Origin of the sequence: Stygiolobus sp. CP859M (assembly GCF_037389975.1) — an archaeon.
Lineage (GTDB): Archaea > Thermoproteota > Thermoprotei_A > Sulfolobales > Sulfolobaceae > Stygiolobus.
Window position 1 is genome coordinate 1 of record NZ_JBBHKS010000007.1, and the last position, 57671, is coordinate 57671.

Below are 57671 nucleotides of genomic sequence, written 5' to 3' on the forward strand. Positions count from 1 at the left end.
GTTGCGATAACAGTGTTGGTTGCACCATTAATCACCGAAACAGTGTCCATAGCATTATTGGTGACGTAAATGTAACCGTTAGATGGATCATACGCAACCCCCTCTGGTCCTAGTCCAACGGTGATAGTTGCGATAACAGTGTTGGTTGCACCATTAATCACCGAAACAGTGCCCGAACCAGCAGTGCCCGAACCACAATCGGCAACGTAAATGTACCCATTAGATGGATCATACGCAACCCCCTTTGGCCCATATCCAACGGTGATAGTTGCGATAACAGTTGTCCCATTGATCACCGAAACAGTGCCCGAAAAACAATTGGTGACGTAAATGTACCCATTAGATGGATCATACGCAACCCCCTTTGGTGCTGATCCAACGGTGATATTTGCGATAACAGTGTTGGTTGCACCATTGATCACCGAAACAGTGCCCGAACCATAATCGGTAACGTAAATGTAACCGTTAGATGGATCATACGCAACCCCCGTTGGCCATTTTCCAACGGGAATGGTTGCAATAACAGTGTTGGTTGCACCATTAATCACCGAAACAGTGCCCGAACCACAATTGGTAACGTAAATGTACCCGTTAGATGGATCATACGCTATGCCCCATGGGTCTATAGCATTACTTGTATTCACAACAAAATTTCCATTTATGAGGGTATTGTTTACAAGGTCTAGAGTATATTTTACGTACCCACCCGGATTGTTCTGACCACTATTCTGAGACCCGTTAGCCGTAACCGGAAGTCCAAAGGCTAAAAAAAGGATTGCTATTGAAACGAATATCATCGCAATTAATCTACCTCTCATAGCCATCCTCCACGTCATCACAAACCTATTCATGATCCCCTTTTATAAATATTACGCAAGGTTGGAGGCATAGCGTGAAAATAATCATAAGGCAAGGTGTGTATTGCTTGGTTTGGTTGAAAATGTGTGTTTTTGAGTAAAGCACATCAGCAACCTCTTCTGTGTAGGCTTTGGTGAAATACTCAACTTCGTGATAATCACCTCCTCGCCTCCCAAACTGTTCGGTGAGTCTTCCGAAGTCAACGTTGGCACAATTATCAAATGCATTAGCTAGGCACTTAACGGCATTTGTGCAATCTTTAACCTTGTGAAAGATTCTCACCATGAAGCTTTAAATAGCCTCAGCTCAGGATGTAGTTAAGTAGGCCCCCTCCCTAGTCATGCCGTAGCCACGTTCCCAAGCGTTGCATCCTTATTCCTCACAATCTCATCGGCAAGTTCAATAATACCCTATAGAGGAATTGTGGCCTTTCTCGGAATCACCACTCACGATAACGTACCTAAGGTGGTAATTATTAGCCATGAGGACTCCGGCAAGGAACCACGAAACATCCATCCTTGGTAGGCGAGTAATTTCCTCAGTAGGGACGTGATTGAGAAGGCTAAGCTCATACCCTTCGACCAATCAAGGCTCAGGATGGAGATTAAGGAGACAGATGCTAAACAGGAAATTCGAGCTTTATGAATTGCGAAAATTCTTAGCAACCTGGATGATAAGTCAGCGAGTTAGACTTCATAGTCAATACCCTGCAGGGCACCGCCAAGCGAGTTCAGGGTCTTGGTTGAGCGTTATTAGTCTCCTCGTCATGAGGAGCTTAGGAATTGGTACATCAAGTTCGCACCGAGGGATTGTTGCTGAATTTGGTTGGGTTTTGGTAAGCACCCCATGAAGGATCAAATCACTCCCATCCCCCACACCACCAAATCAACAAAGGGAATAAGAACGATTATTATCAATTTGGCTACATGTACTTAGATTGGATTATAGTGACCTATGGAGTTCCTTTCAGTCTAAAGCTTTCTGTAGTAGGTGTTTATAGTTCTCTAGTAATATCTTGCCTTCCTCCTTCTTATCGGTCTTCAGAGAGTACGTTAGGTAGACGTATTCCTCTTGTGGTTGAAAGTCATTAAGCCTTAAGCTCTTCGACACATTTCTTCACCTTCTCATATTTATGACTCCTCATACCTTGCAATTTCTCGCTACAGCAGTTATTAGATTTTGCCTTGACTTCAAGGCTACACCCAACGAGAAATCCCATAACTGCTGTCGCTAAATGATACCAGTATAGAGGTCAAATCTTCGATTAGTTCTTGTTCTGGTGTTTTGTCCTCCTTATTTAGCACTACGAGCTCGCAGTTGTGTGCTTTGCACACCTCCTCAAGTATCTCGAAGCCAAACCTTACTAGTCTGTCCGGGTAGGCTACAACGACTTTTGATACTTCGTTGTTTAGTATCATTCTTTACAACTTGGTGAATCCTTTCCTCTACATGTTCAATCCAGATCCGACGTCTGTTATCACTTGGTCGTAGTCCTTAACGTTCTCCTCTAGGTACTTAACTTGGTTTATCAAATCGTCTTTCTGTGTGTTTGATGATACTCTAGCGTATAATACTACTTTTCTCTTTCTAACAATTCCCATGAGTCTTTCGACATCCTCTACTTTGAACCTCCATTTCCCGCTTTGTAATATTACTGGTTTTATGTAACCCTTCTTAACATAGCTCTGTAGTGTGCGGTATGATATTCCTAAGCGTTGGCACACTTCCTTAGGTTTAAGCATTGTAGTTAAACTTACATACAAAGTATATAAACTTCACGGTTTATCGAACACTGTTGTCAACAGCTCAGGAAAAACGGTTATCGTATTTTAGCTTATAAAAAACAACTTATATCCCACTCAGTAGGGAATGGTGCTTTACCTTTTAAAAAGAGGTTAAGTAAAATAATGATACTCGTTCTAAAGACTTTAGCAATTACACATGGCGTAACAGAATACAAAAAAGTGCTGAAAAGTGAAAGTAAATACATTTTATATCCTACTTGGAGATATTACCTAATTATTCGAAACACCCTTTACTCAGCTATAAGAGGTAGAATTAACTTTTTCTTCATAAAGAGTTTACCAACCTTCGTTCTTGCATTATACGAACAGAGTGACTTACTGACGACGCTGAAGCTACTACTTAGGGCTATTTACTATTCTCCACCAGGAAATTTTGATAGAGATAATAGAATTTTTATATTAAAAAAAATTACGCGAGGATCCCCCTAGAAATTATCAGCTTCATTATGTTCATTGCACCCTCTGCGCCAACTAGGTAACTTACAATACCCCTAAAGCCAGCTTCTATTAAAGCATCTTTACTATACCCATATCCGCCCATCCACATCATCACGGATTTAGCTATATCTAGGGCCACTTGTGGAGCCGATAACTTAGCCATGGCAACTATTACATGCGCATCTTTAACGCCATTGTCTAACGCCCATGCAGCCTTGTAAGTCAAAAGTCTTGCCATTTCAAGACGCGTATATAGCTCCGCAGCCTCAAATGCAATAGCCTGAAAATCCTTAAGTTTCTGCCCGAATACCTCTCTATTCTTAATGTATTCAATACCCTGATCGAGAATGGCTTTAGCTGCTCCTAAACAAATTCCGGCGACTAAAACTCTAGCATGGTTAAATCCCTCCATTGCGTGATAAAACCCTTTGTTCTCCTCTCCTACCAAGTTTTTCTGAGGAACACTTACGTCCTCATAGTTCACGATTGCCGTTGAGATTCCCATTCTGCCCATATTATTTATCTTTGTTACCCTGACTCTTTCGTCCGTAGTTGGAACATAAATTATCGAAATTCCTTTATGCTTTTCTTGAGGATTAGTCTTTGCCAGAACTAGATGACCTCCTCCCCATTCCTTTGCCTCTAATGCCCCACTTATGTATATCTTCTGACCCCTGATAACGTAATTCCCGTCCTTCTTTATAGCTTGAGTCCTAATAGAAGCTACATCACTTCCTCCAGTAGGCTCCGTAGATGCCACTCCTAAGAAATAATCTCCCTCAACAACTTTAGGGAGTGCTTCTTGCCTTAACTCACTATTACCCAATCTGTCAAGAACATAACCCCATCCCTCCTCTAAAACATACATTACCCCTGTGGCAAGAGAAAAATCTGCCCACCCAAGTTCTTCAGCAATTATTACTGCTGAAGTCATGGAAAGTTGCAAACCCCCTACGTCTTTCGAAAAAACTGCTCCCCATATACCCATCTTTCCAGCCTCTCTCACGAATTCCCTTGGAATTCTCTCCTCTTGATCTATAGTCCTCATTATAGGCCTTAATTTCTTCTGCAAAAATTCATGTATACTATCCTTTAGTAGCTTTTCTTCCTCGGATAAATTAAAGTCCATGTATACTATTATCTTACTCTTCCTTTTTATTTCAGAATATAATCAATTAAGTAAGTTACTATCTAGTTATTACTATTATCTCGTCTTCAGCCAATGAGTCTGATTGAATTAAAAAGATAGGAATCTCTTTGAAGGACTTGTTCAAACTCGTCATAATTTCCTCTTCATTAATTTTAGGTGATATTAACAAAGTTATCTCTTCTACGTTTTCAGGAATAATATTTCTGAGAAACTTTTCGTAATCTCCTATAAGACGTACCGATATCCTCCTAACTATAAAATCGTCACAGTTAATACCCAAAACCTTAAGCATTCATTTATTTTCTCTACATGAAGGTTCCATAGACATCTTATTACATCACTACTTGTTACATCACTATCGGTATGCTATTATTAAATTTTATTTAAACTACTAAATCATTTTTACCTTAAGAAAAACGTGATTTACGTAAAGCACCGAAAAAGACTATATAAATCGAGTTGACGATAGATTACGTTAGAAATGCTTAAATAGATTTCTTGGCAAAAAAAGCTTGAAACACCAAACTCAATAACTATCCAAAATTTTACGTAGAGATAGAAGTTTCTCTTGTTATTTGGATTTTAATTATAAACTTTCCTCTCAGAAATTGGAGCATATACTCAATTAAGCAATTTTATAATAAAAGTACGGTTATAGCCAGTTTCGGGAGCCCAACTTTCAATATTCTAAAGAGGAAAGATTTATTAATGCTGAATTTTCATATTAATTCTTTTTTAAAATAATATGTTTTAATTTTACTTTTAGTAGATTCTAAACTAGTTTAGTTCAAAAAATATTCTATCACTTTAAGCTACTCACAGTATTAACAATCTAAAAAAGGTGTTTGATAGGTTATTTACGTGTACTGAATCTGGAAAAATTTTTTAAATATATGTTTGTTTTTATTCATTGTATGTTAGAGTTTAACAGGAGAAAGAGAGATAAATATGACATAATTGCAGATATTCTTTCAGCCTGCAAAGAAGACGGAATCAACAAGACTAGATTGATGTATGCTGCAGGAATAACATATGAAGTAGCCAAAAAATACTTACCTGAGTTAGAGAATAAAGGCTATTTAATAAGGAAGGATAATTCATATTATCTAACTCAAAAAGGGAAACAAGCACTTGAAGTTTTACAACAGATAAAGGCTAAAAAGAACGAATTGAAAACATTGCTAGATCAATTCAAGGAAATAGAATATAAAGACGGTAGGTGATAACATATCTCATTGTTAACTTATTGAATATTATAAATATTTAGCTACTTCCTTATAATATTAATAATAATAAAGTTTTTTAACTTTTTAAGATTTAAAGAAATACTGAATCTCTTATAAAATTTTATATCTTGCTTATGCTTTGTGGATTAGTTGAATTTTCTTAGGTCTTAAACTAGAGAGGTAAAAATAAATTCTAAATCTTGCGTTGAGTTAAAAGTTAGCTACACGTTCCTATTGAGAAAAACTGAAGAATTCCACAAAGCATCTTGCTTACGGATCTTATTTAATGCTTTTTATAATCGGATTATAAAAACATGAATAAATATAATTAGACTGTTGTTTATTTTTCCTTAATTTAATAAAGTTATTGAATAAATATAAAACACTTTTTTCTGATTTAAAATTCGTAAACAAGGTCAGGATGCTGGCCTTATCTCACCTTTTCGAGCTCGGTCAAGCTCATCATCCGTTCATAATATAAAGTGGGGATAGTAAAATTTCTTCCCATCTGTTCACATAGTCTCGATAATACTCTAAATTAACACCGCTATAACCCAGCTCTGCATTATAAAATCCATTGGATCCTCTTAGATACGCTCTGTCTTTAATTTTTATTACGAAATCCTGAGGCTCTAATTTACTTAACAATTCCTCTTTCATTAAGTCTACCTCAACGATTTTCTCCCTAGCTTGTTCACAAGTTTCAGCCTCAGCTAATATGTTAACAGATTCTTGTAGAAATCTCTTTACGACAAATGGTAAATTCTCCCTTATCAAACCCTTTACCTTTACCTTCCCGTCAGGATATCTAGCAACGTATCTTGTAGGGACACCATATCCCCCACTCTGGGTAAAGATCACCCAGTTATACTTCTCACTCTTTACCCTAAAACCTAAAGTTTTTTCTACTTCATATGAGATATCGTTATCCCCTTGGTAAAATATTGAGTCTACTATAGCATGAAGTATTTTGCCACCATTGTTTTCAATTATCTTCATCGCCTCCCTCATGTTCTTCCTAGAGAAGTAAGTGACAAGTTCATAAGCCTCTATCCTGCCAAAACGGGAGTGCCTATATCCTAAATAGCCAAAGGAAGCTACTAATACCCACTTAGTAGCCTCAGCCCTCTCCTCGTCAATTCTTTTAAGTGCTTCTTTCCTATTTACTATTTCCTCAAGTGCTTCAGGTACTATTCCCCTTCTCTTGAAGCAAATGGAATGCCCTATATCTGTCTTTACGTCTTCACATTCGTCTATTGTTTCGGGTGATATATTATACTTAATAATTATAGACGGGTAAAAAGAGGAGAAGTCCATCTGGTATACGTTATTATAACAGCCAGGCTTAGGTATGAGTATCAAACCACCCTTGTCGGCTCTAGCTAATTGGTCTAAAGTCTTCGCTTTTTCTACGTTAACCTTAATGTCTGGGATTAAGTATTTCCTCCTCAAAGCCTTTATTGCGACATTGGTAGTAACTACTTTACCTATCTTACCGTATCTTATCTCCCTAAGTAAAGTCTTAGAAAGTTTACTCCACTCCATCAATCCCTTAGCCCTAAGGAATGCTTTAGTCAGATCTATTCTAACCGTTACTTTTCTAAAACCCTTACAAGTAACTCCCATACACTCAGCTAAGTCTACAAACTCATTGAATTCAAAGTCCTTAGTATAGCCACTATCAATCTCCTCCCCATTTAAGTACAACTTGTATTTTTCGCCCTTCTCGCTTAACCCATACCAGCTATATGTCTCTACCGTAGCTATTTTCAAATCCGGCATTGAAAGAGATCCCTCTTCTTCCAAGAGAGTTACTCTACCGTTCTCTACCGAGATTAGATGCATGGGATATGCCTTTAGCCTGAGGAGGGTTTGAGTTAGCACTGAAGGATAAGTATTTACATGGATAGCTCTAAGTCTCTCTTTAGCTCTCTTCACTATGTCGTCGTAATAAGATAAGTCATTGATCTCTATCCTATAAACCGTTCCTTTCTTTTTATAATCAGGCGGGAAGTACCAGCCCTCTTCTTCGAACCTTTCAACTGCAGGGTGTTCCAGTAATGGCTCAGGGTTGTCGAGAATTAAGTATAAAGGGAAAGTAGTACTTATCTCAGCCTCAACTCCCTTCTCGAATATCAGTTTCAGTTTCCTCTTTAATGGCTTAACGTCAATGATGTATCCTCTTGTCATCTTCACCACACATATAAAGGATTAGAGTAAGGAGGACTATCTCTTGAGGATCTGCTATCTCGTCGTAAAACGCGTCTTGTAACTCCCTAGTGTGATCAAGGGCTTTGAGGAGTTTCTCCCTTAACCTCTCGTCCCTGACCCGTTCCGCTACTCTTCTTAACCTCTCGGTTTCCTCCTTTATTGCTTGCGTGAGTGAGGGAAGTGTCCTGCCCATAGTCCTACTCTCTCAAGGATTACTAAAAGTATGTATGTTCATTTATTATGAATACGGAGAGTTAGCTGAAAGTATTACAATAATTTCAGTTTACACCCTCACTATTTAATAAACATGTTTAAAAATATGAGGTTAGGAATTGAAAATATTGATAAGATCCTTGAAGGCAATGAAAGAGTTGAGTTTTACGGAAATTGGGAGGATGTTCTATTCCTAGCCCATAGGGCTGTAGCATCTTCAGCACCAATAAATGTAGTGATCGTACAAGAGTTCGGAAAGTTCGATCCTTTTCTTGTAAAGAAGTTCCAAAGGATAACCGGAAATTACGGTGAAATTGTTATAAGGAGGGCCTTCAAGGCAGAAGACGTAAAACCTACAATAGATAGTTTTCAAGGTGAGGTAATAGTTATTGACCCATATTTTCATAGAAAAGATTACACTGTAATTACTTCAGCTCTTAGGAGAAACGTATGGGTGTTCACAAGAGAAGTTAATGGTCTGCCTCAGGGAGGGGCTTTTAACCACCACTCAATGCACGTTATAGTAAGGGTATCTAGTAGCAAGTGGGGCTATAGGTTTTATATCAAGAAGCACCCTTTAATGCCGGAGCTCGAGATCCCGATCTCAATTGAAGGAATATATAGAGGAGAAGAAGACAAAGGACTTTTAGCCTGGGTTTGAATTCTTTTTAAATGTTTGCTGGACTGAATATATAGCTAAGAGTGCGTAGCCTGAAATAGTTACCATATAAAAGTTTAAAATGAACATACCGAATAGATAACCTAACAAAAGAAGTAATGAAGAGAATTGAACGACGTTGTCTTTAACGCTTAAATACAATTCCCTCAAAGCCGTAGAGACTATGACTCCACCAAAGGAGAATAAAAGTACTCCTACTAAGGAATTAGGAGACAAAAAGAATATTCCGACACTTCCTACCACTGCAGACCAATATAATTTATTTACCTTAATAAATGGAACTATAAGAAACACAGTCCCTATCACATTAAAGACCGTATAAAGAATCTTCATATCTGGATAGAACAAGAAGAAAAGAGCTATAGCGAAAGACGTGATCACACTCCCTATCGAGAGCATAATATAGTCTGAACTTTTGAGGACTATTTTAGGTTTCTCCTCCTCTTTTGACGGTTGTTGAACATCAGACACTGGAATCTGAAAGAGAGGATAATGACATTTTTCACAGAACATCACTCCTTCAGAGTTCTCATAACCGCATCTAGGGCATTTAGTAAGTTTTAGCGGAGTAAGTGGCAAGGGATAATAGCATTTTTCACAGAAGGCTGCATTGTCTGAATTCTCATATCCACATCGAGGACACTTTTTCATAATCACTCATTTCCACTCTGCGTTTTTAGAATTACCTCTTTGAACCTATCAACACATTTTCTGATTTCGTCTTTTAACTCCTCGTCCACTTCTCCTTCAGAACTAAAGGTTATCATATCTTCCGAAACAAATGCTACCACTTCTTTACCGTTGAATAGAAACTTCACGTAAAACATGTCGGACATTATTATACTTATCACGTGAGGACAGCTCTCCATCATTGTCCTAACTTCGGAAACCACTTTTCTGACAAACTCAGCCTTATCCTCGCTCACTCGTTTTTTCTTGAACTCAACACCATCATATTCCCCTAAACTGACCTCTCCGTTTACTAAGATCGCTTCAATACCTCTTTTGTCGAGCTCTATCAGGAGACCGTTTTCATGTCTTATTACGCTCTTTGTCATTCGCTATCCACTTGATCTTTTCTAAAACACCCGGTATATTAATTCCCATAGGACAGACATCTTTACAGTTCCCAGAGTGGGTACAAAGTGTCGCCGGTTTGGTATCACCGTAAACAATGTAAGACCACATTGCCCCCATAGGCCCAGTAAAGGGAGGAACTCCCCAATTAACTCCCAGAACTCTGTAGACCGGGCAGTGGAGATGACATCTACCGCACCTTATACAAAGTAATGCTTCTTTTAACACTTTGTCTTGGCTTATCTTAACTCTGCCGTTATCTAAGAGGACTAAGTGAAATTCTTTAGGTCCGTGAGCTGGGCTAACCCTTTTCATCTCGATATCTCCCGTAGAACTTGGACCCGAGGTTAGGTTAATATATGTAGGTGGATAGAGACCAGCATAGGCAGCTTGAACCGTAGCTTCTAACAATGCATGGTAAAATGTAGGTACTATCTTTTCAACCCCAGCCACAGCGATATGCACTGAGGGTAGGACAGTGGACATCCTTATATTTCCCTCATTTTCGACAAGAATGATAGAGCCGGTGTCAGCGGCTATCGCATTAGCCCCGGTTATACCTACATCAGCATTGACAAATTTCTCCCTGAGGAACTTTCTTACAATTGCTACTAACTCCTCATGAGTCGCGTTTTCACTTACCTCTACTCCTAACTTCTCCCTGAGGAGTTTTGCAACCCTCTCTCTAGTCATATGGATGGCAGGAGCTATTATATGAGAGGGAGGCTCATTAGCTAATTGTATTAAAAACTCACCTAAGTCTGTCTCCCACACTTCATTACCTAGTTCCTTTAAATACTCCCTCAACCTCATCTCGTAAGCAACCATGGATTTCCCAAAAACCACTATCTTGTTCTTTCCTACGATCTTCGCTATAATCTCTCTAGCTTCATACACGTTAGTTGCATAATATGCATTACCCCCCATTCTCTTAACCGACTCCATGGTCTGTTCTACGTATTTTTGTAGGTTGTTCAAAACCTCTAACTTAGCCTTTCTGAGCTCCTTTGCAAGGTCTTGAATATAAGAGTATTGGGATAGTATCTTATGAACTCTAGGTACGTTATTGTTTATGGTTCTTTCAACTGCAATATCCCATTCGCTCATTCTACCACCTCAGCAAAGTCGAGGATTTTGTGATATTTAGATAAATTTGCATAACACATGGGACAGACTACTACTATGTTCTCGCTCAACCTTTTAAGTTGCTCCACTCTTAGCCTAGCAATTTTCTCGCTTAACTCTCTGTTTACCGGCTTTATTGGTCCTCCACAACAATAAGAAGTATCTTTCTCGGTCACTAACTCATCTTCAACAAGTTTCACTCCTGAGGAATTTAACAGAGATCTGTAGACTTCTCTCTTTCCTAAAAATCTGGAATACAAACAAGAATCGTGAACTACAATCTCGCCTTGCATCCTAGCTTTAACGTTACCTAAAAGCTCGAAATAACTGACGACATCTACGTCAAAATTCGTGAATTCTTTATACCTTAGCAACGCGTTATGTGTGTGAGGATCTACCGTGATTATCCTCTTAATACCTTTTTGCTTAAAGAAGTCCGTCACAATCTTAGCGTATTCAGCAAACTCATCTAAATAGCCAAGCTCTAATAATATTGCACCGCTATACGGCTCGCTTTCGTATAAGTATCCGAACTGAACTCCTCTTCTCTTCAGCATTAAGGATATATTTTGTAATATCCTATATGCCCTATCAATTTCTTCCTTTGAAGGTTTTACTAGTTTAGCTAATGCTGATAACGATGAAAGCTTTTCTGCATATGGAATGAATTTGGAGAAGATATCACTTAATGAGGCAGTCTGATACATACACGAAGTGTAGATAATCGTTTCCCCTCCTTTCGGAATGTCCTTAGCCCAAGACGTACATACTGACTTGTCTATGGGATAGGGAAAACCAAACTTTTGAAGGTTTTGAAAAATTAACTTCCCTAACACCATTTACGATTATTCATAAAGATTATAAACTTTGAGGACGTAGATTAGAAAACTCTGTGTTTTTCTATTAACGAGAACTGGTGGAAAAGAAAGGCTTTGGGTGTTCCAAAATCTATGAAACAAGTTGAAAAGTTTATATTCAAGTCATAGAAAATATATTAACTTCATATTCTCATTAACCTTTTATAGTTGAAACAAATTGTGTAGTATTGATGATAACTGAATTTATAAAAAAAGGAAGAAACAAATTTTTCGCTTACGCCTTAATATTCACTTTCTTAGCCTCTCTACTACTTGCTCCTAACGTAGTGCTCTCTCATGCTTCATCATCTAAAGCACAAGTAAACATGATCTACGAGAGGTATTACAGTTCCTATAGTGCTCAAAACGGACTTGGAGGAAATACAAAGCCTTTGGACTCTGGTTCCCTAGTTGTATATAAAGTGGAGTCAGCAAGAGCTAATTACACAAGGTCTGTGGGAGGAACACTTGATGTATATGCTAACATAACAACATATACAATGATCTTCTCAAACTCACTCTCCACAGTTAACGGATATGTTACAGTACAAGCTTTCCCTAACATGACTCTTACAGTGGTCACTAACATTCCTAACCTAATCGGGGTAGTAGTAAACGGGAGTGGAACTTCCACACTCGTATGGTCTGGGTTTAACTCTACTAAAGTCGACACTTTTGCATATATAAACGGTACGGGAACAGTGTACCTAGAATTCGCCAACGGTAGCGAGGTAGCTAACATTCCCGTTACTATTAAAGTAGGACAACCAGAGACCGTAGATCTTACAATGAATTTATATACTATACAAAGTGTTACCTCTACTTTAACCACAGAGGTTAAGTTAACAGTACCAATAAACCTACCTAAAAGATACCAGCCGTTGAATTTCACAACAGAGATAAACGGACAATTATTTATGGCGAGTCAAGAGAATATAACACCTGAACTATCGTATTTTAATGGAAGTACAGTAGCTTCTTTGATTTGGAAGGGTGAAGGTCTTGGATTTGCTCAATCAGGTTTAATAGGCCATGTAAAAGCCAACTTCGAAACTATAGAATTTTACGGAGTTAACGGAACTGCTTTAGGGTATGTTCACATGGTGAGCTTTAACGGAACTCAGTTCAAACTTTCAGTAGGATCTACATCTAACGTGTATTTCGGGGAGGAGAAGATCGTAATATACCAAGGTGCAAGGGTACCACAAATCCATGTTGAGAGTCATGGAGACGTAGATATTAACGGAAAGGAGGTTATAATATTAGTAGGTAATAACGGGGAAGTTATGTCTACTGCTCTAGTTAGCTTGTCTCACAACGTTAACGTTAACGGAACTGAGGGAGGTACTTTAGTTTACCTAAACCTAACTGGAAACATGAAAGTAGTGGTAGTTACTGAAAGCAACCAGACTGTCAATGTAAGTGTAGTTAAGCCTATCCAAGTACAGCCCACGATAGTTACGATCAAAGGTGTTCAGCACCAAGCTCAGGAGGTTATGGTGAATTCAACTGGAAGTATTGTGTTTAACGTAACCTTAATGATGCAAGGGAACATAACCGTATATAAGGAAGTTTCAGGAGAAGTAATTGAGCTGAATTCATCTAATTACTTTGTGGTAAATAACACGGTAGTTGTATACGACGATCCGACCACAACCTATTTCATAGTTTATTCACAAACAACTTCAAGCACTTCTTCACAAACATTGACAACACAATCCTCAATTACCCAGAGTACAACAACTTCAACTCAGGCTCCACAAACGTCAACAACACAGTCCTCAACTACTCAGACAAGCTCATCACAAACCAGTTCAGCACTTGGAAATAGTAGCGTCAGTAACGTAATGATCGCACCACCATCAAGCTCCTCTACAAGCGGTATATCAACACCTGAAATAGCTATCATAGGTATAATTATTGTGATTATTGTAGGAGCATTACTGATCTTCGTAAGGAAAAAGTGAATTAAGTTTCAGCCAATTGTTTAACAATAACGTTAACCAGATCTGTTGAGATATCTTCAAAGTCCCCGATTTTTTCTACCAGTTCTCCGTTCTTTACCTTAACTCTAACGTATTTATCGTCTTTAGAGGAGAACCAAAGGAGTATTATATTACCTAAACTCCTACTAATTGCCAATTCAATAATCTCTGGTATTTTGTCACGAGGCACAGACATTGTAAGGATTGGTTTAGCCACCGCCAAGACTTCTGCTTGAAAAAAGATGAATTCTTCCATGAATTTCTTTTCGTCTATCTCGTTTTCGAACTTCTCGGGTTTTGTTGACACAGATATTGTACACCCTGAGTTCTTAGGTAGTACTGAAAATCTAAACACTAAAGTATTCTTTCCGAGAATAGAGGGTCTTGTAAGTGTATAAATTACGTCAAACAGTGTTACTTCCTTTTTAATTAAATGATATTCCCTACCTTTTATTAAAATTCTTTCATCTTTAGTAATTGTGATATTTCTAAATGACCTTAATACCCTCTTGTGTTCTTGTAAGAAGTGGAGTACTGTAAATTTATCCGAACTTAGAGTAATTGTTATCAAGGCGATTAATTTATTTATATCGTAATATTTATAAATGAAAATAGGAAGTATTAACGAGTCTTAGATTTTATATGATAATACCATAATAACACAAATTGAAGTCATTTATATGATGACCTTAAATTTTATCGTGTACTCAACTAGGATAGGATTTAAGCAATTACAAAACAAAAGAATAAATAACACCAAAATGATAATGATTGTATGGAACGTCTACTCAGATGGTACATGATATTCAAATTGCTTTCTATTTTAATGAAGAGAAAAGGTAAGAGGTGAAGAAGATGAGTTTTGCCTATTTCATAGGAAAAGAATTGGGGAAGAGAGCAGAAGAGCTAAGTAGAAGCGTATTCGAAATAGTCTACCCACCAGTTGACGTGTATGAGGAAGGAGGATATTTAGTAGTCGTAGCCGACCTTGCTGGATTTAGCAAGGAGAAAATTAAGGCAAGAATTACGGGACAAAACGAACTAATAATAGAAGCAGAGAGGGACATAAGCGAGCCTGGAGTAAAATACGTTACTCAAAGACCGAAGTATGTGAGAAAAGAGATTAAGCTACCCGTTACTCCGGCTAAAGACGCTCAAATAACTGGAAAGTATGAAAACGGTGTACTTACAATAAGGATACCGATAGCTGGTACAGCCAGTATTAAGATAGAATGATAGGTGAAGATTTAACTTTACGTATTCTTTACTCGTAAGTAACGAGTATATACCAGACATAATTTTCAGTCTCTGGTCGTTGCTAAAACTAGGGCAAGTAATCCAAGGAGTAGTGATATCGTAGAGTCCTTGGTGATCAAATAGTAAACTAACCCTGCAAATACTAAGGATATTGAAATCGCCTTCACATAAGTTCTATTTCTCTTATTTTGAACTATGATAGGTTTTTCCAGTATGGACAATCTGAATTTACGTATTGCGGCATTGACTGTATTCCTGAAGTCGCTCAGTATAGCCTCAAAGACTAAACCTTCCTCTTCTATCAGTCTTTGTAGGTTAAGAAAGAAGTTAAAGTCTGGATCTATCTGAAGGCACGTGCTTCCTAAAATTGAAGTCATTCTTATATAAAGTGTAAGTTTTTCGGGTAACTTTAAGGGAAATCTATAAAAAACCTCATTTGCAGCCTCAAGAAACTGCTCTACTTCAAGGGTCTCAGCCGTAATTCCCTGAAACTGTTGCAGAAATAATTCTATACCTTTAGCCAAGACCTCTCTATCAGCCTCAGGTTGAATTGCCCCCAGTTCTTCTAAAACTTTTACAAGTCCTATACCGTCGAGACGTATTAAGGCTACGTAAGCCCTCAAAAGCCTTAGCCTAGTTTCGTGATCCATTTTCCCTACCATTCCGAAGTCGTAAATGATCAAATTTCCATGATCATCTACAGCTAAATTGCCCGGATGGGGATCCGCGTGGAAGTACTCTTTTTCAAGAAGCATTATCATGAAGACCTTAAATATTCTGTAAGCCAGTTCCGACGGTTTTACAATTTTCTTAGCTTCTTCAGAGGTTACTTTATATCCCTTAATGTATTCCATCACAAGTACTCTCTTTGTGGAAAAATAAGGGATGGGGATAATTACGTCTGGGAAATCGGCTAATTCCTCCCTTATTTTCCTCATGTAGTACTCTTCTTTCGTGAAGTCCATCTCCTCAAAAATTCGCCTACTGAAGTCGTTAACTATAGCCCTCAAGCTCTCGTAAAAAGATTCGTCCATTAAAAACTTAGTGTAGGGTAGTAGTGATCTCATGATCTTTATATCCTCTTCAGCAATCTCCCTAATTCTAGGTCTGTTAACCTTGATAACTACAGTCTTACCGTCACTTTTTCTCTTGGCCAAATAAACTTGCCCAATACTAGCAGTAGATATTGGTTCAGGATTGATCTCGAACTCTTTTAATTTCTCACCTAAGTCCTCCTTAATAATCTTAAACACCTCTTCCCAAGGTGCTGGAGGTACATCATCTTGCAGACGTGAAAGGACTTTAAGGTAGGGCTCTGGTAATATATCGGAGTGTACTGACAAAACTTGGCCGAATTTTATAAACACTGGTCCTAGAGACACGATCACATTGAGAAACTTCTCTGCATCTCTATACATCTTCTCCTCGTCTATTTTCTCTCCCTTCAAAGTCCTCAAACGGTAATCCCTTAATCGTAAGACGTGAGGTAAAAGTTTAAGTCCCACCTTAATAGTATTCAGCACAATATAAATTCCGAGAAAGGACTAAATTAGATTTTTACCTGAGAAGTTTTTCCATATATTTAAATAGCAATTTATTACCCTTGAAACGAGAATCGTAATAATGGAAATATTCAATGACCCTGAGGGTTATTCAAAGTGGTATAAAATCCATGAAAAAAGTTACGAGAGTGAAAAGAGACTTGTATCCTCGTTCAACTTAAGAGACTGCCTAGACGTAGGCTCTGGGCCGGGTATATTTCATGAGGTGATTAAAGGGAACGTGATTTCGCTTGATATTTCAATATTTATGCTGATTAACGCACCGGAAAAAGAAGATAGAGTTCAGGCTGATGCTCTTCAATTACCCTTTAGAGATAACGCTTTTCCTTGTGTTTTCTCCTCTGTTACGGTGTGTTTCGTTGAAGACCCTAGGAAGCTAGTGAAAGAAATGAAAAGAGTTAGTAAGAACAAGGTTGTCATATGTTACGTACCTAGAGATTCCCCTTTCGGAATGTACTACGAAGCATTAGGAAAGAAGGGACATAAATATTACTCTCACGCTAACTTCGTGAGCAAAAGAGAGCTTTACGAAGCGTTTACCTCGGAAGGGATGAAAATAAAGGCGATAAGATCTACCTTTTCTTCTCTCCTAATGAAGATGAAAAAATAGACGAAATAAGGGAAGGAGATTCCGGTTCTTTTGTGTGCGTTGAGGCTGTTAAACAATGAGTTTAGGCCTTATTTTGAAACGTTTGTACAAAATCAGCAGCAACGACGGAGCTAAATAAGCCCACAATAACGTCGTCTCCATGATCGCCGCTACAGCAAATGCAAAGCCCAATTCCTGAAGTATAGATGCGTTAACCAACATAAGTGAGCCTAAAGTCCCTGCAAAGATCAAACCTAAGAAAGCAATAGTGACCCTTAAAGTCCCGACAGACGTTGATATTGCGTCGGCCATGTCCTTTCCCTTTTCTAACTCCTCGTGAATTCTGGCTACGAGAAATATGTTATAGTCCATTCCGATACCTATGATGATCGCTACGAGAAATAGAGGCACAATAGCGAAGATAGAAAAGCCCAAAAGGGTACTGAAGACAAGTCTCTCGAGCCCCAATGTTATCGCAACAGCAGACATTATTACGTAAATTATTACAGAGGACACAGACAAGCTCCTTGTCATTACTAGAAGTATCACGAACATCGTGAACGTGATCTCTCCTAGCACTATGAAGAAATAGGACTGGACAAAGTTATATATGTTGTAGGAGTCCACCGGGCCCCCGCCAACATAGCCTCTGCCTCCTATAACGCTAAGCACTTGCTTTACAACGTTAAATGCTTGAAGAGAGAAGGGCTGATATTTCTGGTTTACTACAAAGAGAACGTATCCATGAGATAAATATTGCGTGTAATTGTAGGAGGATAAGCTGCTGTAGTTTACCAGATAGCCGTAAGGAGATACCGGTGAGTCTACTGCTGTTACTCCTTGTATACTCGAAAGGCCTTTGTATATACTCACAAAATAATTATATTCAGACAAAGAGAAGTTAGTAGAGCCGTTATAGGGTATCACTACATAGATCGGGAACACGTTAGCTGAAGTGAAGTGGGAGCTTAGGAATGTCACACCCTCCGTAGCTTGTGAAGGAGGTAGGAGCGCTAAGACGTTAAGGGTTAAAGGTGTGAATAACGCGAAAAGAGAAGCCGCTATCACTACAGTCGAGATAAGTCCTACAATTTTACCTGGGTTCTTCAAACTTCTAGGTTTAATCTCCTCCTTCTTATTAAACCTTCTCGGGAAGAACAGCCTATCACCGGCGACTCTTAGGATAGCGGGAAACAAAGTTATTGCAGCAAGCCATATGATTATGACGCTGAGCATGTCGGATATAGCAGTGTCAGAGAAGAACGGGATGCGATAAACGTAGATGAAGAAGAACGATAGCATCACTATGAGAGCTGTTATTGTGACAGCCCTACCTCCCCACCTCACGGCTTCGTATACAGCATCTTTACTGGAAACTCCCTTCTCTCTTTCCTCTACATACCTACTGGCTATAAAGACCACATAATCTGTGCCGAGTCCCAGTGACAGCAATAAAACTTCGCTCGGAGTAAGGAAATTGACCGTTATATGTAAAACTTTAATCACCAGTACGTAAATAAATACAGAGGATACGAAGAACGCTGAGAAGTAAATTGTAAGCGGCATAAAGGCTGCAATAAAAGACCTGAAGTATATACCAGCTAAAAGTATTGCAAGGGCTATACCTACCGGTATAGCCGTTGAATAGGCAACTGAAGCGACGTTTTTGAGCTGTTGTGATATAGGTTCCGGACCGGTTAATGTTAAGTTTAGGTGGGTCTGACTTTCTATCATTTTCTCTAGGTTGCTGGCTTCGTCGTACGTGAAGTTCCCTTTTAAGAAAAGTAATAGAATACCGTTAGAGTAAAGCTCATTACTGATGCTCAGATATATGGGGTACTTCCCCGATAACAAGGCTTGATAGCACGTAAAATTTTTTAATAAGTCTTGTATTAACAACGTCTTATTTAGGACTATTATGGGGGAGGTCGAATTAATGTAATCCACAATCAAAGTTACAGCAAGAGGTCTTGACTCAGTATCGTTGAGTAGCCTTAATGCAAGTTGTTTCGCGGTTAAGTTGCTGGCCTTAAGAAGGCTTTCCAGTTTGTCAAAGTGAAGTGAAACTAAATAAGCTGAGAGGTTACTCACATTACCTTGATAATATAGAGAAGAAAACACCCAACTAGGAAGATCCGTCTTGTTAGATATCTGCTCAGCTAGGAATGTGACAGCATCTGAAGTAGAATTTATGCTCAGTGAGGCTCTTACTATACCATAGCTAACGTTAGCGTGGAGACTTACGTATTTTAACGCAAAGACACTCATATTTTCGCTTAGGTTTTCGTAAACACATTGGATGAACTCTCTTTCACTGGTAGAGTTTACTTTGGAGAGTATCAGAGACAAGGAGAGTTTACTAACATTTGAGGGAGTAGCATAAAACACTGATTGTATTACAGTTATAGGTATTCCGGTCTTTTCGGAGTTGACAGAGAAGAGGGCTGTTTGAGGGGTCTCATAAAGCAGTAATTTTGCTAAGTTTAAAGGTACATTATATGTGTAATTGAAGTAATAAATCGTGAAAATTTCATCATTAAGTGGATTATTGAAATTCGACAGATTTACATACTTAAACATGAAATTGACGAAAAGTAGCTGAGAAGAATTGAAAATTTCATCACTTACATTCTCCACATCTATTTGTGCCACGGCGTATGGATCAGGTAAAGGTTGTGATGAGTCCCACCTCTGATAAAACAAGTAGAAGTATTCTGCTTCTTTTCCGCTGAGTAGTGGATAAGTTTTTTCAAAGGCGATAAAGTTGGCCTCACTAACGTTGTGAGTTAAATTATAGTTATACTCCCAGTAATTTAAGAAAATAGAAACTGGTACGTATAGGAATTTAGAAATGTTATAAGCGGTCTGATTATTTTGTATTTCTCCTTCATGAATTTTAACAAATGTCGAATAGTTTTGAATCATTACGTCATGTAGTTCTGCAAGTTGTTCCGAAGTCGAATTAATTTTGTAGGAGAGGTTAACGAACTCTTGTTCCACTTTTAGCGTAGCATTATGAAGTTTTAAGAGGCTGTTTACTTCAGATGTCATATTTTCCCTCTCTTCGGAGAGAAAACTAGAGACATTAGATTCACTCTTCGAGATATTCTGTAATTCGTTTGTAAGGTTATTTATCTCCTTATTTAACGAATAGAACGTCTTATTGAGCAAAGATTTCTCTATCGAGAAATAGTTGGTAATGGATATGTTTCCGTAATTGGTCAGGTTCGCGAAATATCCAGCGTAAGGAGTAGCGTTTCCCCTCACAATTATTACGGCATTCGAGCCAGAAGCTCCGCTTAGGTTGAAATAGTTATTCACTATGTTTTCAGCTATCTCCGAAGTACTACCTTGTACGGAGAAAGTCACTTTGTAACTAACCGACTTAAAGAATAGACTAGATAGAGGGGCAGCAATGACAAGCGTAACGACCCATAATGCGACAACGACATACCACTTGTTCACAATGAACTTACCTAATGCCTCGAACATAGAATATAGATATATCTTTAATTTAAAAGCATTACACTAAATAACTCCAATTCATATGGTATTTTGATACTCATGTTTGATAATGTTAAGGAGTTATTAGAGGAATACAAGAAATTATGGGCATACGGATATGCAGAAGCATTAATGGCCTGGGACACAGAAACTTATATGCCAGAAGCTGACGCTTCTACGAGGGGTGAAGTATTCTCCGCATTTAATGAGCTGGAAAAACAGGTTTACTTGATGATTTCTGAGAAATTAGATAAAATAGACGAGGAAAAGCTTAGTGATGAAGAAAAGGGAGTGGTTAGAGTATTGAGGAGGAGCATCAAATACTATACTAAAGTCCCTATAGAGGTAATAAAGGAATTCACTAAGACCACAAATGAGAGTGTAGTAATATGGAGAAATGCTAAGGCTAAGTCCGATTTTCACCTCTTTTCTCCCTACCTAGAGAAGATAGTAGATCTATCGAGGAAGATAGCTGACTACTTAGGTTATGAAAAACAACCTTATGATGCTCTACTAGACCTTTACGAGGAGGGCTTCACCACTGAAGATGGAGATAGAATCTTTAACACTCTCCTTCCCAAGGTATCTGATATACTTAAAAAAGTTCAAGAGGCGCAATATTTCCCTTCAAGTCACGAACTAGAGAGCGTTCAATATGAAACGGAAAGGATGAAGAAAGTTAACGAGTTCATAATCAAGTTACTGAATATGCCAACAGACAAGTTCAGACTGGACGTTTCGGCTCATCCCTTTACAATTAGAATATCTGGTAGCGACGTGAGGATTACGACAAGATATGAAGGAAAGGACTTTAAGGCGACGATGTTTTCTGTAATACACGAGAGCGGACACGCTATTTACGAGCTCCTCATAGACCCTAGATTTGAAGGTACACCTATAGCTACTGGTGCATCAACAGGTATTCATGAGTCCCAGTCCAGATTTTGGGAGAATATTATTGGTAGGAGTATACAATTTATAAAACTTGTATATCCGACGTTAAAGGAGAACTTACCGTTCTTAAGCAAATATAGCGAGGAGGATATTTACAAGTATTTCAATACTGTAAAGCCGAGCCTGATAAGGGTTGACGCGGATGAAGTTACTTATAACTTCCATATTGCAATTAGGTACGAGATCGAGAAGAGACTAATAAGCGAGAAGATGAAGGTGAAGGAAGTACCTTCCCTTTGGAACGATATGATGGAGAAATATCTGGGCATTACTCCTAAAAACGATGCTGAAGGAGTATTGCAGGATATACATTGGTCTCAGGGCTCTATAGGCTATTTTCCTACATACACTCTAGGTAATATTGTCGCTGGGATGCTTTACCTTAAGATTCCTAACCTTTATGATTTAGTGTCTCAAGGGAAGTTCGACGAGATAAAGGATATTTTGAAAGAGTTAATTTGTAAATACGGTGCTACTTATCCACCGAAGACCTTATTGAGGAGGGCTTTTGGAAAAGATTATGATCCTGAAGGGTTACTCTCGTACTTAAGGGATAAATATATTAGTCTGAAGGGGATCGGCTAATTTTTTACCAGAATTACAAAGTGAGTTTATATATATGTAGATTTCATATTTAGCCAGTAATTGTATATTTATTTGAAGGAAAAACTATTAAACGGTTTAATACAAATAGTGACTACGAAGGATGAACTTGAAAAGAAGATTTTAATTTATCTTTTTAGGGATCCTTTCCTGTCCCAACGAAATATAGCCAAAGAATTAGGCCTTACGCCTCCTTCCCTAACTTATCGTATTAAAAAATTCCAAGATGAAGGAGTATTCCAAGGCTACACGGTTTTAGTCAATCCTAACTTTTACGGTAAGTAGTACGGCTTTGTAGCTTTTAAGAACTATTATGACTATGTAGGAGAAGGAATATTCTTCAAATTCAAGTGCTTAGAGTGGTTAAACGTCTAAAGAGTTGAGGGAAGTTCCATTCCAGAGATAGAGGATAAAATAGAAGGAATGAAAAAAATCTTGGGTGATTATTCTCTTAAGTACTTTCCTAAACAGGAAATCATAGAGTCTAAGCCTTACGATTTACAGATAGTTAAATACCTTGTCAGAAACCCTAGGGCACAAGCTGCAGAAATAGCTCAAGAGACAGGTTTAACTCAGAAACTTGTAGAGAAAAGAACTAAGATCCTCTTAGAAAAAGGTATAGTAAAGTTGATACCGATAATAGACTTAAAGAAAACTGATGTAGTTATGTTCTCAATATTCACTAGAAGAGTAGCGGAGACTAGAAAAATCCTCGACTCATGTAAGATCTTAGAGATCAACGACGGTCAAGCAGGTATAATAGGTTTGTATAACGGATAGGATAGAAAACGTCAGGAAGTACGTAGAAGCTGTGAGAAACGTAGCAGATAGAGAAGCCGACGTCATGGTTATCTATGACTATCAAATAAACTCCGGTTTTTCCTTATGACTTTGAGGACTTACGTCCTGTTATTAATGCTGTTATGTAAAGTATTGTGGGAATAAAGGTAAACCAGTAAAGTAGAGTAGGGTATGAAAAGATCAGCATATCTATGTTCACATTATTATATGAGGTTACAAAATCCTCGACACCTATAATAAGTAAGGGGTATCTAAAATTGTCTCCCGTTACTGAAGATATCACGTAATTAAATACTGCGTAAATTAGCAAAGGATCTAGCATATAGAATAATGGTAACCACGCCATTGTGGAATACTTAGCCACTTGTTTACCCCTCACCAACATCAACGAATTGTACACTAAGTTTATGCCTACGTATATTCTAAATGCATTTAAAAATAAGTTTAGTAGTTTAGCTAGGATTAAATTACTACCCAAAAGGCTCACAGAGATCTGAAAAGGTGAGTCATAAACTACGAAAATTCCTCCAACGCTATAGTACCACCAAGGTAAGGGAATAAATGTTATCAGTATAGAACTCACGTAATATGATAACAGAACTCTATCTGTTGTCCTCATACTAAGTTCACCGAAGTTAAGGTTGTGTTTTCGATCTTAAGCTTAATTAAAATATACTCATCGTTATTGTCTATCTGATTTACTAAGGATTGGTAATTAGTTATCTGGATTGTTACATTTTTAGTGGTTTGAGGAGGAATTACGATAGGTTTTCCAAATACTATGTACTTACCACTAATATTACACACAGTCACAGATACATTCAACGGATTATTCATTCTGACTATAATCGCTGAAGAATTCGCTCCTACTATACTGACGTTGAGGTTCTTTAATTGTCTCAAATTTTCTACTTGTAAAATACCATAATGAAAAGTGAGTGTTATGTAATTTAGATAGATTAAGATAAACGCCAACGCCCCAACCATACCAAGTATTTTACCCCAGTTCATATTGGCTTATTATCTTTTCACCTTATTACTTTACTTGTGAAGCTGAAAAAAGGGATAACAGACCTATTCATATCTTCTTTTCTGTGGGGAACAATAGGTGTAGCTGTTCAAATAGGTTATGGAGAAGATGCAAACCCTTTTCAAATGGTTATGATTAGATCATTAGTATCCTCCATTTTGATCTTACCGCTTGTAAAGATAAGGAGGATCATTGACTTCCCCTCAATTCTTCTTGGAATAATTGCCGTGACGTTTTACGAAACGTATATCTACACCATAAACTATCTTGGCGCATCCCTCTCGGCAGTGTTCTTATATACGGCTCCCTTATGGGTATTATTATATTCCTTGATTTCTAAGAGTGAGGAAATTAACATTAGGAAAATAGCAGCTAGTTTTTCCGTATTTCTTGGAGTCTACCTGATGTACCTCTCAAATATAACGCTTAAAGACCTATATCTGGGACTTGCATCAGGTATAACCTACGCACTCCTAATAATTCAATCAAGAAGACTTCAACTCAGAAGAATGACTAATACAGAGATAATAGCCTCACAATCCTTATGGAGTTTTCCCTTCTCGCTTATTTTCCTCTTTTTTAACTCATTCAATCTTACAATAGCCTCTATATACACTGGGGTGTACTTAGCTTTATTTGCTACTCTTCTACCCTACTATTTCTTCTACAAAGGAATGGGGAAAAGCGATTCTATAACTGCAACAGTAATTTCTACCTTAGAACCTGTGTTTACAATCCTCCTCGCCTTTGTTATTCTACATCAAGTATTGACGTTTTTGCAAGTGCTCGGATCACTCGTAATAATATTCTCTGCAATTTTAATCTCATTCTAAACCCCTCAAAATCTCGTCTCTCCAAAACATCTTAAAGAACGTTATCGCCGTAACTAACACCGGGAACACTAGAAGTGTCATAGTTAGGGACAAACCCAAAAAGGTCGATACAAACCCTACTATAGCTGGAACTGCTAGGAATAACACATTATTATAAGCCAAGAAATATGAATTTACAGCGTTTCTTTCCGCGATTGTAGTCGCTCTGCTTATCATTATGGTAGACATTGGAAAGATAGAGCCGTGAGGTATACCGAGCAAAGCTATTACCAGGAGAAAAGTTATGTATGAAGGAGCATAAAGTGTTCCAAGTAATCCAGCGATTGTAATACCTATCGATATTGCTAAAGGCATTCTAAGATCACTGAAGGGTCTAATAGTCATTGAAAGTCTAGTCAGAAATGATATTGTAAAGAAAGGCAGAAAAACAGAATACGCTTCAAAGTCTGGAACATTAAATCTCTCTTTGGCTAAGATAGCTAAGAACGTTGTAAATGCCGCAAAGGGCACGTTGTAAGTCGTTATTGACATTATCGAGGAGACGAAACCTTTGTTCTTTAAAGCTGATATTCCTTTACTTTCCCTATTCACTTCTGGGAATTTCAGCTTAGTGGATAAAATAAACGCGACCATAGCCAGCGGAATGAACCACAAGAAGATCTCTCTGTAACCAACTCTCGTCAGGAGGTATGTTTCAAGTGCAGGACCTATGATCAGGCTCAGGCTCAGACTTGTAGAATATAATGTCAACAACCTTTCAGCTGATTTTTGATCGTTTGCTAAACTCGCTGCGGTTATTAGATTCGGCATAATTAAGCCAAATGTCAGACCTGCTAAAGCTGATATGAACCAGACTGTAAATACGTTAGAATAATAATAGAGTAGAAGGGACAAGACGATAAAACCATTAGAGAGTATGAAGGCTCTCTTTCTAGTAATTGCATTTAACGAAGGATTAATGTACGACGTAGCCACGAAAGTAAAGGCAAAGATTACCGTAGAGAGAAGTCCTACTACTGTATTAGAGAAGTGCAGAACATATTTTCCGAGTAAGGGGACTGTTGTAGTTACCATGTTATTAGTTGCTCTATCTGATACTGTTATTAAAACAAGAAATATAGCTGCATATATTAGACTAGACTTGTGCTCAGCCATGGCTTGAGAAAATAGTTCGATACCGAATTTAAGCTTAACTACTAATGTTTAAGCCACTATATAGATACTATATTCATTTTATTTAAAAATATCTTAAAATACCTTATTTAATATTTTCATAATACCAACATCTTACCTTATTGTCTCTAACGTTAAATAATTTGGGATTTTCAGTATAACATCGTTTCCTCAACTCCTTATTAATTAGATCACAATAAGGGTGATACGGACAGCCGTGGTCTGATGGATCTCCTATCTCCTTTATAGGAATTTTCTCTCTAGGCTTGCCTAATGTGAGCTTCGTGTTTTGAAGAAGCAGAGAGTAAGGGTGGTAGAACTCCTTCTTAGTAGACTCCTCTACTATTTCGTTACCAAATAAAATCACTATTTTGTCAAAGACATAGGGATAAATTACAGAGGGATTAAATAGGACTAAACTTGCTGACTTTATTTTCGTTACCTTAACTAACATTTTGAGAGCGTATTCCCTTAACTGTGTATCCATAGTGGACAGAAAATCTACAGCTACTATCAAGCTTACTTTTCCAAAAAATATTGATAGAATTTCCAATTTGAACTTATTAAATTCACTTAAGTCGTTAATTTTTGTATTTTCAGTCACCTGATCTCCCAATATTGTTTTAATCCATATTTCATCTCCTTTTCCGAATTTTTTCTCGTAAAGTTTCAAAATATCCTTTATCTTTAATTCGCTCGATATAAATTCTCTGGGGATAAGCCTCATCTGTTTCTTATCTATGATATGGGTAATTCTACCCTTCTTCGGCTTTATCTCACACGTCAATAGCATTGATAATTCTTCAGTGCCCTTACCCCAATCGCTCACAATAAGCATAAGTTCTCTACTGCGAATACTTAAACTAATATCTCTAACTAAGTTTCCATATACAGATTCCAACTGTAGAATCATATGTTCGGATAGAGATGACATCTTACCACCCTTTTACCGACTCTAATTAGCTCAGGTTTTTTAGTTTGGCATTTAAGGGAGGAGTATAGACATGAATTACTATATACGCATCCTGAGGAAGTCTTTCCGTTAGGTGGTACATATCCTCTTAACACGTCGATAGTATAAGGATGAAGAGGATCTGATAACACGTTAATTCCTTCTTCAACTACTTCACCCTTGTAAATGACTATAACCTCGTCAGTAAGATGGGAGAGAACCGCTGGGCCATCATCAGAGATTAAAAACTTACTAGACGTTACCGACATAAGGTCTATAAGGGAGTTGATTATTTGTATCTGATCAACCTCACTGATTCCGTATTCTACATCGTCTATGAACACGTAATCGGGTTCAATAAAAGTTGCGAGCGCGATAGCAGTTTTCTTTAACTTTAACGGCGATAGCTGAAAGACATAACTCTTAAGTATTTCCTCGGGGTTTAGACCAAGAATTTTTAATTTTTCCTTAGCTAAGTCTAATGCATATTCTGAACATCCTAAATTGTGGCTAACAACGATCTCAACGAAGTGTGAAGCAACATCGTATATAGGGTTAAAAAGTTGAGAAACATCATAAGGCATCCAGCTTATTCTAGTCCAAAGGATTTTTCTAAGGTCTTCTTCTCCTAATTTTAAAATATTTACCCCATCTAAACTTATCTTTCCTTTAGCCTTTACTACCCTAAATGTTGCCTTAAATATTTCCTCCTTTCCACTATCCCTTTGACCTAATATTCCAGTGTGAGCACTAATTACGGCTGTAAAACAGTTTAACTTGTTATCCACGGTTAGACACTCGTACTCCAGCATCTATCACAACCTCCTTATTTCGTCTGCAAGAACAAGTAACAGAACAAGAACTATTCCCCTAAATACTGCAGGAACTAAGAACATCCACCAATCATAAAGTAAATGAGAAGCTGTGTTCAGTAAAGTAGTCAACGTAGGGTAATTAGGATCGCCAACCCCACCTATTACGCCCATTCCAGTATACGTAGCAATTCCATCAATGGAACTCGGCACTAGGAGATTTATCCCTTGTCTCATGACGCTTCTAAACACTAACTTAATGTCTACTTTACCTAAAATTCTTCTAGTGGATTTACCTACTGAGGAAGTGTAAACTAGCTATGTTATCTGCCTTGCATATATGTTCCAACCTGTGAACATTACGATCAATATTGTTAAGAAGAAGTTGGCCTTCAACGAGTTACCAGTAGGCACACCGTAAAATAGAGCTATGGAAAGGAGTAAGGGTAACCTAGGTAACGAGTTCAGAGCATCTATAAATCTCACCATCACGCTCCTCACTATTCCTCCGTAAGCTCCAGCGATAATACCGTAAGTCAGTGCTAGAGTTACCTCTCCAACCCCTACTAGCCCTCCGAACATTAGCGTGTTAACTATTGCTATAGCATTTACATTGATCATGTTACTGCCGTCTATGTAAGTCCCTAAGGGATACCGATAGGAGGGAGGCTGTAAAGGTTTTCCCTTAGGAAGCCTATAAACGTCGAAAAATAAACTTATACTCACAATTATAAGAAATATTATAAAAGCAAAGACAAATCTCCTCCTCATCTAGTCACCCTCGGGTCTAACACACCGTAAACTAAATCGGTAACAAAATTGGAAAGGACTGTTAAGGTTGAATATGTTAGCATCGAGCCCTCAACTACCTTATAGTCTCCATTAAAAACAGCATATTTTTACAATAGTCCGAAACCAGGCCATTGGAAAATGCCTTCTACCAGCATCTCCGCAAGTAACATCTCAACAAATGCTGATGAAATAGAAGAAAGCATAACTACAGTGGCATTTCCCAATACGTGTCTGTATATCACGATCTTTCTGTCAAGTCCCTTTATGGAGAAGGACGTCCTAGGAATTGCAGTTAGCATTCTATTAACGAAAATCCCTATAAAGGGGAAGAACAGTGAAATTACTGGCATTACTAAGTAAGACAATATATCACCTTTAGGCGTTCCGTAGGGAAGAAGGCCAGTGAAAAAGTGAAGGAGGTAAATAATAATCATCGCATATACCCAAGAGGCTAAGGCTGAACCTATATATTTCCACTTGTCCATAATCTTACTTATTAATGGGCTTTGTAACCCATAAATCACCAAGAAAGCACTGAGGTATACCGTTAGAGAGAAGGATATACCTAACAATAGCGTAGTATACGACAACGTAGTCAATATGAGGCTTGTGATACTTACCTTAAAATAAGATGAAACTCCCGCATTGAACTCAAGGAACTCTAATAAGGCGTAATAGGGATTTCTTCCGTGTAAGTACTCAAGGATTATTATTACTACGAATACCAGTACTAACGAGACTAATGAGCTACTTAAGCGTTTCAGGGCATATCTAGTTAGTGAACCGCCTACAGCATAACCCTTTACAAGATCTTTGCCCAAAATTCTTTCTTGAAAGAAGAGAGTGGTACCCTTAAAACCTATTAGTGTACCGGTAAGGATTAAGAACATGCTTATCGGCGAAAGAAAAGCGTAAGGTTCCTCATATCCCTTCACAACATATGTATAATATGAAGTTACGGGTAAAGTGTAATTACACACATTTTGTAAATTTACGAACTTGCCGTCGTAAAATACAGTAGCATTAGGATAACCTTTCACTAGAATAGCCCAATAATACTCTTGCCAATCATTTGGAGGAATTGCAACATTTCCATAACCGAAATTATATACTTCCACATATTTTTGCTGTAAAGCAATCACGGAAATTAGTATACCGAGCAATAGTAGTGAAATTGACAAGAGGAGTAATAGTAAGCTTAATTTCAACTGTGTTCAGGAGATGGGAAATGATCTCTCCTTATAAGGTTATTTTAAATAATGTTATAAGAGCACAATAAACTGTTAATTGTCGAAAATGATCATTTAACCGATGTTATAGCCCTATTCTCTATGTCCTCAAGTTCCTTTAGTGCTACGTCATTACTTATATCATACTCTGTAGCGATCATTACTTCAGCTTCATTATCTATTTCCCTAACTTTCTTCACATAACCTTCTGCAACCTTTATGTTCTCTACGGCACAAACGGTCAGTCCTCTTTCTCCTTCCACAAATGATAAGAACTTGCAGCTGTCCAACATAGACAGTTTCGTGACTATCTTAGAGAACACAGCAAATACTACAATATCAGCCTTTGACAAATCGACTATAGGTATCACCTTTATAGCGTCTTTACCTATTAACGCACTTATTCTCCTCTGAATCGTCTTTGTAGGTATATTTATTACCTTCGCCATATCACTAGGTTCAGCCCTTGGGTTCTTTAACAACTCCTTAACTATCTCTATATCTACTCCAGAGGGCTTAACAGGTGTTTGTGCAGGAATATAAGTCATCTTTGGATCTCCTAATTCCTTAGCCATTGTAGATATCTTATCTGTTAAGTCATTGTAAGATTCTCCGTGTATTCTGTAAACGTTAAGTTCCTCTAAGCACTTTATTTTCACGTTTATAAATGGTGCGTTAAAGTCCTTTTCGTTCTTGAAAGAGACGAACGCGTAATACTTATTATAAAAATTGGGATTGACGGTAAGCTTAAATGACCTTATAACGCCATCTTCAATCAACTTGTTAAACCTATAATTAAGTGAAGTAGCAGAGAGATTAACATCTTCAGCAATCTTTCTCTGTGAAATTCTACCGTCCTTGAATAATGAAATAATAATTTTTTTATCTATTCCATCCATTAATTCCCTAATCGGAGTTCTTATTTATATACTTTTATCTAAATCTCTCTAATACAAAAATTTCTAAGTAAGTACTAAGTAGCGACCCCGCGACCTCAGAGCCGTATTAGTATTATGAGATATAACTCCTCCTCTTACTTAGCTTGTAGTCTGCTGTACCCTTAGTTATTATCTCTATTAGGAGAGCATTCTTGTCCTTCCCTCTCAATAACCTGCCGAGCCTCTGTAAGTACTGTCTCTTAGTACCGTAACCGCCCAATACTATGCCTATGTTAGCGTCAGGAACGTCTACTCCTTCATCAAATACAGTAGATGCAACTATCACTCTGTAAACTCCCTTCCTGAACTTTTCTAAAATTTCCTTCCTTTCGTCCTTACTGGTCTTATAAGTCACAACAGGAATTAAAAATAACTTACTAAGGTCATAGGCTAATTGTGTGTCCCTCGTGAATATGATTATTTTTTCGTCCTTGAACTCCTTTAAAAGCTCCTTTAATTTGTCTACCTTAGCTTTTGAGTTTACCGCAATCTTTAAGGATTCATGCCAAGCTAAAAGAGCTTCTCTAGCCTCCTTATCTTTCGAGGCTAATCTCACAAGTCTGTTAAAGTCATCTAAGCTACGTAAAGTCAGTTTCCTCTTCTCAAGAAATTTCTTTAGCTTAGACCTTAATTCTTTATACTTTCTCTCTTCCTCTTCTGTCATTTTAACATAAACCTTCTTTATATCGAAACTGGCTATGTATTTTCCTGCAAAGTCCTCTACCCCTTTTCGATAGACTATAGGTCCTACCAAATCCGGATACATTATATGCTTTCCGTCCTCCCTTTCAGGGGTCGCTGTCAAGCCCATTCTGTGGGGTGCTGCATACATTTTAGCCATGAGAGAGTAACCTTCGGAAGGAAGATGATGAACCTCATCGAAAATTACGAAAAAGAACTTGTTACCCAACTCTTCAGCCCTTGTATAAGCTGAGTCATAAGTTATTACCGTGATGCCAGAGACCTTGTCCACTCCTCCTCCTATTTCCCCTACATCTGCCTTCAATATCTCCCTTATGGAATTTGCCCACTGATGCATTAGATCAATTGTCGGCACTACCACCAGTGTGCTCTCCCTTAAGGAAACAATAGCCTTTAACGCAACAATAGTTTTTCCAGCTCCAGTAGGAAGTACTATAACGCCCCTCTTTCCTCGTAATATCCAAGACTTTAGAGCCTCGGTCTGGTAGTCCCTAAGTTTTATCTCATCAACAATCGACGGAAAAGGAGGAGTGTAATCAAAAACATAGTCTTCTATTTCTACGCCCTCGCTTCTGAAATATTTTTTTACTTCTGCATATTTATAGGCGTAAGTTATGTAAGCCTTTAGCTCCTCAGACCATTTAGCTCCCGGAGCATATACGTCTAATACTAGTAGACCTTTAAAGTATCTGAGCGTTACCAAACTGTTTTAAATTTCTACATTTAATATTAAATGTGTTACCTTGGTCGTTAGCGAGATTTAAGCTCGCAAAGAATAAAGTAGTACCTTTGTTCTGTGAAGACCCTGATATAGTCGAAGAGATTCTCTCTAAGTTTAAGGTAGGGTTAACTTTAGGAGAGATAAAAGAAGAACTAAAATATTTAGAGAAAATTTATGATTATAAACTCGTAAGAGGTATATTCAAAGTCATAGCGAAATACACGAAATTTGAAGAGGACTCCCCTACAGATCCTTTAGTTATAAGAAGAAAATTATACGAGTACGGTCCGGTAATAGAAGCTGAAGAAAGAGAAAAAGTCATAGAAAAAATTAGTCTAGAATTAGGAATAGACCCTACAAAGTACATGTTCTCCGATCTAGAAGATGAAAGGAAAATTACGGAATTACCGCCCCTAACACCACAAGATGTGATTAAAGCTTATAACCTATCCCTATTGCAAACTCTACTGTTCAAAGCTTACAAGCTATCTGTTTACGTATCGTCAAACTGGAAGGAAATAGTGAGAAGAGCAAAATGGTTAGGGTTAATGTATTTCGCGTATAAACCCTTAAGGCTTGAGTTCATCGGACCTGCTACCTTATTAAAAATGAGTGAAAAATACGGACGGAATTTCGCCATTTTATTACCTTATATCGTCTCTACAGAACACTGGAGGATAGAGGCTGACATCGTATTGGGAAAAAAGAAGAAGAGGATATACAAGCTGGAGGTAGAAGATTATAAGGACATTCTAAAGGAAATCGTAGACGAAAAAGTATTCGACAGTTCAGTTGAAGAGAGGTTTTATTATGAGTTTAACTCCTTGTCATCAGGCTGGAAATTACTGAGGGAACCGGAACCTATAGTGGTTGGAGATAAGATATTCATTCCTGATTTCCTAGCCGAGAAGGGGAACCTAAAAGTCTACATAGAGATTGTAGGCTTCTGGACTGATGATTATATCAGGGAAAAAGTAAGGAAACTTAAGGAGGTAAAAGAACCGATCTTGATACTTTTAAACGAAGAACTGAGCTTAGGAGATTATGACGGAGACAACGTAATCAAATTTAAGAAAAAAGTAGACGTGATGAAAGTTTATAAGTGGCTTAAAGACCTCGAGACAAAGAGCTTAGAGAACGTGAAAATTGAATACTCCCTCAATAAAGATGTGGTGAGTATTAAGGAGATAGCCGAGGAACTCAAAGTCCCCACTAACTTGATCAGAAAGAACCTTAGGCAGTTTCCAGGTTATGTATTCCTCAAGAACTATTACATAAAGGAGGAACTGTTGGAGAAGTTACGTGAGGTAGATTTCAACGGAGAGAGCCTATCTTATTTGAGGTCTAAATATGGAGATTATATCGTGGAAGTATTAGAATATTTAGGCTACAAAATAGTGTGGAAGAATATAACGGATGCTGTAGCTATTCGACAAAATGGTGGAACTGAAAAACGATGAAAGAATTTTTCGTTTTGTAATGAAATTTATTGAATTAAGAGAGAAATTAGGAGATAATTTAATTAAAGTTACTCTCGAAGAGAACAAAAACGAGATAGTAGTGTATGTTAGAGATAAAGTCGATTTTACTGTAGAGGACATCAAGTTTAAGTCCGTTAAAGAGGAACTGAAAGAGAGATTAACACAAATAAACGGAGTTAGGAAAGTTATATTCGAAGAAAACAAGGTGAGAGTTTTCGTTGATAAGATATATCCTGAACTTTTCGAAACTGTGAGCGTAACTGTTTACGAAATAGGAAAAGAGTTCGGGGAAGAGATCGAATGGAAAATAGAGGAGATTACATGACAGATCTTGGCGGAGGAACCACGGCGTTAGAGCATGCCTCCTTTATTCCTTTCTTACACGCCTCTTGTAGCAGTAATACCGCATCTCTCTCATCTCCTGCTCTCCTTAATGCCTCAGCCAATTTGTATAAGATCTCTCCATTTACATCGGGATTTACCTTAAATATATCCATAGTTATGTCCTCCAGTCTGTCCCTTTTTCCTTGGGTTACTAGGGAATTCAGTGCTAAATCCACGTGAGCGTTGTACACGTTTTGCATGATACCACACATCACCACGTTTTTAAGATTCTGACACTTTGAGACGTCAAAATTCGATCCTATCTTGTCAAGGATCGTGAATAAGTATCTACAATCTACACTCTCAATTACATTGCATATAAACCAATTATACTCCTCCTTCTGAGGTGACAGTTTCAGAACATCTTGAACTATCTTGACACCTTCATCAACATATCCGTTGACGAAGAACTTCTTTGCGTCCATTAGACGTTTAATTAGGTCAGACTTGACAATAGTCATATGATATTATCTTGTGTCCACTCTTAAATTTCTTCCACTAATATACCGTGAGAGATAACCGTAAGAACTCACTCTCCCTAAGACCATATCAGAAGCCATCTTTCCCATGGCAGGGGCGAAACTCCATCCCAACCTACACGCTCCGGTACTGAACACCAGACTATCATATTGTCCTATCATAGGAAATCCGTCAGGAGAACAAGGTCTGTAACCCATGGTTAAGTCATAAACATAATTTACGTCAACGACTTTCGAAGCCATGTTAAGGAAGAACTCAGCCCTACTGGAATCGTCAGAGAAGTCAGCGTCAAACCCTCCGGTTATTTTTATATTATCTGTGTTTTTAGCAACTGCAACTCCGTATTCTGCTAAGACAAACGGGTAATTTATACCCAAATCACCTTTAACTCTATAACCGTATCCCTTAAATGCCGTAATCGGTAAACCAAACTTTCTTAAGGAAATGCCTGAAGCTAGAACTACTTTGTCGTATTTTTCTGCACCGTCCACTACACCGTCAGAAGTCACCCTTTCTACCTCTTTAATTACAACTTTAGCCTTAGCTATCTCTCTCGTCATTCTGTCTACGAACTTGAATGTGTCGACCTTAGATAGTTCAGGGAAGTACACCCCACCAGCGAAATTCTTAACATCTACCACCTCGAATTTAGGTTTGAAGGGACTCAGTTTCTCCTCCTCCACAGCTTTTTCCAATGCGTTCTTGTCATAATATAACTCTAAAAGCCCGCTTTCCTCATAGTCGAAGTCGTTCTTCTCTTCTGCAAGATACTTGTATTCTCTTAAGGAAAACGAAGCCATAAACCTCATTATTTCCCATGTTTCTGGAGGAGCCGGTCTCTCTAATTCAGTAAGGAGTGCCAATAACCAAGATGTATTTACAGACTTCACATCGGTTACTCCAAGCTTCTTATATTTCATCATCTTTCTTATCATAGCCATAGTATTGATCTTATCAAACCTGTAGGGCTCAATCAGACCTGCAGCGTGAACAGAACCGTTTCCGAGAAAAGCTTTCTCATATATCGTTACGTCAGCGCCTTCCTTTAATAAGTAATAAGCTGTGAATAAACCTACAATCCCTCCTCCTATTACGGCTACTTTCAACTCTCAAAACCTTTTAAGATTTTTTCTGCCCTCTTCTTTATATAACTTTCTTGAGAAGTAAGATCTTTTAAGTACCGTATCTGAGATACTATATCTTCTTTCGTGATAAATCCTAGTTTAAGTAAACGCGGTACAGACTCCCACGCATAAATTCTCACACCCGCTTTCCTATGCCTTAAAAAGTCTATGAATCTCTCCTTGTCCTTACTTTGGAATATCCCTTCTTCCACCAACCTAACGAAAAGTCTCCACGCTTTTTTCCTTATCGTCATCCACCTGCTCCTCAACAACCTCCAGTAGGAATAACGTACTTGAATAACTTGGTCTTTAGTAACTAAACCCAAAGAGATCATATCGATGGCTTTTGACCAAGCACTCCACTTTATTCTGTCCGAATCAGCCGTCAAACCCCTCTCTATTCCTTTCACGAGAAGCTTCTTATATATATCCAAGTTATTCCAAGCGTCTTCTCTGACACCTTGCAACGAGTTCCACAATAATGAGCGTAAATAACCCAAATACCCCTTGAGTTCGTTACCGTTACCGGTATCAGTTATAAACCTTATCATTTCCCAAGCTTTTTTCCTCTCGTCCTCGTTAGGGCTTTTTAGTTTGTCCAACCAGACCTTCTTGTCTCTTAAAACCTCCCTTATGTTAATGTTCTGCTTCACTCTAACCACCTGAAGCTGCCAAGAATACCTTAATCTCGTCTCCGTCGTTCAGTCTTTCGTCTTCTATCAAAGGAACATCGTCCTTAACAACCACACTTCCTTGAACTCTGTACCCGATTTTCTTGAGCAAATCCCTAACGGTAGCTTTTTCAGGAAGCTCTACCTCGAGCCTTTTATTTTCCCTTACTAGGTTCACTATAATCTTCACAAGATATTTAATTATTCAACCGAGCTGAAAAATCTTATGTGGACGAGAAAGAAAGAATAAAAGAGGCCTACGAATACATTGTACACAGAAGAAAGCCTTTGGAATACTTGAGACTAATAGGAAAGAAAAAGACAATCGTGGACGTAGGATGCGGTTCTGGACAAAACTGCCTTGCGACAAACGCAAATTTCAAAGTTTGTTTAGACTTTTCCGAAAGACAACTATCGGAAGCGAAGAAGAGAGGGTGTGAGAACCTCGTGTTAGCCGACATGGAATTCATGCCTTTTAGAGATGGGTCAGTAGACGGGCTACTTTACATAGCCTCTTTACACCACCTAAGAGAGCCGAACAATGCCGTCAGCGAAGCGGTCAGGATACTTAAAGAGGGGGGTAACGTCTTAGTTACGGTTTGGTTAATACAGCCTAAGTTCCTCTTTAGAAGAAACGTCGTTATCAGGAGCTCGATAAACGGTAAAAGGGTCGAGAGGTACTATAAGCTTTATTACCCGTGGGAGCTGAAAAAGCTCATGGAAAAATTCAGTTTCATTACATTATTTTCAAAAAATTACAGAGTTAATTCGATTTTTCCAAACAACTCTATTTACTTAGGGAAGAAATTTTCTCGATCCTAGCCCTCTTCAGATCCTCCATCAGACCTATCAGTTCGTCAACATTGTACCCCATTGGCTCAATCTTCTCTTTACCTTCCTTTACTATTCTCACCGCTAACGGAAAGAGTTCCTCAATACGCTTTATCGCATACTCTCTATTTTCTATGAGCGAAAACCCGAAGTTTACGTGTCTTGCCTCATCTTCTATGATAGCCCTTATACCCTCGTTAAATTTATTAAGACCGTATTTCTTGGAGGTCTCGTTAAGGATTTTCAGACCTACAGTAGCTAAAACTCCTTCAGTGATCATGTGGAACCTAGTCGCCACGTTGTCCTTCCAATTAGAAGTCTTAAAATCTTGAATTAAACCGTCAAATAACTCTATATATGATGGAGGAAGCTTAACATCCTTAAGTGGCTCTTCCTTGAAGTACTCCTTGAAAAAGTCGAAGTGTTCCAACTCCTCTATCACCTGCTGTAGTGAGTAAAGTTTTATCATCTTGGCGGCATTAAATGATAGTTTCTTTAACTCGCTCCATCTACTCATCATCCCTTCTGGGTAGAAATGAGCCGAAAGATACCTTATCCCTTCTCTAACCTCAACTGGTGTACTCCTCCAGTTAGAGTCCATAATAAAAATGAATAAGATAAATTTAATTAATCTTTTATTCAAAATATTTAAAAAAAGTTTATACTCTAGCTAGAAAACATTTAAAACGCCACTTAATTATTATGCTAAAGTGAGTGAGTTTCACGTACCGTTCATTGGGATAATATCAGTGCATTTCGCAATAGTTCTCTTCATTTCACTGATATTTTTGGAATTCCTATCGAAAATATTTACTCACAGCTTTCAAATAATTAGGGGTTTTTTCTCTGCTCTGCTCAGTATAATGATATGTTCGCTTTTCGTAACCTTACTCGGTGATATAGGACTCATCCTATCGGCTTTACCGCTGATTATTGTTTATAGGGCTATTTACGCGGTTAAATGGGAGGTCTCATTTATTTTCTCCGCTTTCTATATATCTTTTTATTTTCTCTACTTTAAGTACGCGATAGAGCTTACTCCTGAGATTCTCATTTGATACAACCATGACGTAAACAAAACCTATTATAAAACCGGCTATAGTCGCGTACTCCCCGTAAATAAAATAGTCCTTGTAAGCGAATGAGCCTACAATGATATACTTTCCAGGTTTTAGCTCGTAAGTCTGTGTAAGGTTAGCAATAGCTCCGTTAATGGTAAAGTTAAGTTGTAGATCTCGGTTAAGTGTTATGTTGAAGCTGACGTCAGAGGTTATCTGAATCACTAGGTTTCCGTCGGTAAAGTTATCTTTTTGAATAAATAGGGGCGTTTCTGATTTAGGAGGAATAAGGAGTAAGTTGAGCTTTTTATTAGAGGAGTTAACGTAGAAGATACTCACGTTGTAGACCTGATGAGGTTGTGGGTCATAACAAGTGAGATCTATAGCATATACTGTAGTATTAAGGGGTATAACTGTCGTGTTATGATAGTACTTAACTCCGTTGTTAGTTACAACCTCTATGTAGAAGTATTCTAAATTCGTTATATTAATAACAACTAGCAGATTCCCCGCCAGGTATTGAGGAGGATTTAAAGTTAGAGCCACTTCACTCTCCTTACCTCCTTGTTCTGATACCCATTCAAAAGACCCGTTATATCTGACTACATGGGAATTTAATAACGGACTCACATTGAGATTAATATATTGTTCGTAGTTGTATATATGTTGAGGGAGAATTGCTACTAACGGATAACCTACGAAGTTAGTGTTGTTCATGACAGTGTCATTTTCTACTATATAATATGCATAAGCTGTGATATTTGTGACGGGCAGAGGAGACAGCAACTCATAAGATGAATTCCAGTAGACTAGACCGAAGGGTAAACCTTCTAACTGCTTTACAACGGAAGTAACCGAAGAAGGAATATTTAAAAAAGGTTGAGTTGCATTTGCATATGCAGATATTAAGAAAATTGAAACAAAGAATACTGGTATTAAACCCTTAAGTTCTGTGGAGAGGAAAGCTGTAAATAAGGTTAAAATCGCGAAGGGATAGATCAGATAGAAGTAAGGTAAACCCAACAAGATATATGCTAAACTAATTAACATGCTAATACCAGATACTTTGTTTCTCGTAACTAACGCTACACCCAATCCCACGATGAAAAGTGCATAATATATTGCTATGGGTGTGAAAATCGTGTAAAACGACAACGATGAAGACGGGTAACCAAGTAAGAAATATGGAATAATCCAGAACAGAGACGCTGTAAAGGCTATCGCCATATATTCCTTTCGAATTTTTTCGTTGGTTATACTCGCAAAAGTGAAGTTAAAGGGGTAAGCTACACTTGAAGAGATCAATGAAGTAGTGAAGAAGATTACATAATTACGTAAACTCACTGTCCTTGCCAAATAAAGTGCAAAAGGTAAGAGCGAGTATGTTACGGACAAAGGTATAGAAGTAATAGGAGTTAACATTGCGTATAGAACGGAAGAAATCAGTAGTACCCTTCTGGACTTGTGAAAGCTGGAAAAAAATAGATACGAAGAAAGGGACGACACGTAATAAACTAGAGAAATGAACAAGTGAGAGCCTACGTAATCGTTCGTTTTATACACAAGAAAGTGAGCTATATAATATACCGGGAACATCTCGATTAAAGGAAAATACTGTAGACCCGGAAGCCACGGGTTTATGATCCCATAATTGAAGAAGAAGGACTTAGAAGACCACCAGTAGTACGCTTCAGGTAAGGGTAGTAACCAGGAAACGAGGGGCATTACTAGTAGGGACAAGGGAACCACTAACTTACTCGGAATCTTTGACCTAGCTCCTTCTACTACTATTCCTATAGTACCAAACAATAAGTCAAAGTAAGCTATGTCCCCCAGAGTTACGGTCAGAGCAGACTCATAAGCCGCTATCATTATCATAATAAGCCCTGAGGCGATTATAGCTCTCATGTCCAGCTTGCTAAGCCTAAAGACTATAACCAGTGTAACGAAGGAGAGAAAAAGTACTAAGTCGGAGAAGTTGAGGACGAACAAGTTAAAGGCTAGGACTAGGAGGACTTGAGCGAAATCCCTATAATAATACGAAGATATGGTTGATAACCCTAATATTACCAAGGTAAACTCAGGATAAGAATAAATTGAGATGAAAGAAAATGCTAAACCTATTGTTAGAAGGTTAATCTTTGGCTCTCCGAAAAGTGTATTTATCGAGATTCCGGCTAGAAAAATAGCAAGGAAGTAATATACACTCAATTCTTGGTGAAAAGACACTACAATTATGGCAATTGAAAACTGTACTAGAAGTCCGAGTACGGCCTTGTTATTTACTTCCACATGCTTTATTAACTAAGAAGGATTAAAAGATTAAGCGAAAGTGCTATAATTTAGGTTTCCAATTAAATGTGATGAATGACAAAGAATTAGAAGCTTTAATAAAAGAGCTAGGTCTTTCCATAACTATTCCACCACAAGCTAAAGAAGCTTATCATATAGTAACGGCACCCCCTCAAGGGTTTCCCTCAATAGACATTATCAGACCGAATGGCTCATCGAAGTTCTATCTCATCTCAATGGGAATACTAATTCACCCTAACCACAAAGCTGCTATCAATGAAATGAAAAAGGAAGATAAGAAGAAGTTCTTTCAGGAACTAACGGAAGACCTCCTTAAGATGGGTGTAGACTTTGCTTTTTTACCTCCAGGGACTGAAACGCCTGAGGTAATTCAAGTCTTAAGACTAGTCTTCATGGACTCACTAACCCCTAACGAGTTCTTAAACGCATATTATACAGTTAGAAACGCTGGGATGTTAGTTATAGCTAAAATAAATTACAAATTCGGTAATGTCCAAGGAGAAAGCAAGGGATCTCTTAGGTATGTCTAAAAGAAAAACAAAGATAATTTCGACTTTAGGTCCTGCTAGCGAAAAAGTCATCGACGAGTTGCTGAAATACGTAGACATTATAAGGCTGAACTTTGCACATGGGGACAAAGATCAGCATAAAAGATATTTTGAACTGGTCAATAATAGAGCTCCTATTCTAGTAGACTTACCGGGACCCAAGCTAAGAATAGGTGTATTAGAGAAAGAACCTATCACATTAAAAAACGGTGATCTAGTAACCTTCGGAGATGAAGAGATTCCGGTTGAAGATCCTATTTTCTTTAAGCTGATAAAAGTAGGGACTGAAGTACTCATAGCCGATGGCGTAATAAGAGTAGAAATAACTGAAGTCAATGAAAACTCAGCTAAGGGCGTAGTAAAAGAAGGAGGGTTGCTAACTTCGAGAAAAGGGATTAATATCCCTGACGCCGATATTCCTTTAGGGATCACTCCAAAGGATCTTGAGCTTTTAAAAGAGGCATTAAATTTAGGTGCAACCTACATAGGCTTATCTTTTGTGGTGAGTGAGGACGATATCAGAAAAGTTAAGGAAGTAGTAAAAGGAAAAGCTTGGGTCGTAGCTAAAATCGAGAAGAAAGCTGCCCTCAAGAACTTGAAAAATATCGTGAAGGAAGCTGACGCAATAATGGTCGCCAGAGGCGATTTAGGTGTAGAAGTAGGGCTACCTAATCTTCCTCAGACACAAAGGAAAATAGTTAACGTATCAAGAAAGTACGGTAAGCCCGTCATTCTAGCCACACAAGTTCTCGAGTCAATGGTTAACTCTCCTTTACCTACAAGAGCGGAGACTATTGATGTAGCGAATTCCGTTTCACAAGGAGTTGATGCGATAATGCTAAGTGACGAGACTGCTATGGGTAAGTACCCTCTAGAAGCGGTTAAGACTTTAAACGATCTGATAATATCCGTCGAAAGATCTTTCAAACCTAAAAAGACTCAGCTATACATGAACGTTGATGAGGCTGTAGCATATTCTGCAGTAATAGCTAGCATACTGTCTTCCGCCTCACTTATCATAACATATACTAGGACTGGATCCTCAGCCCTAAGAATATCACGATTAAGACCTGTTGTGCCGATAATAACCTTAACACCGTCTGAGGACTTAATTAAATTCCTGAAAATATGTTACGGTGTATCCCCCAAAAAAGTGGAGGAATTAAAAAGTTTGGACGACATTGTAAAGAGAGCTAGAGAAGAAGCGATTCAAATGGGTCATAAGGGATTTATAGTTATAGTCGGAGGAGTGTACGGAGATAAAGGGGAAACTACTAGATTTTTAAAAGTAGAAGAGTTAGATTAGTGATTCACCACCTAAAGGCCGAATTAAAAATTTTTATACATTATTTCAAAAAGAGAAAGTTATGACATTAGATGCTCTGTTTAAACCCAAGAGTATAGCTGTTATAGGAGCTTCGAGGCACAAAGAAAAGGTAGGAAACGTTGTTTTCAGAAACTTACTCGCAACATATCACGGCAAATTATATCCAGTGAACACGAAGGCTGAGGACGTTGAAGGAATAAAGGCTTTTAAAAGCGTAAAAGAGATCCCAGACCCGGTAGACTTAGTAGTAATTACAGTTCCCCGAGAAGCAGTACCGACTGTAATGGAAGAAGCAGTCGAGAAACAAGTCAAGGCTGCTATAGTGATAACTGCTGGGTTTAAGGAGGTTGGAGAGGAAAAACTGGAGAACGAGATTATCAATATAGCTAGGAAAGGTAGTATTAGGGTATTAGGGCCTAATACCTTTGGAATTATTACTCCAGAGTTAAACGCTACTTTCGCCTACTCCGATGTCAAGAGGGGGAATATCGCACTAGTGGTTCAGAGCGGTGGGCTAGGGGTCTACATGTTAAACTGGGCTCAGAAAAACAGAATAGGCATAAGTTATATGGTGAGCTTAGGCAATCAGGCTGATGTAAAGGAGTATGAGGTGTTGGAGTACTTATCACATGATGCCGAAACTAAATCAATATTCGTGTATTTAGAAGGAGTATCAGACGGAAGTGCTTTCTTAGAGACTCTCCCTGAAGTAACTAAGAGAAAACCAGTAGTATTCCTGAAAGGAGGAACAACATCTAACGGTGCTGCAGCAGCTAAAACCCATACCGGCTCTTTAGCTGGCTCATTTGAAGTTTTCAGAGCTGCCGTGAGGACTGGTGGAGGAATTTTAGTTGAAAACCTCCATGACCTATTAAACCTAGCTAAGATACTAATGTATTCCGAACCTATAAGAGATCAAATATTAGTGATCACTAATTCAGGAGGACATGGCGTTTTGACTTCTGACGAAATCGAAAAGAACGGGTTGAAGTTAGTTGAAATACCATCATGGATGCAGGAGGAATTAAGGAAAGTCTTACCTCCTACCTCAATGCCTAAGAATCCTTTAGATTTAACCGGAGATGCTAACAGAGACAGATACTTGTCTGCGCTAAAAGTTGTCTCTAACTTAGACTGTACTAAACTAGTAATAGTCCAAGCCTTACCGATGGTAAGCTGCTCTGACGTAGCTAGGGTTATCACATCTTATAAGGGAAAGGGAATAATCGGAATAACGATGGGTCTCGATGAGGACTTTGCACTTAAAATACTCGAGAGCGCTGGAATGCCGGCGTATACTTTCCCAGAAGATGCCGTTAAGGCAATAAGGTATCTTGTTAAGAAACCCGAGCCTAGAAAGAAAATAAGAGTAGCACAACCCATCGAGGCTGCTGTTGAACTCACTAAAGGAAAGTCTACTTTACGTGATTACGAAGCGTTAAAATTAATGGAAATTTACGGTATCAGGACGCCTAAATGGGGTGTAGCAGAGAGCGAAGATGAAGCTCAGAGAATTGCAGACAACATAGGTTATCCGGTTGTGATGAAGATCTCTCCTGACCAGCCACTTCATAAAACGGAGTTGAAAGGAGTAATTGTAAACGTTGAAAAGGATCAGGTTAAAGAAGTATATAAACAGTTGAGCAAGCAGACAAAAAGAGTGTTAATTCAGGAGCAACTTTCAGGCTTAGAGATATTCGTGGGGGGACTGAAGGATCCAGTTTTCGGGCATGTTGTGTTGGTAGGAAGTGGTGGAATCTATGTTGACGTCCTGAAAAACGTTTCCTATGCATTATCCCCAGTGTACGAAGACGAGGCACAAGAATTATTGCAAGAGAGTAAGATTCATGACATGTTGCATGCAAGAAAAAGAGGTTATGATGAAGGATCTCTAATAAGGACTATAATTACTGTCTCGAGAATGATAGTAGACCTCGACATTAAAGAAATGGACATAAACCCGCTATTCGTAAACGAAAGAGGAGCCTTTGCTACCGACGTTAGGATTTTGTTAAAGTAATGAAAAATTTTAAAAAAATTAGCTTACAAAAATAAGGACGTATGATCCTTCTAAATTTTCTTTCACATCTTGGTATATCGTTTGAGTTCCGTTCAGATAATGCTGAAATATTGAAGTAGTGTTCACATAAACGAGTATTCCTCCTTGCAAGGTATATAACTGCCCTAGTGGTATGACATAAATACTATTAACAAACGTAGCGTTAGCTGTTTCTAATTGTAAAATTCCCAAATGCAAATCTCCCACGGGTATCTGATAAAACTTATTTGCATCACTAACATTTACAAGAAATATTGCAGAACCTAACTGAGGACTGTAATAGACATACTTGTAAATTTGAGAAGGTATTATAGCTTGTAAACACGCTATCTGAGCCCCGGTAGTGACATTGCTTATTATGATTTTTATAGAAGAGTTATGAGCGACAAAATTTATTATATTTGTTACGTTGTTGCTGAAATAGCTCGTAGCACCGACATACGTGGTGTTTACAACGTTAATAACAGTATAAAGGGGATAGACTGCTAGATATAAAGGTTGTGCAGTGAAAGGAGCTTCCGCATTTGTAGGAATTACTAAAATTGCTATTGCTAGGAAAAATAAAGATAATATCAGCCTTCTCATTTATAAAAGATATAACGTATAAGATTTATTAATTTTATCCTAATATTGTTTAATTTTTGTCAATTTTATTAGACTAATTAAGATAAAACTAAATGTGGGTATCTTAATCTCTAAGTTGACAGAAATTAGAAAAGCTTTTAATTTAGAGTAATTCTAATTTACTTGATGGACTTTAATAAGCAGTACAAAGAGGAATTATTTGACTCAGAAGTTTACTTAGAGCTCGGCAAAAAAGAATCTGATCCAGTAGCTAAAGCTTTTCTCTTCAGAATGGCAGAAATGGAGAAAAAACATGCCTCAATCTGGAAGGAGATCAGTGAAAAAAGAGGAATTAGGATTGGAAAACTAGGAATTAATGATAAGTTAATGATAAAATTTTACGGAATTATAAGAAAAGTTCTAGGACTGGAACTCACACTCAGACTATTGGAAAGTAACGAGGAAAACGACATAGAGAAATACAACGAATTGGCGAAAAGTGAAGAACTAGACGAGAATGAGAGAGAAAAAATGAGAGAAATAAGCATCGACGAAGCCGTTCACGAGGAAATGTTAACTACAATAAAAGCAAAGGATGTGAGCGATTTCGTTTACGGGATTAGTGATGGTCTGATTGAGGTATTGGCAGCTACATCAGGGATAGCAGGAGCAGTAAGTAACCCATTAGTTGTTGCATTATCTGGGCTCATTGTAGGAATTTCGGGGACACTCTCCATGAGCATAGGAGCTTATCTATCTACTAAATCCGAGAAAGAAATCAATGAGCATAAGAGGGAAAAAGTAAAGATACAGAAATTGGTAGATAGAGGAGAAGTCTCGAAAAAATTATCCCACATCTTGTCAGAACTCGGAATCAAGGATAAAATAGCACAAAATATCTCTCCACAACTGGTAGATGTGGCTGAAGATATAATTGCACCAAAGGTTGACGAAAGTCCTCTGAAAAGCTCAGCAGTAACCGGACTCTCTTATATCGTGGGAGCAATAATACCGATAATACCCTATTTTCTAAGGCTCGGTGGGATGTTAGGACTGATAACCTCTTATGTTATAGCCGGGATATCGATTTTCTTGGTAGGATTTATGATAGGGCTACTCAGCGACGTAAATCCCAAGAAAAAAGGCTTAGAAATGATGGGGTTAGGTATAAGTGCTGCAATTGCAACGCATTTACTAGGGCTACTAGCTTCGCTGGTAATTTGAGATATCAAGAAGGAATGAACTTATTACTTCGTAGGTTTTTTCTAACTCCTGAAATGTTACATATTCATCATAAGAGTGGGCTAGGTTAAGTTCACCAGGGCCATAAATTATGGTGGGAACCCCTTTATATCTGAAAAACCTCCCGTCAGTAGCCCCAGTCATGATGTACTTAATAGGGTTGACGTTTAACCTCCTCATAATCACGTTTTCCAAAAGCTTGACATAAGTATTATCTGGTGAAGTATAATTTGGCTCAGAGATATTAAACGGTTCAACCTTAACTCCTTCCGCTAGTTCCTCTACCAGAGCTATGGCATCATTTACGGTAATACCCGGAGGAATCCTCATGTCCACTTCAGCCTCAGCGTAATCAGGAACAACATTCACCTTAACACCACCCCTAATGACACCAGGATTGAATGATATGGAGAGGTAATCTTTCTCAGTATTCATATCAGCCTTAGCTCTTAACAGTTCCACAACTTCTTTAGGAGTGCCTATATTGTAATCGGATATCTTCTGTAGAGACGTTAATGAGCGAATAAGCTTCATAATAGCATTTTCACCGAGTGAGGGTAAACTTCCGTGAGCAGATTTGCCCACACTGACTAATTTAACTTGAAGAAGTCCTTTTTCACCAAGGCAAATCGAATTTGAACCCGAGGGTTCACTGATCAGTACTAAGTCCGGTTTAAACACCTCAGCCAATTTCATAGACCCGTGAAACCCACCTGTCTCTTCGTCGGGAACGGCAGTGAAAACCAAATCGTATTCCAGTTTATCGGCCAAGTCAGAGAAAACCTTCATAAGTACGGCTAAACCACCTTTCATGTCAGTTGCCCCTCTACCATAGACTAAGTTTTCTAATATTAAGCCTGAAAAAGGATTATTCTTCCACCTTTTTTCATCTCCCACCGGCACTACGTCGTAATGTCCGTTCAACATGACATGATTTTTATCCCTCGGTTTGCTTTGAGAAATTACTACTGGCCACCCTCTATCGAATTCTATAATTGAAGCGGAAAACCCTCTCTGACTAAGATAGTCCTTGATAAACTCGGCTCCTTCTTTTAGGCTATTCCCTGGGGGATTAAGTGTTGGTATTTTAATTAATTTTGATGTTATGTCTACCACTTCTTCAACTTTATTGTTCATATTGAGATTTTGGTGTTTTATAATCATAAATAATTGTTCTAAATAGTATTCATAAAATCAACGTAATCTATAATTATTAATTAGATAAATGTTCACTACGTGTGAATAAACGTTAAATACAAGATGTTGATTAAGGAATAAATGTACAGTAATTAATAATGTGAAATATTGTTCATTTAATTTTTAAATCAATTAAAGTCTGTATAAATGAAAAAGTGAAAAGGTAGGAATCTGATGTGATCTTATGAAACTTCAAAACATTGAAATTTCCTCAATATTATCACCAGAAGCAAGATACGTTACCATTACTTCAAAATTTCTGCCAAATTTAGCTGACGAAGTGCCTGTTTTCACGTCATATAATGGAGAGAAAGTAAAGTTAAGAGAACTAATAATACTATCAGAAAGGACGGGGAAGAAGATCATCACCGGTTATAAATACGATTTAGAAGTTAAGGAAGGTGACGGAGGATTAACGTCGCTATATGACGTTGACCAAGTAATCCTCACTATGAAAGCAAAAAAATATAATGAGTTTATGACTACGACCTTAATTTTTATAGGTCTGAAAGAAGGGAGCCCCGAAAAAGCTCTAGTCTTGCACGACGTTCCTGTTCTAGCCAAAAATAAGACTGACTTAATTGATCAAATAAAGGGTTATTTGAGAACTTTTCACGGAATCGAAATTGATCACATCCCAGCTAAGTTTAAGGTAGAACACAAACATCTAGTTAAGGCAAAACTAATTGACGTTGACTATGCGTTTAGTCTGTTCAACTTATAACGACTTTCTCTTCTTTTTTAGTACTCTTCTCTTTCTTAGTCTCGTAACTTTCCATAGGTTTTATTTTATCTTCACCATTTTTAGTCTTCTCTCCCATAATTCTCTTTTGCAATTGAATTATAGCTCTAGCTAAGGCTTCTGGCCTTGTTGGACATCCCGGAGCGTAAATATCCACTGGAATTCCAATTTCTGAAGGTAATACCGTATTATAAGAGTTCCAGAATATTCCACCTTCTAACGAACATGCCCCCATAGCAATCACAAACTTAGGTTCGGGCATCTGATCATAAACAATCTTAGCAGCCCTAGCCATTTTTCTAGTCAACGTCCCCTCAATAACTAATAAGTTTGTCTGCCTTGCTGACGAGAAAGGTAAAACTCCAAATCTCTCTGAGTCAAATCTTCCCGCCGCAAATGCACCGAATTCGGTTCCACAACAACTAGTAGTCAAGTGTGGTGGCCACAAGGAGAAAGCTAATCCCCAATCTCTTAATTCTTTGATAGGCTTTCTGTTTATTAACCATTGAATAGCCTTCTTTGCAGCTTCCTGAACATTTCCAGTAAGTAATAATTGATCTGACATCAAAATCTATTTCTCACCATTTCTTAAAACCTTTAATTAATACCCCTATCATAAAAGTATATATAGTAATATTTTTGTTATATGAAAATTTCTTCGATATTTAAACATTGTAGGGCTTTTTAAGCCCGTCTTCATCAATCCGAGATCACCTCATCAATCACCGTTCAGGAAAGTCAGCATAGAGCGCCCCAGCCATCAATCGCTTCTCGTTGGTTCCTCATCACCACTTTTTTATTCACAATGGCAGTTTAAAATGTATGACTTTGATCCTTAAAATTGATCCCTTAAATCCTGAGATTGACAAAATTAGACTAGCAGCTGAAGTCATAAAGAAAGGAGGTACTGTAGCATTCCCTACAGAGACAGTCTACGGTTTAGGAGCGAACGCATTCGACGGCAATGCTTGCCTTAAGATCTTTCAAGCGAAGAATAGACCGGTAGATAATCCCCTAATAGTTCACATATCCGATATTGAACAACTATACGAAGTAGCCTCAGAAATCCCAGATAAAGTACTAGAGTTAGCACAAACTGTTTGGCCAGGGCCCTTAACATTTATACTGAAGAAGACCGAGAAAGTACCTAAAGAGGTAACAGCTAACTTAGATACTGTAGCAGTTAGAATGCCGGCTCATCCTATAGCACTACAGTTGATTAGGGAGAGTGGAGTCCCTATTGCGGCTCCAAGTGCGAATTTAGCCACGAAACCAAGCCCTACAAAGGCTGAGGACGTCATAGCTGACATGAACGGGAGGGTTGACGTAATAATTGATGGTGGACATACTTTCTTCGGCGTTGAATCAACTATTATTAACGTCACGGTTAATCCACCAGTGCTTCTGAGACCAGGTCCCTTCACAGTTGAAGAACTGAGAAAGTTCTTCCCAGATTTAATAATCCCAGAATTTGCTGAGGGTAAGAGAGAAGCTGAAATAGCCTTAGCGCCCGGCATGAAGTACAAGCATTATGCACCTTCAACCAAGTTAATAGTTGTAGAGAACAGAGAGATCCTTGACCAAGTAATTAAACTGGTTAGCCAGAAATACAAGGTAGGGTTACTTCTGAGCAAGGAGTTAGCTGAAAAATATAAGGGTTATACCACTCTCGTACTAGGTAGTGATGAAAACTTGTACGAGGTAGCTAGGAATTTGTTTGACTCTTTTAGGGAATTAGATAAGCTGAACGTAGACATAGGAATAATGGTTGGTTTTCCCGAAAAAGGAATAGGTTTCGCGATTATGAACAGAGCTAGGAAAGCCTCAGCTTTTTCAATTGTGAAAAAAATAGAGGATGTGTACAAATATGTTAGTCTTTAAGTTCCCTAGCGTAACTTCAACACAAGACCTAAGTGAAGCAATTTATACCATGATCAATGCAGACAAATTCGTAGTAGTCGCTGAGGAACAGACTAAGGCAAGAGGTAGGTATAAAAGGGAATGGTATTCTCCAAAGGGGGGACTGTGGTTCACTTATGTAATGAAGGGTTTTAATCCAGAGAGGATACCGTTTACAACTCTCACAGTGTCTTTGGCTATCAGAGAGGTTGTAGGTAAGTACGTTGATGCCTATATAAGGTGGCCTAATGACATAGTAACCCGTAACGGTAAGGTAGGAGGAATATTAGTTGAAGGAATAGTTGAAGGAAGTAAAGCTACAGTCTTCATAGGAGCGGGGATAGATACTAACGTGGATTCCTTTCCTCAAGGAGTTAAGGCCACGTCCATAAAACTAGAAACTGGTAAGTTGATGGATAACGATGAACTACTTAAGGACGTGATAGCTAGAATCGACTACTTTCTGTTCCTTGAAGACGATAAGGTCATCGAAGGGATTAACAAATACTTGTCAATTAAGAATAGGACTGTTAAACTACTGGGGAAAGATTGGGAAAGGCAATGTAAGGCTCTATTCGTTGACTTTATGGGAAGACTGGTAACTGAATGCGGTATCTTCGAAGTAGAGGAAGTATTAAGAGTAGAAGAATTATGACAAGTAAAAAGACCTTTTAGTATAAGAAATTAAATCGCTCTTTCCATTACTTTACTACAAGTACCGGTACTTTAGCATCTTCAACTATTTTTGTTGAAACACTACCCAATATTATCCTCTTGAAAGTCGACAATCCTCTACTACCCGTAACTATTAGATCACTTCCGTTCTTAGCTACATATTCAAGGATCGCTGTTGCTGGATCTCCTTCTAATACTACAGCATCGACCTCTTTTACACCGCGTTGCTGAGCTTTGGACTTAGCGTTCTCCACATCAGTTTTAGCCTTGTTATACACTTGTTGAATTACTTCTCCAGGGATCGGGGCTACTCCCATTCCCAACAATGCAGCTGTGTCTACGACCTCAACCACGTCTAATTTTGCATTATATTTACTTGCCAAATCAATAGCTACATCTAATGCTCTAATCGCGTGGTCTGAACCATCATACGCTACGAGAATCTTTTTAAACATATTTGATCACTTTCTATCTCTTAGAATTCATTTAAAAAACTCACGCTATATTAATGCCAGATATTTTTAGTGAACGTGTATAGACATTCCCTTTTAAATCCTTCACTCCAATACCTCCAATTATCCCTTTCAACATTTCTTTTAGTGTCCCGGTTATTACAACTTCCCTTACAGCAACACCATCATACCATGCTACTGAACCTACTACCGAAAACTCTCCAGTGTCGAAATTACTGGTATGAACACCTTGTACTTGATCCACGACTATTACGTCATCCTCGACATTAGCGACAACATCAATATCAAGGACAGAAGATGAGATTACCGGTGGTGAGGAATAGGATCTTGAGGAGGAATGAGTGTTTTCTTTACCCGCTTTCCTTGACCAATAAGTATTGGACAGAAATGTGGTGACTTTTCCTTTGTTTATAATACAAACCTTTTTAGAAGGTAAACCTTCACCGTCAAATGACCTGCTATAAGGAGCCCAATCAATTAGTGGGTTATCGTAAATATTAATTTTATCGTTAAGTAACTCGCCCTCTTTTAACGTGCTTTTACCCCTATAGACATTTTCGAGAGATACTGCATAAGACAAAAGAGGAGACAAAAGCGATGCGACAGCCTTGGGTGTGAATATAGCCTCCTTAAATTTTCTGTCGAGAACCACTCTTCTCTTGTATATCTCGTTCTTTTTAGTTACTTCATCTTTTATTTTCTCTATGTCTAATTTTGACAAGTCCCTTACCGTGACTCCCTCATAAAACTCCGGCGTTATGAAAGCGTCTCTCTTAAAGTTAAAAACGAGAGACACACTACCGAGGCTCCTCTCCTCAGTAACGTCTACTCCCTCAGTATTAACCACTTTTATCTGCGACACGGTGAAGTCATAATATTCCCCGATAACGTTTGCATAGTTCCTTACTTCTCCTAAAGCCTCCGCGTACTCTTTAGCTTTTTCCCTAGCTTCGTCAAGTTCGAAGTACTTCAGTCTGATCTTTTCCACTTTTTCAGGAGATGGTATAACGTTAAACTTGTCCTCTTTAGATGCTTTTGCACTTTCTATAGCTAGGTCTAACACCTTATCATCAAGAGCAGTAGAGTATGCAAAGCCCGTTTTGCCATCTTTGAAGACTCTTACGCCGTAACCGTAATCAGTGAGATTGAAAGAATAGAACTGTTCCCCTCTTTTAATTTGCAAGTTTTTCGCTTTTACTGAGAAAACTTCAGCCTGATACCCCAAGCTTTTAGCCCTTTGAACTATAGAGTACTCGTCAACCAACCAGACCACCCACCTTCATGCTCTTAACCTTTACGTAAGCACCCCCTGTTCCTACGGGCACTGATTGACCTTCCTTGCCACAGAAACCTGAGGAAAAATCTAGTTGCTTCGAGACTGCTGTCATGTCCCTAAGGGTTTCCAAGGTGTAACCAGAAATCCCAGCCATCTTTATGGGTTTTGTTACCTCACCATTTTGTATTATATAGCCTTCCTGAATTCCGAACTGGAAAGTGCCGTCCGGGCTTGTTTGACCACCTCGAGGAGAAACGAGTAAGATTCCGTATTTTGTCTCCCTTACCATTTCTTCGTATGAGTGCTCCCCAGGTGCTATAAACGTATTCCTCATCCTAACTATAACGGGATTTCTAAAGTCCTCAGCCCTAGCATTACCCGTGGGTTTCTGACCCAGATAGGCTGAATAAAATCTGTCTGTTAAATATTCGTTTACCACTCCGTTTTTCACTATGTATACGTCCCTTCCTTCAACGCCCTCATCATCATAAGGTACAACACCAATTGCCGAATTGTAATATTGCAGGGGGGAATCAACAATATTCACAAAATCCGGGGCTATTGGTTTGCCCCTTAAAGGATGAAGGATACCGTTTATGGCTAAATCGGCTTCAGCTAAGTGACCTACCGCCTCATGAGCGAATACCCCTACTACTTCTGGAGCTAAGATCACTTCGTAATTATCGGCTTTAACGCTCTCACCAATGAACTGATTCTGAATCCTTCTCTTTATTGTCTCCAATATGTGTTCTTCTCCCAATACTTCCAAAGGATAACCAATGTAAGTATATTTAGAGTAAGTAGACGAGACAATATTATCTCCCTCTCTACCGGTAACTACTATAGAGAGACCAGAAAGCGTATAATCTACCGTAATATCCCTATCGTCCGTACTTAAATACTCCCTGTGAACCTCTCCCTCGTAATACCTTATAGACACGCTCTTAACCCTGTTGTCAAGCCTTAGTATCTGTTCTCTTAATTTCTTTAAGTCATTCATCTTTTCTTCAATGCTTTTGTTAACTTGCAACTTGGGTTTGATTTCGACCTTATCGTGTTTAGGCTGTAAATATACTATGTTTACTGTTTCATCGCCTATTGCACTTTCTATCGCGTCCTTTACGTTCTCTTTTGTGATTTCCTCAGACGAGGAATAGTACCCCCAATTTCCTTTGTATAAAACTCTTAACGAATATCCATCGTCTACCCCATTTGTGGAAACTATTTCTCTATCCTCAGTTACAAGGAGGGATAATTCCTTAGTCCTTATCCTCCTTAAGTCGGCAAAGCTCGCCCCGAGTTGCTGAGCATAGTCCAGTAATGAATAGTTCATACTTTTAATCACGTAGAAAGAGTATAAATTAATGAATGTGGAAAAGATCAGCGTATCTATACCTAAAGAATTGTACGAAAGACTTGAGAAGTACATGCAAAGTAACGGGATCAGTGACAGAAGCAAAATACTACAAGCTGCTTTGAGGGATTTCTTGGATGAAAACGAGAAAGACCAGACCTATGTTATAGGGATAGTTAACCTAGTTTATGACTACGCAAGTACAGACAAGGTAACGACAATCCAGCATGAATATGAGGACAAGATAATCTCCGTATTACACCTCCATAAAGGAGAAAAATGCGTGGAAGCCATAGCTGTAAAGGGGATGAAATCAGAGTTAGTAGACTTAGTTAGCAAATTGACATCTGTGAAAGGTGTCAGTAAAGTAAAATTAATAGTCTCAGAGGTTCAAGATAATTTCCATGTCCAAGATAAGCATCAGCAATGAAGCAAGGAAGTTGGGAATCTTTATCGCTTATACTGAAGTGATAAGTATTATTGTAAGGGAGACCGATAACGGACTTGAAGAGGAGATGAAAAAGATCGAAGAGAAATATAAAGGTATAGACATTGATTCCCTGAAGGACGACCCAGTGGTTAGGGCTTATAGAGACTTTTATTGGAAAATCAAAATCGATCCTACAAAGACAAGACCTAGCGGGGAAGCACTGAGAAGGAGAATAGCTAGAAACGGAAAACTCCCAAGGATAAATAACGTGGTGGACATCGGAAATTTAGTGAGCGCGGACACTATGGTTCCTATAGGTATATACGACACAGCTCGTTTCAAATATCCATTAGTACTCAGACTGAGCGAAGGGAATGAAACATTTCTTGGCATCGGGAAGAAAGAGCCAGAAAAACTCGATAAGGACATACCTATTCTAGTCGACGATGAAGGAAAGGTAATGCACATTTACCCACATAGAGACTCCCAATTGACAAACGTCATCAACACTACTGAGAATGTCCTGATAGTAAGTGCTGGTGTTATGGGTGTTCCCGAGGAATTAGTAAGGAATGCAACGACAAGAGTTGCAGAATTATTAGTTAAATACGCTTGTGGTAAATGGAATGGAGAGGTGACAATATTATGAAAATGCTGATACTAGGATACGGGAACGTAGGAAAGTCTTTTGTAAAACTACTCCTTCAAAAAAAAGAGAGTGTACCAGAGCTAAAAGACGTAGAAATCGGCGGTATTGTAAACAGAAGAGGGATCATGTTAGGTTATAGAGATGAGTTCGAGGTGAACTTAAAAGGTGACGTTTTTACAGCTTATGAGAAAGTTAAGCCGGACATTATTATTGATATGATGACTGCAAATTACAAAGATGGAAATCCTTCCCTCACGTTATACAAGACCGCTTTAAAAGACGGGGTAAGTATTATTACAACGAATAAGGCTCCGCTAGCATTAGCCTATAGAGAAGTCATGAGCTTAGTGGGAAAAGGTAGACTAGGGTTTCAAGGGACTGTTATGAGTGGAACACCCTCAATTAACCTTTTAAGGATCCTACCTGGAGCTGAAGTCAAAAGAATTAGAGGGATCCTAAATGGAACAACCAATTTCATACTGACTAGGATGTATAAGGGGGAACCCTTTGAGGAAGCTCTAAAAGAGGCTCAGAGGTTAGGGTATGCAGAAGAAGACCCTACTCTAGACATAAACGGGTTTGACGCAGCTGCTAAGCTGACGATCTTGGCCAATTTTGCAATGAAGAAAAACGTAAGCATAAGGGACATAAAGTTTGAAGGGATACAGAATGTAAAAGAGGCAATAAGAGGAAATAAAAAAGTTAAACTGATTGCATATGCTGACGATAGTAAAATAGAAGTATTTCCGACAAAGTTAACGCCGGAAGACCCCTTATACTATATCGACGGTGTAGAAAACGCATTGGAAATTACGACCGATATACAAACTACTGTAATTAGAGGACCGGGTGCGGGACCAATAAACGCGGCTTATGGCGCTTTCTCTGACCTAATTTTATTAAAGAGAGGATTTATCTAGTCTAAATAGTTTTTCTCAACTATTCATCTTAAACTAACTTTAGAATGGTAGCTATGATTAGAATGATAGCTAGATAAGGAGATGAGAACTTAAATGATCTCCACGCCTCATCTTTATTAGGGTTCTTCATTAGCCTGAAGTTATAATAAAGAAGAATCATTGACAATACTGAGACTAATACGCCGTAAATTACACCTAAATACAACGTTAGAGAGAGGGCGAACGGAATCATTAAGATGTTTGAAACTGCTATAGCCTTTGCCGAAGTACTCTCATCTACTAAAACTGGTAACATAGGTATTTCGGCTTTAACATAATCATCCTTAAACCTTAGTGCCAATGACCAGAAGTGTCCTGGCGTCCACATGAACACTAAAAGTCCTAGCATTAACGATTCAAAATTGAACACACCTGATGAAGCTGCATAACCCGCCCAAGCCGCCGCACTCCCCGCTAGACCGCCTATAACTATATTCCACCAAGTTCTGGGTTTTAACCAAATGGAATATACTAAGACATATACTAAAAAACCAAGAGCAATAAAGAATGAGGTAAGTAAATTATCTAATAAACCAACTGCTATACCGATTATTGCAGACACTATCCCAACAGTGTAAGCTTCACCTTTACTTACCTCTCCCTTAACAGTTGGTCTCCATGAGGTTCTCTTCATTAATTTATCTTTCTCTATTTCAAGACCACCATTTATTATCATACCTCCTCCTGCAGCTAAGCTTCCTCCTATCAGCACTGGAAGCAGATGAATCCACGAGAATATGTTCACGCTCTTTCCCAAGCCAAGTACAAAACCTGCTAGAGCTGCTATATCTAGTAAGCTTATAACTCTCGGTTTAGCGAGTTTAATGTAATTATTCAATTTCCTCGAAAGAGCAATCGACATCTTAAGATGTATTCAGTAACTAACATTAAAAAATTTATTACAAATAATAGCTAACATTTTAAATCTATAAAATTTTAAAATAATGAGATAAACGATACCTACATAAGGAAATAGAAAATGTAAATTCAAGACTAATAGCTCATTACTACTTTCAGGTCAGCATCTTTGTCTTTGTAAATCTTTATTTCCACACTTGTATCCCCGCACCTTTTCCTCAGTATAATATAACCTTCTCCCTCCCTAACCGTAACCCTAAGATTCCCGCAATTATTCAAAGCCTTTAGCTTGAACAAGTATGGGGGCTTAATTCGCTTTAAAGCCTTCGTGTAAACGTAGTCAAAGAGTTCAGTAGGGCTTTCGAAGCCAAGAGCCTTTAAAGGTACTTTGAATATTATTTCTATATAGTACTCATTAACATTAACCGATAGAGCCTCAAACTTTCGAGTATTCAAATATGCGATTAAGATAGGAGTAACACTAACTATGGCCAATGCCTCGATAAGAAAACTCCTAAAGTAATAATAAGTGAGAAGAAAACTGGAAAGTAAAGACAACCCAACGGTGAAGGGTATATATCTTAAAGTTTCAAAGAAGTCTTTAAGATATTCGGAAATAGAGAAGGAAGCTACACTACTACCTGCATATGGTATAACCCCTAAAAGAGCATAATAAATCGGTTTTTTGTCTTTTTCCATAAGTAATATTAAGAAAAAAAGACCTTAAAAGCCTTATTCAAAGAACCTTTAATAAGGGCTGAATAGAAAGTTTACTAAAAATTATGCAAACTAATAGTAGATTATGGTTCTGAATTTTTGAACTCATGAAAAAAATTGAAAGAGAAACCTAAGAACCTTTAAAATTTGGTTTCCTCTTCTCGAAGAACGCATTTACTCCCTCTTTAGCATCTTCAGTGCTGAAGACCACACCCCATCCTAAACTCTCCATATTAAGCCCTGCAAGAATAGGTATATCTAGACCTTGATTGACTAATAGTTTT

Annotated in this window: 60 protein-coding genes and 2 pseudogenes (1 of these 62 running past the window's edge); 22 read left to right on the top strand and 40 right to left on the bottom strand. The window is 38.2% G+C overall.

Annotated elements, in window-relative coordinates:
* From WIW72_RS01525 to WIW72_RS01550, 6 genes and pseudogenes are all read right to left on the bottom strand, one after another.
* Nucleotides 1-836 (bottom strand): YncE family protein (locus WIW72_RS01525; protein WP_337721216.1); only part of this gene is annotated, 836 nt, incomplete at its 3' end.
* Nucleotides 837-1557: 721 nt separating this feature from the next.
* A complete protein-coding gene (locus tag WIW72_RS01530; RefSeq protein WP_337721217.1) occupies nucleotides 1558-1716 on the bottom strand; it encodes a hypothetical protein in 159 nt (52 codons plus the stop codon).
* A 111-nt stretch (nucleotides 1717-1827) separates the two neighbouring features.
* Nucleotides 1828-1968: pseudogene (locus WIW72_RS01535) on the bottom strand (RNA-guided endonuclease TnpB family protein); the annotation flags it as partial.
* Nucleotides 1946-2600: pseudogene (locus WIW72_RS01540) on the bottom strand (IS607 family transposase). The pseudogenes WIW72_RS01540 and WIW72_RS01535, both read right to left, overlap by 23 nt.
* 472 nt (nucleotides 2601-3072) lie before the next feature.
* Nucleotides 3073-4230: an acyl-CoA dehydrogenase family protein gene (locus WIW72_RS01545; RefSeq protein WP_337701694.1), complete on the bottom strand. Its 1158-nt coding sequence runs from the start codon at nucleotides 4228-4230 to the stop codon at nucleotides 3073-3075.
* Between the two features lie 58 nt (nucleotides 4231-4288).
* The gene (locus tag WIW72_RS01550; RefSeq protein ID WP_337701692.1) at nucleotides 4289-4543 is read right to left on the bottom strand and encodes a DUF4898 domain-containing protein; all 255 of its coding nucleotides are present in this window, start codon (nucleotides 4541-4543) and stop codon (nucleotides 4289-4291) included.
* Between the two features lie 622 nt (nucleotides 4544-5165).
* Here WIW72_RS01550 and WIW72_RS01555 point away from each other — a divergent pair.
* Nucleotides 5166-5474: a winged helix-turn-helix domain-containing protein gene (locus tag WIW72_RS01555; RefSeq protein ID WP_337701690.1), complete on the top strand. Its 309-nt coding sequence runs from the start codon at nucleotides 5166-5168 to the stop codon at nucleotides 5472-5474.
* 465 nt (nucleotides 5475-5939) lie between these two features.
* Here WIW72_RS01555 and WIW72_RS01560 read toward each other — a convergent pair whose 3' ends face one another.
* Together WIW72_RS01560 and WIW72_RS01565 are read right to left on the bottom strand one after the other, a co-directional pair.
* Entirely contained in the window at nucleotides 5940-7667 is a 1728-nt protein-coding gene (locus WIW72_RS01560) for a DNA polymerase domain-containing protein (protein ID WP_337701689.1), read from the bottom strand.
* On the bottom strand, nucleotides 7645-7881 hold the full coding sequence (locus WIW72_RS01565; protein ID WP_337701687.1) for a DNA polymerase II: 237 nt from the start codon (nucleotides 7879-7881) through the stop codon (nucleotides 7645-7647). Before WIW72_RS01565 ends, WIW72_RS01560 begins: the two co-directional genes overlap by 23 nt.
* Nucleotides 7882-8007: 126 nt before the next feature.
* On the opposite strand from WIW72_RS01565, the gene WIW72_RS01570 reads away from it, so the two are divergent.
* On the top strand, nucleotides 8008-8562 hold the full coding sequence (locus tag WIW72_RS01570) for a hypothetical protein (RefSeq protein WP_337701685.1): 555 nt from the start codon (nucleotides 8008-8010) through the stop codon (nucleotides 8560-8562).
* Here WIW72_RS01570 and WIW72_RS01575 read toward each other — a convergent pair.
* Genes WIW72_RS01575 through WIW72_RS01590 form a run of 4 tightly spaced genes read right to left on the bottom strand, consistent with a single transcriptional unit; the run spans nucleotide 8548 to nucleotide 11618 of the window.
* Entirely contained in the window at nucleotides 8548-9231 is a 684-nt protein-coding gene (locus tag WIW72_RS01575) for a zinc ribbon domain-containing protein (protein WP_337701683.1), read from the bottom strand. The genes WIW72_RS01570 and WIW72_RS01575 overlap by 15 nt on opposite strands.
* 2 nt (nucleotides 9232-9233) lie before the next feature.
* Nucleotides 9234-9638, bottom strand: coding sequence for a hypothetical protein (locus WIW72_RS01580; protein WP_337701681.1), 405 nt, complete (start codon nucleotides 9636-9638; stop codon nucleotides 9234-9236).
* Entirely contained in the window at nucleotides 9613-10764 is a 1152-nt protein-coding gene (locus WIW72_RS01585) for a lactate utilization protein B (protein ID WP_337701680.1), read from the bottom strand. Before WIW72_RS01585 ends, WIW72_RS01580 begins: the two co-directional genes overlap by 26 nt.
* Nucleotides 10761-11618: a heterodisulfide reductase-related iron-sulfur binding cluster gene (locus tag WIW72_RS01590; RefSeq protein ID WP_443294748.1), complete on the bottom strand. Its 858-nt coding sequence runs from the start codon at nucleotides 11616-11618 to the stop codon at nucleotides 10761-10763. The genes WIW72_RS01585 and WIW72_RS01590 overlap by 4 nt, the downstream gene beginning before the upstream one ends.
* A gap of 212 nt (nucleotides 11619-11830) precedes the next feature.
* Between WIW72_RS01590 and WIW72_RS01595 the strand changes: the two genes are divergently transcribed.
* Entirely contained in the window at nucleotides 11831-13606 is a 1776-nt protein-coding gene (locus WIW72_RS01595) for a hypothetical protein (RefSeq protein WP_337701676.1), read from the top strand.
* Between the two features lies 1 nt (nucleotide 13607).
* Here WIW72_RS01595 and WIW72_RS01600 read toward each other — a convergent pair whose 3' ends face one another.
* Nucleotides 13608-14195 carry a hypothetical protein gene (locus tag WIW72_RS01600; RefSeq protein WP_337701674.1) on the bottom strand — a complete coding sequence of 196 codons (588 nt, stop codon included), beginning with the start codon at nucleotides 14193-14195 and terminating at the stop codon, nucleotides 13608-13610.
* A 284-nt stretch (nucleotides 14196-14479) separates the two neighbouring features.
* Between WIW72_RS01600 and hsp14 the strand changes: the two genes are divergently transcribed.
* Complete coding sequence (hsp14, locus tag WIW72_RS01605) at nucleotides 14480-14860, top strand: archaeal heat shock protein Hsp14 (protein WP_337701673.1); 381 nt, start codon at nucleotides 14480-14482, stop codon at nucleotides 14858-14860.
* A 65-nt stretch (nucleotides 14861-14925) separates the two neighbouring features.
* Here hsp14 and WIW72_RS01610 read toward each other — a convergent pair whose 3' ends face one another.
* On the bottom strand, nucleotides 14926-16407 hold the full coding sequence (locus WIW72_RS01610; protein WP_337701712.1) for an ABC1 kinase family protein: 1482 nt from the start codon (nucleotides 16405-16407) through the stop codon (nucleotides 14926-14928).
* Nucleotides 16408-16504: 97 nt separating this feature from the next.
* On the opposite strand from WIW72_RS01610, the gene WIW72_RS01615 reads away from it, so the two are divergent.
* Nucleotides 16505-17053, top strand: a complete 549-nt coding sequence (locus tag WIW72_RS01615; RefSeq protein ID WP_337701671.1) for a class I SAM-dependent methyltransferase — start codon at nucleotides 16505-16507, stop codon at nucleotides 17051-17053.
* Nucleotides 17054-17101: 48 nt separating this feature from the next.
* Here the strand turns inward: WIW72_RS01615 and WIW72_RS01620 are convergent, their stop codons facing one another.
* On the bottom strand, nucleotides 17102-20524 hold the full coding sequence (locus WIW72_RS01620; RefSeq protein WP_337701669.1) for an MMPL family transporter: 3423 nt from the start codon (nucleotides 20522-20524) through the stop codon (nucleotides 17102-17104).
* A gap of 72 nt (nucleotides 20525-20596) precedes the next feature.
* On the opposite strand from WIW72_RS01620, the gene WIW72_RS01625 reads away from it, so the two are divergent.
* The 3 genes from WIW72_RS01625 (at nucleotide 20597) to WIW72_RS01635 (ending at nucleotide 22873) form a co-directional block, all read left to right on the top strand.
* Nucleotides 20597-22075 (top strand): carboxypeptidase M32, encoded by a 1479-nt coding sequence (locus WIW72_RS01625; RefSeq protein ID WP_337701667.1) that lies wholly within the window; start codon nucleotides 20597-20599, stop codon nucleotides 22073-22075.
* Nucleotides 22076-22147: 72 nt separating this feature from the next.
* Nucleotides 22148-22378 carry an Lrp/AsnC family transcriptional regulator gene (locus tag WIW72_RS01630; RefSeq protein ID WP_337701665.1) on the top strand — a complete coding sequence of 77 codons (231 nt, stop codon included), beginning with the start codon at nucleotides 22148-22150 and terminating at the stop codon, nucleotides 22376-22378.
* Nucleotides 22379-22516: 138 nt separating this feature from the next.
* The gene (locus WIW72_RS01635) at nucleotides 22517-22873 is read left to right on the top strand and encodes a winged helix-turn-helix domain-containing protein (protein WP_337701663.1); all 357 of its coding nucleotides are present in this window, start codon (nucleotides 22517-22519) and stop codon (nucleotides 22871-22873) included.
* A 103-nt stretch (nucleotides 22874-22976) separates the two neighbouring features.
* Here WIW72_RS01635 and WIW72_RS01640 read toward each other — a convergent pair whose 3' ends face one another.
* Nucleotides 22977-23513, bottom strand: coding sequence for a hypothetical protein (locus WIW72_RS01640; protein WP_337701661.1), 537 nt, complete (start codon nucleotides 23511-23513; stop codon nucleotides 22977-22979).
* A complete protein-coding gene (locus tag WIW72_RS01645) occupies nucleotides 23510-23905 on the bottom strand; it encodes a hypothetical protein (protein ID WP_337701659.1) in 396 nt (131 codons plus the stop codon). The genes WIW72_RS01640 and WIW72_RS01645 overlap by 4 nt, the downstream gene beginning before the upstream one ends.
* Nucleotides 23906-23941: 36 nt before the next feature.
* On the opposite strand from WIW72_RS01645, the gene WIW72_RS01650 reads away from it, so the two are divergent.
* Entirely contained in the window at nucleotides 23942-24757 is an 816-nt protein-coding gene (locus WIW72_RS01650; RefSeq protein WP_337701657.1) for a DMT family transporter, read from the top strand.
* Here the strand turns inward: WIW72_RS01650 and WIW72_RS01655 are convergent.
* The 8 genes from WIW72_RS01655 to WIW72_RS01690 all read right to left on the bottom strand — a co-directional run bounded on the left by WIW72_RS01655 (nucleotide 24749) and on the right by WIW72_RS01690 (nucleotide 32058).
* Nucleotides 24749-25912, bottom strand: a complete 1164-nt coding sequence (locus WIW72_RS01655) for an MFS transporter (RefSeq protein WP_337701655.1) — start codon at nucleotides 25910-25912, stop codon at nucleotides 24749-24751. The genes WIW72_RS01650 and WIW72_RS01655 overlap by 9 nt on opposite strands.
* Before the next feature lie 103 nt (nucleotides 25913-26015).
* Nucleotides 26016-26864 (bottom strand): hypothetical protein, encoded by an 849-nt coding sequence (locus tag WIW72_RS01660; protein ID WP_337701653.1) that lies wholly within the window; start codon nucleotides 26862-26864, stop codon nucleotides 26016-26018.
* Nucleotides 26840-27670, bottom strand: a complete 831-nt coding sequence (locus WIW72_RS01665) for an ABC transporter ATP-binding protein (RefSeq protein ID WP_337701652.1) — start codon at nucleotides 27668-27670, stop codon at nucleotides 26840-26842. The genes WIW72_RS01660 and WIW72_RS01665 overlap by 25 nt, the downstream gene beginning before the upstream one ends.
* Nucleotides 27671-27697: 27 nt before the next feature.
* Nucleotides 27698-27931: a hypothetical protein gene (locus WIW72_RS01670; protein ID WP_337701650.1), complete on the bottom strand. Its 234-nt coding sequence runs from the start codon at nucleotides 27929-27931 to the stop codon at nucleotides 27698-27700.
* A gap of 81 nt (nucleotides 27932-28012) precedes the next feature.
* Complete coding sequence (locus WIW72_RS01675) at nucleotides 28013-28465, bottom strand: hypothetical protein (protein WP_337701648.1); 453 nt, start codon at nucleotides 28463-28465, stop codon at nucleotides 28013-28015.
* 128 nt (nucleotides 28466-28593) lie between these two features.
* On the bottom strand, nucleotides 28594-29694 hold the full coding sequence (locus tag WIW72_RS01680; RefSeq protein WP_337701646.1) for an ABC transporter permease subunit: 1101 nt from the start codon (nucleotides 29692-29694) through the stop codon (nucleotides 28594-28596).
* A 92-nt stretch (nucleotides 29695-29786) separates the two neighbouring features.
* Nucleotides 29787-30614 carry a winged helix-turn-helix transcriptional regulator gene (locus WIW72_RS01685; protein ID WP_337701644.1) on the bottom strand — a complete coding sequence of 276 codons (828 nt, stop codon included), beginning with the start codon at nucleotides 30612-30614 and terminating at the stop codon, nucleotides 29787-29789.
* Between the two features lie 112 nt (nucleotides 30615-30726).
* Nucleotides 30727-32058: a DEAD/DEAH box helicase family protein gene (locus tag WIW72_RS01690; protein WP_337701642.1), complete on the bottom strand. Its 1332-nt coding sequence runs from the start codon at nucleotides 32056-32058 to the stop codon at nucleotides 30727-30729.
* Nucleotides 32059-32090: 32 nt separating this feature from the next.
* On the opposite strand from WIW72_RS01690, the gene WIW72_RS01695 reads away from it, so the two are divergent.
* Nucleotides 32091-33536 carry a DUF790 family protein gene (locus tag WIW72_RS01695; protein WP_337701640.1) on the top strand — a complete coding sequence of 482 codons (1446 nt, stop codon included), beginning with the start codon at nucleotides 32091-32093 and terminating at the stop codon, nucleotides 33534-33536.
* The gene (locus WIW72_RS01700) at nucleotides 33514-33882 is read left to right on the top strand and encodes a hypothetical protein (protein ID WP_337721218.1); all 369 of its coding nucleotides are present in this window, start codon (nucleotides 33514-33516) and stop codon (nucleotides 33880-33882) included. The genes WIW72_RS01695 and WIW72_RS01700 overlap by 23 nt, the downstream gene beginning before the upstream one ends.
* Here the strand turns inward: WIW72_RS01700 and WIW72_RS01705 are convergent.
* The 4 genes from WIW72_RS01705 to WIW72_RS01720 are packed head-to-tail and all read right to left on the bottom strand — an operon-like array spanning nucleotide 33875 to nucleotide 36406.
* On the bottom strand, nucleotides 33875-34402 hold the full coding sequence (locus tag WIW72_RS01705) for a DUF1955 domain-containing protein (protein ID WP_337701637.1): 528 nt from the start codon (nucleotides 34400-34402) through the stop codon (nucleotides 33875-33877). The two genes, WIW72_RS01700 and WIW72_RS01705, sit on opposite strands and share 8 nt — an antisense overlap.
* Nucleotides 34403-34408: 6 nt before the next feature.
* Nucleotides 34409-35527, bottom strand: coding sequence for an FAD-dependent oxidoreductase (locus WIW72_RS01710; RefSeq protein ID WP_337701635.1), 1119 nt, complete (start codon nucleotides 35525-35527; stop codon nucleotides 34409-34411).
* Entirely contained in the window at nucleotides 35524-36198 is a 675-nt protein-coding gene (locus tag WIW72_RS01715) for a hypothetical protein (protein ID WP_337701633.1), read from the bottom strand. The genes WIW72_RS01710 and WIW72_RS01715 overlap by 4 nt, the downstream gene beginning before the upstream one ends.
* Before the next feature lies 1 nt (nucleotide 36199).
* Nucleotides 36200-36406, bottom strand: a complete 207-nt coding sequence (locus WIW72_RS01720; protein ID WP_337701632.1) for a MoaD/ThiS family protein — start codon at nucleotides 36404-36406, stop codon at nucleotides 36200-36202.
* A gap of 38 nt (nucleotides 36407-36444) precedes the next feature.
* On the opposite strand from WIW72_RS01720, the gene WIW72_RS01725 reads away from it, so the two are divergent.
* Nucleotides 36445-37038, top strand: coding sequence for a class I SAM-dependent methyltransferase (locus WIW72_RS01725; protein WP_337701630.1), 594 nt, complete (start codon nucleotides 36445-36447; stop codon nucleotides 37036-37038).
* Here WIW72_RS01725 and WIW72_RS01730 read toward each other — a convergent pair.
* Both WIW72_RS01730 and WIW72_RS01735 read right to left on the bottom strand, forming a co-directional pair.
* Nucleotides 37004-37648, bottom strand: a complete 645-nt coding sequence (locus WIW72_RS01730) for a hypothetical protein (protein WP_337701628.1) — start codon at nucleotides 37646-37648, stop codon at nucleotides 37004-37006. The genes WIW72_RS01725 and WIW72_RS01730 overlap by 35 nt on opposite strands.
* A gap of 370 nt (nucleotides 37649-38018) precedes the next feature.
* Nucleotides 38019-40397, bottom strand: coding sequence for a hypothetical protein (locus WIW72_RS01735; protein ID WP_337701627.1), 2379 nt, complete (start codon nucleotides 40395-40397; stop codon nucleotides 38019-38021).
* Between the two features lie 71 nt (nucleotides 40398-40468).
* Here WIW72_RS01735 and WIW72_RS01740 point away from each other — a divergent pair, with 71 nt between their 5' ends.
* From WIW72_RS01740 to WIW72_RS01750, 3 genes are all read left to right on the top strand, one after another.
* Complete coding sequence (locus tag WIW72_RS01740) at nucleotides 40469-40948, top strand: DUF2299 domain-containing protein (RefSeq protein WP_337701624.1); 480 nt, start codon at nucleotides 40469-40471, stop codon at nucleotides 40946-40948.
* Nucleotides 40908-42272, top strand: a complete 1365-nt coding sequence (gene pyk / locus WIW72_RS01745) for a pyruvate kinase (RefSeq protein ID WP_337701622.1) — start codon at nucleotides 40908-40910, stop codon at nucleotides 42270-42272. The genes WIW72_RS01740 and pyk overlap by 41 nt, the downstream gene beginning before the upstream one ends.
* A gap of 61 nt (nucleotides 42273-42333) precedes the next feature.
* Nucleotides 42334-44313: an acetate--CoA ligase family protein gene (locus WIW72_RS01750; RefSeq protein WP_337701620.1), complete on the top strand. Its 1980-nt coding sequence runs from the start codon at nucleotides 42334-42336 to the stop codon at nucleotides 44311-44313.
* An 18-nt stretch (nucleotides 44314-44331) separates the two neighbouring features.
* On the opposite strand, the gene WIW72_RS01755 is transcribed toward WIW72_RS01750, so the two are convergent.
* Nucleotides 44332-44937 (bottom strand): hypothetical protein, encoded by a 606-nt coding sequence (locus tag WIW72_RS01755; RefSeq protein ID WP_337701618.1) that lies wholly within the window; start codon nucleotides 44935-44937, stop codon nucleotides 44332-44334.
* A 165-nt stretch (nucleotides 44938-45102) separates the two neighbouring features.
* Here WIW72_RS01755 and WIW72_RS01760 point away from each other — a divergent pair, with 165 nt between their 5' ends.
* Nucleotides 45103-46140 carry a VIT1/CCC1 transporter family protein gene (locus tag WIW72_RS01760; RefSeq protein ID WP_337701616.1) on the top strand — a complete coding sequence of 346 codons (1038 nt, stop codon included), beginning with the start codon at nucleotides 45103-45105 and terminating at the stop codon, nucleotides 46138-46140.
* On the opposite strand, the gene WIW72_RS01765 is transcribed toward WIW72_RS01760, so the two are convergent.
* On the bottom strand, nucleotides 46120-47295 hold the full coding sequence (locus WIW72_RS01765) for a M20 family metallopeptidase (RefSeq protein WP_337721219.1): 1176 nt from the start codon (nucleotides 47293-47295) through the stop codon (nucleotides 46120-46122). The genes WIW72_RS01760 and WIW72_RS01765 overlap by 21 nt on opposite strands.
* Before the next feature lie 244 nt (nucleotides 47296-47539).
* Between WIW72_RS01765 and WIW72_RS01770 the strand changes: the two genes are divergently transcribed.
* Nucleotides 47540-48079 carry a hypothetical protein gene (locus WIW72_RS01770; protein ID WP_337721220.1) on the top strand — a complete coding sequence of 180 codons (540 nt, stop codon included), beginning with the start codon at nucleotides 47540-47542 and terminating at the stop codon, nucleotides 48077-48079.
* Here WIW72_RS01770 and WIW72_RS01775 read toward each other — a convergent pair.
* Nucleotides 48069-48662: an NADH-quinone oxidoreductase subunit B gene (locus tag WIW72_RS01775; protein ID WP_443294756.1), complete on the bottom strand. Its 594-nt coding sequence runs from the start codon at nucleotides 48660-48662 to the stop codon at nucleotides 48069-48071. The genes WIW72_RS01770 and WIW72_RS01775 overlap by 11 nt on opposite strands.
* A gap of 257 nt (nucleotides 48663-48919) precedes the next feature.
* Between WIW72_RS01775 and WIW72_RS01780 the strand changes: the two genes are divergently transcribed.
* Nucleotides 48920-49978, top strand: coding sequence for an L-threonylcarbamoyladenylate synthase (locus tag WIW72_RS01780; RefSeq protein ID WP_337701610.1), 1059 nt, complete (start codon nucleotides 48920-48922; stop codon nucleotides 49976-49978).
* On the top strand, nucleotides 49965-50651 hold the full coding sequence (locus WIW72_RS01785) for a biotin--[acetyl-CoA-carboxylase] ligase (RefSeq protein WP_337701608.1): 687 nt from the start codon (nucleotides 49965-49967) through the stop codon (nucleotides 50649-50651). Before WIW72_RS01780 ends, WIW72_RS01785 begins: the two co-directional genes overlap by 14 nt.
* Nucleotides 50652-50697: 46 nt before the next feature.
* On the opposite strand, the gene WIW72_RS01790 is transcribed toward WIW72_RS01785, so the two are convergent.
* Genes WIW72_RS01790 through tldD form a run of 3 tightly spaced genes read right to left on the bottom strand, consistent with a single transcriptional unit; the run spans nucleotide 50698 to nucleotide 53753 of the window.
* Nucleotides 50698-51126, bottom strand: a complete 429-nt coding sequence (locus WIW72_RS01790) for a universal stress protein (protein ID WP_337701607.1) — start codon at nucleotides 51124-51126, stop codon at nucleotides 50698-50700.
* Between the two features lie 40 nt (nucleotides 51127-51166).
* Nucleotides 51167-52408 (bottom strand): TldD/PmbA family protein, encoded by a 1242-nt coding sequence (locus WIW72_RS01795; RefSeq protein ID WP_337701605.1) that lies wholly within the window; start codon nucleotides 52406-52408, stop codon nucleotides 51167-51169.
* Nucleotides 52401-53753: a zinc metalloprotease TldD gene (gene tldD, locus WIW72_RS01800; RefSeq protein WP_337701603.1), complete on the bottom strand. Its 1353-nt coding sequence runs from the start codon at nucleotides 53751-53753 to the stop codon at nucleotides 52401-52403. The genes WIW72_RS01795 and tldD overlap by 8 nt, the downstream gene beginning before the upstream one ends.
* Nucleotides 53754-53784: 31 nt before the next feature.
* Between tldD and WIW72_RS01805 the strand changes: the two genes are divergently transcribed.
* The 3 genes from WIW72_RS01805 to WIW72_RS01815 are packed head-to-tail and all read left to right on the top strand — an operon-like array spanning nucleotide 53785 to nucleotide 55773.
* Nucleotides 53785-54204 carry a CopG family ribbon-helix-helix protein gene (locus WIW72_RS01805; RefSeq protein ID WP_337701602.1) on the top strand — a complete coding sequence of 140 codons (420 nt, stop codon included), beginning with the start codon at nucleotides 53785-53787 and terminating at the stop codon, nucleotides 54202-54204.
* On the top strand, nucleotides 54179-54853 hold the full coding sequence (locus WIW72_RS01810; protein ID WP_337701601.1) for a B3/B4 domain-containing protein: 675 nt from the start codon (nucleotides 54179-54181) through the stop codon (nucleotides 54851-54853). The genes WIW72_RS01805 and WIW72_RS01810 overlap by 26 nt, the downstream gene beginning before the upstream one ends.
* Entirely contained in the window at nucleotides 54850-55773 is a 924-nt protein-coding gene (locus WIW72_RS01815) for a homoserine dehydrogenase (protein ID WP_337701600.1), read from the top strand. Before WIW72_RS01810 ends, WIW72_RS01815 begins: the two co-directional genes overlap by 4 nt.
* A gap of 28 nt (nucleotides 55774-55801) precedes the next feature.
* Here the strand turns inward: WIW72_RS01815 and cyoE are convergent, their stop codons facing one another.
* The 3 genes from cyoE to WIW72_RS01830 form a co-directional block, all read right to left on the bottom strand.
* Nucleotides 55802-56674, bottom strand: coding sequence for a heme o synthase (cyoE, locus tag WIW72_RS01820; RefSeq protein ID WP_337701599.1), 873 nt, complete (start codon nucleotides 56672-56674; stop codon nucleotides 55802-55804).
* Between the two features lie 131 nt (nucleotides 56675-56805).
* Nucleotides 56806-57369, bottom strand: a complete 564-nt coding sequence (locus tag WIW72_RS01825; protein WP_337701598.1) for a hypothetical protein — start codon at nucleotides 57367-57369, stop codon at nucleotides 56806-56808.
* Between the two features lie 148 nt (nucleotides 57370-57517).
* Nucleotides 57518-57671: the final stretch of an enoyl-CoA hydratase/isomerase family protein gene (locus WIW72_RS01830; protein WP_337701594.1), read on the bottom strand. The gene runs 620 nt beyond the window's last position; 154 of the gene's 774 nt are visible here — the last part of the coding sequence; its start codon lies beyond the right edge, outside the window; the stop codon is at nucleotides 57518-57520.

Bases quoted from the DNA above. Each gene is read 5' to 3' on its own strand.
- WIW72_RS01545 (WP_337701694.1), bottom strand. From the start codon at position 4,230: ATGGACTTTAATTTATCCGAGGAAGAAAAGCTACTAAAGGATAGTATA.
- WIW72_RS01550 (WP_337701692.1), bottom strand. From the start codon at position 4,543: ATGCTTAAGGTTTTGGGTATTAACTGTGACGATTTTATAGTTAGGAGG.
- WIW72_RS01555 (WP_337701690.1), top strand. From the start codon at position 5,166: ATGTTAGAGTTTAACAGGAGAAAGAGAGATAAATATGACATAATTGCA.
- WIW72_RS01560 (WP_337701689.1), bottom strand. From the start codon at position 7,667: ATGACAAGAGGATACATCATTGACGTTAAGCCATTAAAGAGGAAACTG.
- WIW72_RS01565 (WP_337701687.1), bottom strand. From the start codon at position 7,881: ATGGGCAGGACACTTCCCTCACTCACGCAAGCAATAAAGGAGGAAACC.
- WIW72_RS01570 (WP_337701685.1), top strand. From the start codon at position 8,008: ATGAGGTTAGGAATTGAAAATATTGATAAGATCCTTGAAGGCAATGAA.
- WIW72_RS01575 (WP_337701683.1), bottom strand. From the start codon at position 9,231: ATGAAAAAGTGTCCTCGATGTGGATATGAGAATTCAGACAATGCAGCC.
- WIW72_RS01580 (WP_337701681.1), bottom strand. From the start codon at position 9,638: ATGACAAAGAGCGTAATAAGACATGAAAACGGTCTCCTGATAGAGCTC.
- WIW72_RS01585 (WP_337701680.1), bottom strand. From the start codon at position 10,764: ATGAGCGAATGGGATATTGCAGTTGAAAGAACCATAAACAATAACGTA.
- WIW72_RS01595 (WP_337701676.1), top strand. From the start codon at position 11,831: ATGATAACTGAATTTATAAAAAAAGGAAGAAACAAATTTTTCGCTTAC.
- hsp14 (WP_337701673.1), top strand. From the start codon at position 14,480: ATGAGTTTTGCCTATTTCATAGGAAAAGAATTGGGGAAGAGAGCAGAA.
- WIW72_RS01615 (WP_337701671.1), top strand. From the start codon at position 16,505: ATGGAAATATTCAATGACCCTGAGGGTTATTCAAAGTGGTATAAAATC.
- WIW72_RS01620 (WP_337701669.1), bottom strand. From the start codon at position 20,524: ATGTTCGAGGCATTAGGTAAGTTCATTGTGAACAAGTGGTATGTCGTT.
- WIW72_RS01625 (WP_337701667.1), top strand. From the start codon at position 20,597: ATGTTTGATAATGTTAAGGAGTTATTAGAGGAATACAAGAAATTATGG.
- WIW72_RS01635 (WP_337701663.1), top strand. From the start codon at position 22,517: ATGAAAAAAATCTTGGGTGATTATTCTCTTAAGTACTTTCCTAAACAG.
- WIW72_RS01640 (WP_337701661.1), bottom strand. From the start codon at position 23,513: ATGAGGACAACAGATAGAGTTCTGTTATCATATTACGTGAGTTCTATA.
- WIW72_RS01645 (WP_337701659.1), bottom strand. From the start codon at position 23,905: ATGAACTGGGGTAAAATACTTGGTATGGTTGGGGCGTTGGCGTTTATC.
- WIW72_RS01655 (WP_337701655.1), bottom strand. From the start codon at position 25,912: ATGGCTGAGCACAAGTCTAGTCTAATATATGCAGCTATATTTCTTGTT.
- WIW72_RS01660 (WP_337701653.1), bottom strand. From the start codon at position 26,864: ATGTCATCTCTATCCGAACATATGATTCTACAGTTGGAATCTGTATAT.
- WIW72_RS01670 (WP_337701650.1), bottom strand. From the start codon at position 27,931: ATGAGACAAGGGATAAATCTCCTAGTGCCGAGTTCCATTGATGGAATT.
- WIW72_RS01675 (WP_337701648.1), bottom strand. From the start codon at position 28,465: ATGAGGAGGAGATTTGTCTTTGCTTTTATAATATTTCTTATAATTGTG.
- WIW72_RS01685 (WP_337701644.1), bottom strand. From the start codon at position 30,614: ATGGATGGAATAGATAAAAAAATTATTATTTCATTATTCAAGGACGGT.
- WIW72_RS01700 (WP_337721218.1), top strand. From the start codon at position 33,514: ATGGTGGAACTGAAAAACGATGAAAGAATTTTTCGTTTTGTAATGAAA.
- WIW72_RS01705 (WP_337701637.1), bottom strand. From the start codon at position 34,402: ATGACTATTGTCAAGTCTGACCTAATTAAACGTCTAATGGACGCAAAG.
- WIW72_RS01730 (WP_337701628.1), bottom strand. From the start codon at position 37,648: ATGGACTCTAACTGGAGGAGTACACCAGTTGAGGTTAGAGAAGGGATA.
- WIW72_RS01740 (WP_337701624.1), top strand. From the start codon at position 40,469: ATGAATGACAAAGAATTAGAAGCTTTAATAAAAGAGCTAGGTCTTTCC.
- pyk (WP_337701622.1), top strand. From the start codon at position 40,908: ATGTCCAAGGAGAAAGCAAGGGATCTCTTAGGTATGTCTAAAAGAAAA.
- WIW72_RS01750 (WP_337701620.1), top strand. From the start codon at position 42,334: ATGACATTAGATGCTCTGTTTAAACCCAAGAGTATAGCTGTTATAGGA.
- WIW72_RS01755 (WP_337701618.1), bottom strand. From the start codon at position 44,937: ATGAGAAGGCTGATATTATCTTTATTTTTCCTAGCAATAGCAATTTTA.
- WIW72_RS01760 (WP_337701616.1), top strand. From the start codon at position 45,103: ATGGACTTTAATAAGCAGTACAAAGAGGAATTATTTGACTCAGAAGTT.
- WIW72_RS01765 (WP_337721219.1), bottom strand. From the start codon at position 47,295: ATGAACAATAAAGTTGAAGAAGTGGTAGACATAACATCAAAATTAATT.
- WIW72_RS01770 (WP_337721220.1), top strand. From the start codon at position 47,540: ATGAAACTTCAAAACATTGAAATTTCCTCAATATTATCACCAGAAGCA.
- WIW72_RS01775 (WP_443294756.1), bottom strand. From the start codon at position 48,662: ATGTCAGATCAATTATTACTTACTGGAAATGTTCAGGAAGCTGCAAAG.
- WIW72_RS01780 (WP_337701610.1), top strand. From the start codon at position 48,920: ATGACTTTGATCCTTAAAATTGATCCCTTAAATCCTGAGATTGACAAA.
- WIW72_RS01785 (WP_337701608.1), top strand. From the start codon at position 49,965: ATGTTAGTCTTTAAGTTCCCTAGCGTAACTTCAACACAAGACCTAAGT.
- WIW72_RS01790 (WP_337701607.1), bottom strand. From the start codon at position 51,126: ATGTTTAAAAAGATTCTCGTAGCGTATGATGGTTCAGACCACGCGATT.
- tldD (WP_337701603.1), bottom strand. From the start codon at position 53,753: ATGAACTATTCATTACTGGACTATGCTCAGCAACTCGGGGCGAGCTTT.
- WIW72_RS01805 (WP_337701602.1), top strand. From the start codon at position 53,785: ATGAATGTGGAAAAGATCAGCGTATCTATACCTAAAGAATTGTACGAA.
- WIW72_RS01810 (WP_337701601.1), top strand. From the start codon at position 54,179: ATGTCCAAGATAAGCATCAGCAATGAAGCAAGGAAGTTGGGAATCTTT.
- WIW72_RS01815 (WP_337701600.1), top strand. From the start codon at position 54,850: ATGAAAATGCTGATACTAGGATACGGGAACGTAGGAAAGTCTTTTGTA.
- cyoE (WP_337701599.1), bottom strand. From the start codon at position 56,674: ATGTCGATTGCTCTTTCGAGGAAATTGAATAATTACATTAAACTCGCT.
- WIW72_RS01825 (WP_337701598.1), bottom strand. From the start codon at position 57,369: ATGGAAAAAGACAAAAAACCGATTTATTATGCTCTTTTAGGGGTTATA.